This is a genomic window from Rhizobium sp. NZLR11, from assembly GCF_019685115.1.
In the GTDB taxonomy this organism is placed as follows: Bacteria; Pseudomonadota; Alphaproteobacteria; order Rhizobiales; family Rhizobiaceae; genus Rhizobium.
The window spans coordinates 173,015-214,765 of record NZ_JABDWD010000012.1; the positions used below are offsets into that span (position 1 = coordinate 173,015).

Consider the following 41,751-nt stretch of genomic DNA (forward strand, 5'->3'; position numbering starts at 1 on the left):
ATGCAGCCCTGCCGCACGCCCGCTATTCGGTGCGCGAATTGCAGTTGCTGATCCGCGATGAAGCGGTGGAGCATCTTGACGACCTGCTTTTGCGGCGCACCACGCTCGCCGTTTCGGGCGAGCTTTCGCTCGACATGATGGATGCCGCGCTCGACCTGCTGGCGCAGGAAAAGCGCTGGACGCCGGGCCATCGCGCCGGTGAGCGTCACCGTTTTCTCACCCTTCTCAACGAACGCCACGGCGTCAACGAAGACATGCTTTCCGCAAGGAACGAACCAAGGAGCACAGAATGCGACACAACAGCAAAGTCCGGATGAACCGGCTGTTCGACGGCGGCCGCTGCCTCGACGTGGCGATCGATCACGGCGTTTGCAATGAGCCATCCTTCCTCGACGGGCTGGAGGATATTCAGGCCGTCGTCAACGCCTTGGTCGCTGCCGGGCCGGATGCGATCCAGATGAATTACGGCCAGGCGGACCTGCTGCAGGACGTGCCCGGCAAGGACAAGCCGTCGCTGGTCATACGCATCGACATGGGCAATCCCTATAACCGAATTCGCCACCGCGACATGTGGGCGGTGCTGCAGAACGAGGCCGAGCCATTGATCGGCGCGATCGAAATGGATGCAGCCTGCGTCGTCGTCAACCTGTTCATGCTGCCGGACGAGCCGGACCTGTTCCGCCAGTGCGTTGAGAATATTTCGCGCGTGCGGGCCGATTGCGACAAGTATGGCATGCCGCTGATGATCGAGCCGCTGGTGATGCAGCCGGTCACCGAAAAGGGTGGTTATATGGTCGATGGCGATGCGGACAAGATCGTTACGTTGACCCGGCTCGCCCGTGAGATGGGTGCCGATGTCGTCAAGGCGGACCCAACCACCCATGCCGAGGATTTCCACAGGGTGGTGGAGGCAGCCCGGTGCCCGGTTCTCGTCCGCGGCGGCGGCAAGGAAGATCTTCGTGCCGTTTTCGACAAATCGGCGGCCTTGATGCGACAGGGTGCTGTGGGCATGGTTTATGGGCGCAACATCTATCAGCACGCCAATCCGAGCGCCGTGGTGCGCGGGCTGATGGCGATCGTCCACGAGGATGCGAGCGGCGAACAGGCCTTTGCGCTCTATCAGCAGGCTGAATAGCGATTTCCAACCTTGGGAGGGGTTCTGCATGGGAGACTATCTTTTGGGGCTCGACGCCGGAAATACCGTAATCAAGGCGGTGATTTTCGACCGGCATGGCAACGAAATCGCGGCTGCTTCCGAAGAGGGGCACAGCCGCATGCCGAGCCCGGGGCATGTCGAGCGGGGGCTGGACGAACTCTGGACGAATGCACGGCAGGTCATCCGCGCCTGCATCGAAAAGGCGAAGATCCAGCCGGAGGAAATCGCCGCAATCGGTTGCGCCGGACATGGCAACGGCCTCTATGCGCTTGATCGCGACGGCGGTCCATTGCTCGGCATCCAGTCGCTCGACACGCGGGCGGCCGGGCTGGTCGATGAATGGCGAGAGGCAGGCGTTGGTGAGCGGACCTATCCGATTGCCCGCCAGCGTCCGTGGCCATCCCAGACGCCGACATTGCTTGCCTGGCTTAAGCGTCGCCGGCCGGACCTGTTCGACTGCATCGGTACGGTGTTCTTCTCCAAGGATTTTATCGTCAATCGGCTGACCGGCCGCCGCGTCAGCGAGGTGTCCGACATGTCGGGGGCGGGCTTGCTCGATCTTGCCGCGCGCCGCTACGACAGGGCGTTGATGGAGGCCTATGGACTGGGCGATTGCATGGACCTCTTGCCGCCGCTCATCGAAAGCGCCGACATTGCCGGCACGGTCACGGAAGAGGTGGCGACGCAGACCGGGCTGGCTGCCGGCACGCCGGTGGTCGGCGGGCTGTTCGACGTAGTCGCCTCGGCGCTCGGCTCGGGCGTTTCGTGCACCGGCAGTGCCTCGATCATTGCCGGCACCTGGAGCATCAACCAAGTCATCATCGACGGTCCCGACCTCGACGGGCCGGTGTTCATGTCCTCGACTTTCGATCGCACTCGCTACATGGCGATGGAGAACAGCGCCACCTCGGCTGCCAATCTCGAATGGCTGGTGCGGGAGTTCTTCGAAGGCGAGCATGCGGAAGGCGTTTCCCCTTTCGATGCCTGCTGCGCGCTGGCTGCGGTGATCAAGCCCGCCGCAGACGACCCGCTCTATCATCCCTATCTCTACGGCGCCCAGCAGGACGGCCACGCACGCGCCGGCTTCTACGGTCTTGCCGGTTGGCACACCAAGGGGCATCTGGTTCGCGCGCTTCTCGAAGGTGTCGCCTTCGGCCATCGCCAGCATATCGAGGCGATCCGAAAGGCCGGCGCTGATTTCAACGAAGCCGTGCTGTCCGGCGGCGGCTCGCGCAGCCTGATCTGGCCGCAGATCTTTGCCGATGTGCTCGGCGTTCCCGTCACCGTTGCCCGCTCGCGCGAAACCGGTGCGCTGGGGGCGGCGATTGCGGCGGGAACCGGCGTCGGCATCTTCGCGGACTTCGGCACTGGTGCTGCGGCGATGGTCCAGACCGAGCGGCATTATCGTCCGGATATCTCGCTTGAGGCACATTATGCGCGGCGCTACGCGCTCTATCAGGATATTGCCGAAGCGATGGCACCGCTCTGGCGGCGTCTGACGGCAGTCGCGCCGGCGGCAGCGGGAGTGGCGGCGTGAACATGCGTGTGAATGATGCCGCCATTGATGCGGGAAGCTACGACTACATCATCGTCGGCGCGGGATCGGCGGGATGCGTTCCAACCGGCTGTCGACCGATCCGAAAACCCGCGTCCTGCTGCTCGAAGCCGGCGGCAGCGATCGGTATCATTGGGTGCATGTGCCGATCGGCTATCTCTACTGCATGGGCAATCCCCGCACCGATTGGATGATGACGACGGCGGCGGAAGCCGGACTGAACGGCCGGTCGCTGCCCTATCCGCGTGGAAAAGTCTTGGGCGACTGCTCGTCGATCAACGGCATGATCTACATGCGCGGGCAAGCGGCCGATTACGACGGCTGGCGGCAGGCGGGTAATTCCGGTTGGGGCTGGGACGACGTGCTGCCCTATTTCCTGAAATCCGAGGACAACTATCGTGGCAAGTCGTGCATGCACGGGGCGGGCGGCGAATGGCGGGTGGAAAGGCAACGGCTCTCCTGGCCGATCCTCGATGCCTTTCGCGATGCGGCCGAAGAACTCGGCGTTCCCAAAACCGACGATTTCAACAATGGCGATAATGAGGGCTCAGGCTATTTCGAGGTCAATCAGCGCGGCGGCCTGCGCTGGAACACCACCAAGGCCTTTCTGCGCCCGGCGATGAAGCGGGCCAATCTGCGTGTGCTGACCAGCGCCGAAACCGAACGACTGGAATTCGACGGCAGGATGGTGACGGCGTGCGGTTCCGGCTCAACGGGCAAACTCATCTGGCTCGCGCCGGTCGCGAGGTCATTCTGTCTGCCGGTGCGATCAATTCGCCGAAAATCCTGGAGCTTTCCGGGGTTGGCCGCCCGGATGTGTTGTCCGCTGCCGGACTGGACGTCGCCCATGAACTTCCGGGCGTCGGCGAAAACCTGCAGGACCACCTACAGATTCGCACGGTTTTCCGCATCGAGGGCGCAAAGACGCTGAACCAGCTCTATCACAACCTGTTCACCCGGGCCGGGATGGGGCTTGAATATATGCTGCGCCGGTCCGGTCCGACCGCCGATCTCGAATGTCACGTGCAGCCCTTGAGCACCGACCGGCTAGGCGAGCCGCTGCACACATATCCCGCCGTCACCGTGTCGGTCTCCAATCTGCGGCCGGAAAGCCGAGGCACCGTGCATGTTGGCGGCCCGGACCTTTCCGTGGCACCGGAGATCGGCCCGAATTATCTTTCGACTGCCGGCGACCGGATCGTTGCGACGAAATCGATTCGGCATGCCCGGCGGCTCATGGAGGCCGGGGCCATCGCCAGGTATCGGCCGCAGGAGATGCTGCCGGGCGCGGAATACCAAAGTGACGAGGATCTGATTCGTCGCGTCGGCGATATCGCCACCACGATCTTCCATCCGGTCGGCACCTGTAAGATGGGCAGCGACACGATGGCGGTCGTCGATTCACAATTGCGGGTGCATGGGCTGGCGAAGCTGCGGGTCGTCGATGCATCGATCATGCCGACGATCGTCTCGGGCAATACCAACTCGCCGGTGATCATGATTGCCGAGAAGGCCGCCGAGAGTATCCTGTCAGGGCAATAGCTCTTGGGATTGCCTGAAGTGAATGCGTGAAACGCCTTGCCGTCCCGGTACCCCAAAACGACACGCGCAACGCTTGGTTACCGTCGTGACAGCCTATCGCGCTAAGGCATTCTTGCCTGCGGACTGCGACGAGGAGCCCAACCCGCTTAACGCGGGCTGGGCAATCTTCGACTTTCGATCAGAGGGTTGAGACGTTCTCAGCCTTTGATTTTCCGGTCTTGCGATCCTGTCCGACGTCAAAGCTGACCTTGTCGCCTTCGCGGAGCGAGCCGCCGCGCTGCAGCGCAGACACGTGCACGAACACGTCTTGTCCGCCATCCTCAGGGGTAATGAAGCCGAAGCCCTTGTCGTCATTGAAGAATTTAACCGTACCTGTCGGCATGAGATAACTATTCCTTGTGTCATTCGTCGATTTGCGAAAGCGAAACTATACCGCCGACGCTTCTCTATCAACCTTCATGCCGTTGACGCAATTCAAAAGCAACGAAGGCACTAGCTTCGTTGAAGGTCAATCAGGCTCGTGACAACCGATCGACCTGTGGCGGGGTCGGTATCGACGGTCGTAAGACGCATCCCCGACGCACCGATCTTTTTGATCGTCATCTGCGCACGTCGATCGCCATTTACCTCCTTGGCCCACTTTATCGCGAGGTTTATGGCATCGCCGTTGCGCGTGCCGCCAAGACCCGCGGTGCCGGTTCCCGCCCCGACATAGGAGCCGGTGTAGCTGTCACCGCTCGTCTTGAGATTGGCGCTGATGATGCGGGAAAAGATCATGAGGCTGGTGCAGCGCCCATTGAGTGCGAGGGAATTCGTGTTTGTGTCCGACTTGAAGCGGCACGTGACTTTGAGAGTGGGTGCATTTGTCCGCACTTTCACCGTCCCTTTACCGCTCCAACTTCCCGCAAGTGTTTTTAGGAAGGCTGATTCGTCGGCATGGGCACCGCCGGCCATGACCCCCGACCCGGTCGCAATGGCGACGGAGCATGCAATGACCTGGATCATGTGAGTAATTTTTGGCCCACGGGACATCAGCATCACGACGCTTAGCAAATCGAGGAGAAGGGTCGTCATATAATCGCTCGGCGGTGATTTGGTTCCGTATGGGAAGCATTCAGGCTTGCAACTCACTCCTCTTGCGACGGTGGTGTCATGCGCGCGTGCGTATCAACAGGATCGACGTAGGAATGCTGCCCAAGCGTGCATAAAGGGATTGCGAATCCTTCGCATCAAGTTGTAGATCGGGATTATGCAAGCCGATCAGAATGACGCCAACTCCGCTGCTCGTCATCGGTTGCTGTCTGAAGCTTTACCGGCGCGCGGCGCTGTCACATGAGGGGTCCAACGCCATTGTCTTCGCTTGTACTCCCCAGTCGCCCGCTTTCATTGGCGCGCAACGTCATCTCCACGCCGAACGCCTACTTCTGGTCAACGCCCATTATCCTGGCGTTGGCTGTCTTTCTATTCGTCTCGGAAGCACCGGGCGTGATCCGCGATTTCCAGATCAGCCAGAACCCTTTGGTACTCGAAGATGGTGACGTGCAAAACGGGAAATGCACGACACGCAAGGCAGTCTTCACCGACTGCGAGGCACGCCTTGTCTACAGTTACGGTGGACGAAACTACGACACCGAGGTCGAGGTCATGTTCGTCGATTTCCATACCGGCGATTATGAAACCGGTCTTGTGATTTCCGCCGATCATCCGGAACTCGCGACGATGAGTCTCGGTCTAGACATGCTCTGGAACAGGATTATCACCCTCACTCTGTTTGTGGTCCTGCTTGGCGCCATGAGCCTGGGGATGATTTTTCTCGGTATCCGCATTTGGCGGGTCAAGGGGCAATTGCGCCGGCCCGCCAGGCTGATCCCGGTCCCGGTCGAGATCAGCGCATTCGACCGAAAACGCGGCGTCCTTTCCATCACCTACAATGACAAGATTGCCGCCGACAAAACAGGGCGTTCGGCTTACACGCGGATGAAGAGCGGACAGGAACCGCTGATCGTCGGTGAAGCCAATGGCAAGGCGATCGGACTGGCTGTCCGGCACGGCAATACAGCCCTGCCAGTGCTTCTGGACGATCGTCTGCAGCGGGTCGAGCTCACGGATGCCGAGCGCACCGCGGCTCTTGCACCCTTAGCGCATAAGCAAGCAAGCGATCAGGGTGTGCCGGTGCTGATTGAAGAAGCCAAAAGAACGGTATCGATATGGAAGCGGCTGCAGTTTTTCTTCGGTGTGTTGCTTCTGATGGTCGTCGGTGTGGTCGGCTTCTGGCTTTGGTATGTCACAACCTCCTCGACGCAATTCCAATCGCCTGGAATGGACATCAACAATCTCATGCCGGCGCCGTTAAACGCGTGGGGATGCGAGCAACTAAAGAAGCGGTTTGGTCAGGATCGCGCGCCGTTCGGTTGCGTCGCCGCCGATTACACGAGCTGGAAATGAAAACGGCCTGCGCAGCCGACGCCTATCGTTTGATAAGGAACGCCTGATAGCAGCCTTTGCATCGCGAAGCGCACGAAATCGCTGCGCGTCATCCGGGTTTCCGTGCGTAAAATGTGTTCCACGCTTCGTTGTTACGACCCAAGCGGTATGCGTCCCATTCAAGATCCATGCCGGCGGCCTTGATGCACAGCGCGAAGTCGTCCCGGCGCCAGTAGGTCATATGGTAGGCACCGCTCGTCTCCCCGTCGCCATCACGCATCGTCACCAGGAAGACGCCTCCGGGGCGTAGCGCTGCGACGATCTTTTCAAGGACTTGGCCGGTCTGGTCGCGAGGCACATGGATGAGGACACAGAGAGCGATCACAGCGTCATAGGGGCCGCCGAGGTCGTCGGTGATGACGTTGAGGAACTCGCCCTGCTTGCCGCGCGCCGCCTGCAGTTCGAGAAAGCGTTGCGTGGCATCGGTTCGCCTTACCAAAACGCCCTGGGTCTCAAGGAAATCCGCATCCCATCCGGGGCCGGAGCCAATCTCAAGGATCCGGCCTACTTTGCCGGCGGCGACGGCGACTTGACGCAACGCCGTCTCCAGGCTGGGTGAGGGAAACGGATCAACGATGCGACTATAATCATCCGCACAATCTTCATAGGAATCGATCGTGCGTTGCGTGCCGGCCAAAGTGGCGGAAGAAGTGGGCATTTTGACCTCCGAATGATGGAATACTAACGCCGCTCAGCGCTTCGTATCACCATGCTCAGCGTAAGGCCGCGCACGCACATCAGGCAAAATGCCTAGGCAACGAAAGAATTGAATGCGATGCCGACCTCGTGAGAGCGGCCAATCAGGAGGGTTCAGCCAGGCAATCTCCTGGAAGCTAACATCTAGGCGGGATCAACCATCCGCAGCCGGTGCGCCATCGCGGCTGCAGCGCCGCGGCTGGGGACGGAGAGTTTGCTCAGGATGTTGGAGACATGAACGCTCGCCGTTTTCGAAGAAATGAACAGATTGTCGGCGATCTCGCGATTGCTTTGTCCTGCAGCGACAAGCCGGAGCACCTCGAATTCCCGGTCCGTCAGGCCAAGCGGTGCCTTCGGCATACCGCCGTCCGTCCCACCTCGAAGATCAATACGAGCCTTTGCGGCCAGCGTCTCGATCTGATCGCAGAGGAGGCGGGCGCCGATCGAATGGGCAAGATCAGCGCCTTGCCGTAAATGACCCGCACCCCTGGCGCGCTTGCCGGCATTCACCGCAGCGCCACCGGCCTGCATAAGGGCATAGGCCTGCCGAAAGGGCTGGCTCAAATCAGCCCAGTTTTGGGCAAGCGCTTCCCAGCCATCGAGGTCGGACCCCGCGGTGCGCGACATCTCGGCCGAAATGCCCAGCCTCTCGGCCTCCTCCACTATGTTGCGGCACGGCGACCGAGCGGCAAGGTCCGCGAGCTGCCGGGCGGCATCTTTCTGACTCATATCGACGGCAACACGCATGGCCGAGGCCAGCAGCGGCCATGAGACGCTTCCTTGCTTCTCGATATGGGTCGAAGCGGATCTTATCAGTATCGCAGACTGATCCGTATCGCCCGCCAGCGCGCAGCTTTCGATATCGAATCTCAGAAGATTGGCCGCCATGCGGCTCGCAACCTGAGGACCCGGTGGCAGAGCGCGCAAGGAGCTTGCGGCTGCGGCAATTCGATCCGAATCCCCTAACACCAGGGCAATCTCCGCCTGGCATTCGAAAACATGAACAAGCCCAAGCGGCAGCGGATCCAATGCCGCCATCCGTTCGCACGTCTCAATGGCTTCGGAAACGCGGCCGACGGCGAGCAAGGCGCGGCACAAAGGCGAACCCACGATCGCCCCGATATACCGGGCCTGACCGAACTCGACGGTCCGCGCAAAGATCGCCGGTCCGACTTCGATGACCTCAGCGTATTTTCCTGTCGCAAACAGGGCTTGAAGGAGGGAGGCACCCGCCAGCACCTCGACCCGGCCGATGGAGGCTTGCTCGGCGCGCTTGGCCACGCTCCAATGGGCGTCGATGCGGGAACTGTCCGATGCCATGTCCACAGAGGCCGCGACGATCAGCGCCTCGATACGGTACTCCTCGTCATCGAGCCTCTCCGACAGATCCTTCAGTTCGTCGCCTAAGCGCCTGGCGCGATCGAACTCTCCCCGCAATATCAGCGCCCGGGAAAACTGCCCCAGTCCGTCCGCGCGCAGCCTTGTGGGATCGAGCGCATGATCAAGCGCTCGTTCCAGATCGGCGATTTCGCCTGGGATAAGCGTGTGCTGACGCATCACCGCGCGCTGCAGCAGAAGGGCTGCCAGCTGCGTGCCGTCGCGCTCGGCATCCACCTCGGCGAGTGCGCGTTCGACAAAAGCCAGTCCCTGTTCCGCTTCCGCTGCCCAGCAGGCGGCATCGGCAGCCAGTTCCAGCACCCTGCAGGGATCCGCGCCGATCAAGTCGGCCGCATTATCGACGTCGGGCCACGCCGCCAGCACGAGCTTCAGCATCTCCATCTGGTCCGCATAGGCGAAAGTCGCGGCGCCTTCTGCAGCCGATTGCCAGGCCCACCGCAGGCAATGTTCGGCTTCGCCGGCACCGTGCCAGTGGCGGGCGAGCGCAACGGCATGCCAAACCCGGTAGCTTGGAACCGGACCGCGTTCGAGCACTTCGGCATAGGCGCGATGAATGGCCATCCTCTCGCCGGCAATCAGGTCGCCTCGCACCGCTTTGTGGATAAGGGCGTGGCGGAACGCATATCCGTCGCCATCGGGCACCAGGATCCCGGCCGAAATCGCAGGGCGCAGCAAATCTGCCAGTTCAAGGTCGGACTTATCCGCCACGCTGCGAAGAAGCCCATGGGCGATATGCGGGCCGCCGAGCGCCGCCACCTTCAACAGCTCGGCCGTGGACGCCGGCAAATCCCTGACGGCTTTGAGCAGGTAGTCGATGAGCGAGCCGGGAAAATCCGTACGCAAGCCTCCGCTTGCATCGATGAGGGCCTCGGTGAAAAGCGGTATCCCGCAACACCGCGTATGAACCTCATTGATGACAGCAGGTGTTGGCGGGCGCCCGAGCAGCCCTTTGAGTTGTGCTGCGACCTCCGCCCGCGTGAGGCGGGGAAGCTTCAACACCTCGGCACCCTCGGAAAGGGAGAGGTCGGCAATAGTCGTCCGCAGTGCGTTGCTGCCGCTGGTCTCCTCGGGTCGATAGGTGACGATCAGCATCAGCCGAATTTTCCTCAGCCGCGCCGCGAGGAAGCGAAGCAGATCGCACGTGGTCTGGTCGGCCCAGTGTATATCCTCGACGACCAGGACGAGCGGCATTTCTCGTGCAAGCTCTTCGAACAATTTTCGCAGCGCTTCGAACAGCCGTGCTCTTGCGATGCCCGCATCATACCTTTCGGAGGTCTCGCCGAATTCGGGAAGAAGCCATGCCAACTCACGGGCACCCTCGGCGCCGACAAGCGACCGCGCTGATGGCGCGCCGCGCAGCTGAACCAGTTCATGGAGCACAGCCGTCACAGGCGCATAGGGCAATGCTGATTCCCGCTGCTCGATGCAGCCGCCTTTCAGGAACAGGGCACGGCCGGACAGTCGGTCGGCAAACTCTTCAACCAGCCGGCTCTTGCCGCCGCCGGCTTCTGCCCCGAGAAGAAAGGAACGTTGCCGCCCGCCGGAGACATCCCGGAACGCGGCTTCCATCGCATCGAGTTCTGCTGCGCGGCCAGAGAACAGAGATCGTCTATGAGATGTCGGCACAAAATCCTCCGGTACGTGCGGTTTGAGATTAGCAGAGATGGAGACGTAGTCATCCCATGTGCGGCGAACATCGGCCGAGGAGCGATGTGCCGATTTCGGACACCGGCGATCTCCATCGACGCGCAGCTGTTCAATTTTCCACGGGTGGAAGGGGATTTGGTGTCAGTGCCGCCGCTGTTGCTCCCGAGTGTTTTTGACCTGTCCTACTGAAAATGCCCGATGCGGCACCGCTGCCTTAGCCCCAATATGGGGATGCCTGCTGATACCAGGACCCAAGGTTTTCGCCGCTTCACCCAGTACACGTAAAGGACGCCCCAAGTGAGTGAACGCATTATCAGATTTGACGACGTCGAGATCGCCACGCAGGCATTTGGCAACCCGGCGTATCAGCCGATCCTGTTGATCATGGGCGCCATGGCGTCAATGCTGTGGTGGCCGGACGAGTTCTGCCAAACACTTGCCGATCGCAAATTTTATGTCATTCGCTACGACAATCGAGACACCGGCCGCTCGACGATCTACGAGCCGGGGGAACCTCCCTATACAATGGACGACATGGCTGAGGACGCCATCAGAATACTCGATGGCTACGGTATCGACGGCGCCAATCTGATCGGAATGTCGTTGGGCGGCACGATCGCCCAGATCGCAGCGCTCTCGCATCCCGAACGCATCAAGACGCTGACGCTGATTTCCACCACGCCGATGGGCATTGATACCAGTGCTCTACCGCATACCACCGGCGCCTACATGGCGCATGCAGCGACGGGCGAGACCGTCGACTGGACAGACGATGCCCAGGTCATCGAATTCCTTGTCAAGGATACTCAAGAGATCGCCGGTGTGGCCCATCCCTACGACGAACGGCGGGCGCGCGCCTTTGTCGAACGGGACGTCAGGCGGGCGAAAAGCTTCGTCAGCGCCACCAATCATTTCATGCTGAAGGGCGGCCAGACCTTGAAAGGAAAATTGGGAGAACTGGCCGCGCCCCTGCTTGTCATACACGGAACGGCGGATCCGATTTATCCGGTTGAACACGGCGAACTGCTGGCAAGAACTGTCCGGGGAGCGAAGCTTGTTCGGCTCGAAGGTGGCGGCCACGAAATTCATCCCGATGATTGGGAAGAGATCGTTTCCGCTATCGACGCCCACTTGCGGTGATCCAAGAGAGAGCGAGGGCGTGCCGGATGGCTACGCCCTTCCGTACATCCGGCTCGCGTGCAGCAGGCGTTGCGAATAGGGATGTTTCCACGGTACCTCTTCGACCTCGACGATCTCGCCCGCTTTGGCAACGCGCCGTTAAGCGGGATGCTTGCCTCCCACTCTACGAACTAGCCCTTGCTCGGTCTGAGGCTTATGTTCGCGCCGTCCTCTGCCGCCGCATGAGCCATCGCATGCTGCCTGCAACTACGATTTCAACGGCCACAAGCGCCAAGGACAAGAGAACGCCTGTTTTGACCGGGTCATGGGCGGCTCCGCGCAACACGAATCCGGTGGTCAGGAAAAACGTGTTATAGGTCGTGATCCCGATCGCCGAGGCGACGAGAAAACGATCGGCCCGCAGCTTAAGCACGCCGGCCGGCAACGACAGGTAAAGCCTCGCTACAGGGATTATCTGGCCGCAGAGTGAGACAGCGAAGTGATTTCGGCGATAGGCATTGGCAAGATGCCGATAACGTTCGAGGGGCAGAAAGACGAACCTCCCGTATTTGTCGACCGCCCGAGTGACACGCTCTTCTCCAAAGGAGCGACCGAACGTGTAGACACATGCTGTCCCAATCAACGAACCGCTGGACGTCACGACAATGACGGCAGCCAGCTCCATGATCGTCGACGTGGCGGAGCCGAAGATCAGCAGCATGAGATAGGAGGGTACGATGGGTATGGTCTTTTCGAACACCGCCGCGGCGAACATGCCCAAGACGCCAAATTGAACGACTAGGGGCAACAGCTCCGATGAGCTCATGCCATCGTCTCCTCAACACGCCGCGTAATGCGATAGACCGCTGCGGGTGGAAGGTTGAGATAAGCTCGTCCCAGGCGTTTGGCCTCAAGACCGAGTTCCGCAAGTATGGACTTGTGCACCGGACAGGCAGCCCCATAGGTGAACAGGAAGAACTCGCCGCCGGACTTTAAACAGGAGAAGGCGCCTTTCATGATACTGGCGACCCTTTGATGCGACATGTTTAGCAGTCCCAGGCCGCAAACGATCGCGCCCACCGGAATATCGGACAATGTCAGCCGGTTCAGTTGCTCCGCATTCATTTCCAACAACCGGGCCCGGGGAAACCGCGCTTCCAGAAGCCTTGCGAAGTCCGGACTGCACTCGATCAGAGTGAGGTTTTCTTCCCGGACTCCGCGTTCGATCAGGGCCTGCGTGAATGCTCCCGTTCCTGGTCCAAGTTCCAGAACCTTACCCGTCCGCGCCGTAATGTCCCTTGTCATCAATGAAGCCAAGGCGCGGCCGGACGGTGCAATGGCCGCCACGCTGCGCGGATTGCGAAACCATTCGCCAAGGAACAGAAAAATATCAGTGATGCCCATGCCGCGCTCCGTTCGTTTCGTAAAGCAATGGCAAGAGCATGAGTATTTTTAGGGTGTACATCATTGTTGATCCGGGTCACGGCACCAGACTGAATGCGGAAAGCGTTTGTGCCTCATACACAGCTAATGTCAGTTTTACATGTCGGCAGTCTGTCGCAGCCCGGATTGGCCAGAATTTCGGAAAAACCGGGCTTATGTTTCTCGTGCAAGGTTGCCGACATGGAGCGCCCGTAAGAAGATAAGCCGTTCCAACGAGGTAGGTTCGTCTTGAGAGTATTGTTGGTTGAAGATGAGCCTGAGATGGCATCTGCGCTGCGTGACGCGCTTGCAGGTAGCGGCATGGTTCTCGATCATGCGACCAGTCTTGCTGACGCTGAGCTGATCACTGCGCCCGGCCTGCATGACGTGCTTATTCTCGATCGGCAACTCACTGATGGCGAAGGACTGTCTCTGATTCCGAAGCTGCGCGCCAAAGGAAACCTTGTGCCAGTACTTGTCCTGACCGCCCGGGGGGAGCTGACCGACCGTGTCGAGGGCCTCGAACAAGGCGCGGACGACTATCTGACCAAGCCCTTCGCATTCGAGGAGCTTGTGGCGCGGCTTCGAGCCCTCATGCGCCGACCAGCTACGATGCAGCGCGACATCGTGACGATCGGCCGGCTCTCTTATGACCACTTCAATCACGAGGCCAGGGTCGGCGACAACGCGATTGAGCTGACACGCCGAGAATTGCTCGTCCTTGAAGCGCTGTTGCGACGCCTCGGCCGTATGGTGCCGCGTTCGTCGTTGATGGAAGCCGTCTTCGCAATCGATGACGAGGTGCAGCCGAACGCACTCGACACCCAGGTTTCGCGCCTTCGCAGAAAACTTGCGGATGCGGACAGCGGTGTCATCGTCAACGGTGTCAGGGGAGTGGGTTATCTGTTGAGGGAGGAACCATGAGCCTCGTCGAGCCCCGATCTCTGCGGTGGCGATTGGTCATGCATATCACAACCGCGCAGATCGTGATGCTGGTGGTGATCTTCGTGGGCATGTTCGCCACGATCGGGTTCCTCTGGTACTTCGGACACATCAATCACGGGGTCAATAACAGGACGACACCCGAAGTGGTGCGCAATGCGATTCAACGCGGCCCCGACGGAAAGCTGTTCATCTCCTCCACGCAGGAACTGGTCCAACTCAGATCGCAGATCCCCAATCTCTGGTTTCTGGTTCGAGATGCGAACGGACAGCAACTAATGGAAGGCCGCGTCCCATTGGAGGTCATCTCTGCGGTACCGGCATTGGATGTCATCACGTATGCCGATCTGATCCAGAATTTCGAGAAGGATGCATTGCCGCTCGCGACAGTCCACTGGGAGGAAACACCGGCCGGGCGGGTCAAGATCATGTCGGGCGCGCAGGGACATGTCACCATTGCCCAGATATTCGAGTCGAGCCAAGGTCTCCTGACGGTAATGGCGATATTGATCGCCATTACCACGGTTGCAACGTTTCTTGTGACGCCGTTCGTCGTTCGCCGCGCACTGAAAGGCCTCGACCTCGCGGCCGAAGAGACGAAGAAGATCGATATCCATCGGAGCGGCACGAGATTGTCCGCCAGCGGCGTGCCGCTTGAGATTCTACCCTTCGTCAATGCCGTCAACGAAGCGCTTACCAGGCTCGACAAGGGATATACGGGCCACAGGAGGTTTTTGACCGATGCGGCCCACGAGCTCCGCACCCCAATCGCTATCCTGACGACGCGCCTTTCCGGGCTTCCGTCCGGACCGCTTAAGATCCGCCTACTGGAGGATGCCGCCAGGCTGACCGCGCTGACGGGCCAGCTTCTCGACTTGCAGCGTCTGGAACAGCAGATGGTCGCGTTTACAGCTGTCGACCTGGTAGGCCTTGCCGAGCGCGTCGTCATCGACCTTGCGCCGCTGGCCTTCGGTGCCGAATACGAAATGCTCTTCGAACCGGAGGGTAACAATATACTGGTGTCCGGCGACGAGACGTCCATCGAGCGCGCGCTGACAAACCTTGTCCAAAATGCCATTAACTACGGCGGCAGACAGGGAACGATCAGCGTCCGCGTCTCCGCAGCCGGATGGCTGGAGGTCTGTGACGAGGGGAAGGGAGTTCCAGAGGCGGAGCGAGAACAGATTTTCGAGGCCTTCCATCGCCTACGGCACGATGGTCGTGGGGTGGGCCTCGGCCTCGATCTCGTCCAGAAGATTATGCGCCTGCATGGGGGACGCGCCGAAGTCCGGCCCGGTCCCAGTACCGGCGCCTGCTTCCGTCTGACCTTCCCGCTTACGCCACCGGCCAGGCCGTTGCCGTAACCTGATCTCAAAGGCGAAAATCCACAGCTGTCGCCAGCTACGCCCTTCCGTACATCCGGCTCGCGCGCAGCAGGCGTTGCGAATAGGGATGTTCGACTGCACCTCTTCGCAATGCCTCGATCTCGACCTGTTCGACGATCTCCCCCGCTTCCATGATGGCGACGCGGCTGCACATGTGGGAGACGACGGCGAGATCGTGGCTGACGAGGAGATAGGTAAGGCCGCGCTCGGCGCGCAGATCCTGCAGCAGATTGAGGATTTCGGCCTGAACCGAAACATCGAGCGCCGATGTTGGTTCGTCGAGAAGCAGGACGTCCGGGTTCAGCATGAGGGCGCGGGCGATCGCCACGCGCTGGCGCTGCCCGCCGGAAAGCTGATGTGGAAATCTATAGCTCAGCGCCGGATCGAGGCCGACCGATCTCAGCACCGCATTCACATCGACGGAGTTGGTATCCAGTTCCTGGTTGCGAAGCGGTTCCTTCAGCTGCGAGCGGATGGTCTTGCGCGGGTGGAGCGATCCATAGGGGTCCTGGAACACCATCTGCACCCGGCGATAGAAGGGTCGGCTGCGCTGCCGGTCCAACGTCTCGCCATGGAGCTCGATGCGACCGTCATAATTGGCGTTGAGGCCGGACAAAGCTCTAAGAACAGTCGATTTTCCGCAGCCGGATTCGCCGACCAGGCCGAATGCCGTCCCCCTCTCGACGGTGAGGTTGACATCTCTGACAACAGGCCGCTGGCCGTGTCCGAAACGGATGGTGAGATTGTCGATCCTGATCACCGCGGCGGCTCCAATGCGAGGTCGTCAAGCCAGGCGGGATCCCGCTTCAGGATCGGCAGCCGGGCAGGGGGATTATCGATCGTCGGCAGGGATGCCAGCAACCCTTGGGTATAGGGATGTTTGGCCTTGTCGAGATCGCGCGCCTCGATCACTTCCACGACGCGACCCGCATACATGATGAGGACGCGATCGCAGAAACTCCTGATGAGATTGAGGTCGTGACTGATGAAGATCAAGCCGAGATTGCGGCGCGCAACGAGCTCGTCGAGCAGGGCCAGGATCTCAAGCCTTACCGTCACGTCGAGTGCTGATGTCGGCTCGTCGGCGATCAGCACCTCGGGTTCGGCAATCAGCATCATGGCGATCATCACGCGTTGGCCCATGCCGCCCGATATTTCGTGCGGATAGAGGCGGGCGACGCGCTCGGGATCGCGGATCTGGACGGCTTCGAGCATGTCGAGCGCTTGGGCGTAAGTTTTTGCCTTGCTGACCTTTGGATGATGGAAGCGGTAGGTTTCGGCGATCTGTTCGCCGATCCGCATGACCGGATTGAGCGAATATTTCGGGTCCTGCAGGATCAGGCCGATCCGCCGTCCCCTTATCGTCATCATCGTCCGCTCGTCTGCCTTGATGAGGTCGACGTCGCGAAAAGCCATCCGCTCGGCTCGGACGATCGCGGTCGGCGGCAGCAGCTTCATGATCGCGCGGCCGACGGTCGATTTTCCCGATCCGGATTCGCCGACGATGCCGAGTTTTTCCTGTCCGAGTGCAAAGCTGACGCCCCGCACCGCGCGCATGTGCCCACCGCCATAGGCGATTTCGAGGTTACGAATATCGATCAGGGGCTCTGTCATTCCGAACCTCTCGGATCAAGAACATCGCGCAGCGCATCGCCGACGAGGTTGAAGGCGAGGCTGACGAGCGCAATGGCGATGCCGGGTGCGGCGATCACCCACGGGCTGTCGAGCATGAACTCGCGCCCGCTGGCGGCCATCGAGCCCCATTCCGGCCAGGGCGGCTGCGCACCGAGGCCGAGAAAGCCGAGACCGGCGGCAGTGATGATGATGCCGGCCATGTTGAGGGTGACGCGGACGATCACCGAGGGGATGCACATCGGTAGGATATGGCGGATGATGATCGCAAGTGATGTCGCGCCCTGCAGCCGCACGGCGGCGATATAATCCGCCTTGCGAAGGCTGAGCGTCTCGGCGCGTGCCAGGCGGGCGATCGGCGGCCAAGCCGTCAGCGAGATCGCGATGATCGCGTTGGTGATACCAGGGCCGAGCGCTGCGGCAAAACCCAGCGCCAGCACCAGCCCGGGGAAGGAGAGGAAAATATCGGTGATGCGCATGAGGATTTCATCGACGATGCCGCCGAAATATCCCGAGACGGTGCCGATCAGCAGGCCGAGTGGTGCGACGATGATCGTCACCAGCATGATGATGTAGAGCGTCGTACGGGCGCCGTAGATCACCCGCGCAAAGACGTCGCGGCCGAAATTGTCGGTGCCGAGAAGATGGGCTGCCGAGGGCGGCGCCAGCCGCCCGGCCATATCCTGCGCGATCGGATCGTAGCTTGTCAGTAGTGGGGCTGCCGTCGCCACCACGATCAACAGCACGACGATGAAGAGGCCTGCCAGGCCAAGCGGGTGCAGGCTGAACTTCAGCCAGCCCTGATGGATCTGCTGCGTCGACGACTGAAACCAGCCCTGAGGCTCCGGCGCCAGCAGCCATTTTCTGAAGCCGCCGGCATTGGCGCTGTTTACGTCTTCGGTGGAGATCGTCATGGCGTCACCGTGTTCTCGGATCAAGAATGCGATAAAGGAAGTCCGACAGGATGTTGATGGTCAGGAAGACGGCGCCGATCGTCAGCACCGAACCCATCACGACATTCATGTCGTTCATCTGCAGCCCGCGGGTGAGATATTGGCCGAGCCCGGGCCAGCCGAAGACCGTCTCGATCAGCACCGCGCCCTCGAGCAGCCCGCCGAAGGTCAGCGCCAGGATCGTCAAGAGCTGCACGCGAATGTTCCTGAAGGCATGGCGCCAGACGACCTTGCGGGTGCCGAGCCCCTTTGCCCGCGCGGTGATGATGTATTCCTGGCTGAGCTGTTCCAGCATGAAGCTTCGTGACATGCGGCTGATATAGGCGACGGAATAATAGCCGAGGATTGACGCCGGCAGGATGATGTGGCCGACCGCATTCTGAAACACTTCCCATTGCTGCTGGATTGCCGCATCGATCAGAAGAAAGCCGGTCATCGGCGTGACGAGGCCCTCGTAGAAGACATCGACCCGGCCCGATGCGCCGACCAGCTTGAGCTTGGCGTAGAAGATGAAGAGCGCCATCAGCCCGGTCCAGAAAATCGGGATTGAGTGGCCGGCGAGGGCGATGATCCGGGCAATGTGATCGATGATCGTCCCGCGTCTGACGGCGGCCGTGACGCCCAAGGGAATGCCGATAATGGCGCCGATGATCATGGCGATGATGGCAAGCTCAATCGTCGCGGGAAAAATCATCATGAGATCCGTGAGGATCGGCTGGCCCGTCGTCGCCGACGTGCCGAGGTCGCCTGTGGCGATCTTGCCGACATAGGAGAGGAACTGCATCCAGATCGGCTGCCCAAGCCCCAGCTCATTGAAAACCCGATCATAGACCTCCTTGCTGACCTCCGGCCCGGTGATTGACAGTACCGGGTCGGCGGGAAGCAGGCGGCCCATCGAAAAGGTCAGGAAAAGCAGGCCGAGCAGCGTGGTGACAACAGCCACCACACGCCCCGCTAAGCGTCGAAGCAGGCTGGTCAAGGGGTGCGGGGCTGCATCGGCAAACCCGCCCGCCTGAGAATGACGGCTGCTCTCCTGCTTCGATGTCAGATCGGCGCTTGCCACGCGCTCTACTCCTTGGTCACGTCATGCCAGCGCGTCGACCAGGTCGTATGCCCGTGATAGCCTTTGACGTTGGCGCGCATGACATAGGGGTCGGTTCGCTGGAAGAAGATGACGAGCGGGGCGGCCATGCCGGAGTAAATGCCGTCCATCTTCTTGAAGATATCCGTGCGCTTGACCGTATCGCGCTCCTTCATCGATTGATCGATGAGCGAATTGAGGTCGTCCACCTTCATGCCCGTGCGCCAGAGGTAATAGCTGCCGAGGCGTGCCTCGTCGCTATTGTCGGGGTTGAAGGCATATTGTGTGGCGACGGCAAAGGGATCGGGAAGGCGGGCGCCAGAATTGCCGAGCAGCACTTCGAATTTGCGCTCGCGGAAGGCGGGCGTGAACTCGCCGGGCACCAGATCGAGATCGAGCCCTGCGGCCCGGGCGCTTGCCTGCAGCGCTTCGGCGAAGGGCAGGGTCGCGGCCCCCGACGGATTGAGCACCTTCCTCAAGCCGTTGGGATATCCGGCCTCCGCCAGCAGCTGCTTGGCTTTGGCGGGATCGTAATCATAGCGGACGTCGGCCTGCTCGGGAGCGCCGATCATGCCGCGCGGGATCATCGACTGCCAGGGAAAGCCCGTATACCGCATGATGTTGCCGGAGATCGCCTTCCAGTCGAAGGCGTGCTGGAAGGCCTCGCGGACCTTCGGCTTTTGCAGATCCGGGTCTTTCTGGTTGAGGGCGATGTAGTAGAAGCCGAGACCCGGTACGTTCTCGATCACCATATCCTTCTTGGTGGCGAGCGCATCGAGATCGCCGCTTGCCACATACTGGCCGACATCGACGTCGCCGGCTTCGAGCTGCAGCCGGAGATTGCCGGATTCCGGGATGTGGCGGGCAACGACGCGGGCCATGGCCGGCTTGCCGCCCCAATATTTCGGTTGCGCATTGAAGATAGCGACGTCGTTCGGGCGCCATTGCGCCAGGCTGAACGGCCCGCTGCCGGCGGAATTGGCGGAAAGCCAGGCGCCGCCGAAATCGGCGTTGGCCTCATGCGACAGCACCGTCTTCTTGTCGACGATGCCGAGTGATGAGCCGGCCAGCGAATAGAGCACCAGATCGGTATTCACGGTCTGCGGCAGTTCGATCTCGAGCGTATGTTCATCCTTGGCCCGAACGAGCTTTTCGACATTGTCTGGTGTGAAGCCCCAGAGCGCGACGTCGGTGGAGCCGACCTGGCCCATCTTGATGACGCGCTGGATCGACCAGGCCGCATCCTCGGCGGTCACCTTGTTGCCACTCTGGAAAACGGCGTCGTCGCGCAAGGTGAGCGTGATGATCTTGCCGTCTGGCGAGACGCTCCATTGCGTCGCAAGCATCGGCTTCAGCGTCTTGAGATCCTCAGGCGACAGCTGCACGAGATTGTCGTAAAGATTGGAAATCAGTTCGGAAACCGTGCGCGCGTTATTCTGGGCCGGATCGAGCGTCCGGATACCGGTGAGATTGGTGCCGATCACCAGCATATTGGGCGGCGATGCGGCGAAGGCAGGCTGCGTCGTTACTAGGGCACCGGTAATTGCGATCGTTGTCAGTAGCTGTTTCAGCATCTCTAGACCTCCCAATCCTGTTGTTTTGCGGAAATAGTCGAATTCAGCCGGCCGCCTTGGCAGATTGCTGCCGGTCCGGATCTATTTGAATGGTGCCGTCGGCCTCCCAGCCTCGAAGCAACCGATGAAGTTCCTCGCGATCATTTTGGTCGAGCAGCGGCAATCCCGGCACGCGCACGGGACCGACATCGAGGCCGGAATAGGTGACGGCTTCTTTGACGACCGTGACGTTCGCACCGTTGCGGAATTTGGTCCGCATCCGCTCGAATGGTTCGAGCCGGTTGACGATCGCCCGTGCCGCGGCGAAATCGCCTTGTTCGAGCGCAGCATGGACGGCAAGCGAAAGCTGCGGTGCAACGTTGACGAGACCCGAGGTGAAGCCGCGCGCGCCGGCCGCGGTAAATGTCGGCGCCCAGCTTTCCGCCAGGCCGCAGACGAACAGCGCCCCGGCCGGATCGGCTGCGGGGATGGCTCTGGACAGCAGCATCAGATCGGTCGTTGCAAACTTGATGCCGGCAATATTGCCGTGGTTGGCGAGACGGACGATATCGTCGACCCCGAAACCCTCGGCTCTGACATAGGCGATGAGCGGCAGGGTGGAAGCATCCGCAAGATCGCAGAAATAGCCGATCTGGGCCGATGGTGCTGCGAAAGGATCGACGGGCTGATGCGACATGACGGCGGAGGCGCCGATCGCAGCCGCATCCCTCGCCATACCGATCGCCTCGCGCAGCGAGCGGCCGATGGCCGCCGTCACCGGCGCCCGGCCATTGACGCCTGAAACCGCTGCTTCGTGGACGATCCGGATCTCTTGCGGCGTCAGGGCGTAAAACTCGCCGGTGTTGCCGGCAGCAACGATGTTGTGGATGCCTGCTGCCGCCACTCGCGCATAGACCTTGGCCGTGATCGCAGGTTCGACGTTGCCTTTACCGTCATAGGCCGTGACGGGAACGCCCGACACGCCGGTAAGCGCCTTGCGCATGATCGCGATGCTCATTTCTCTTCCCCGTTCGCTTTCAAGATGATTGGTTGCCGAAGCGGAAGGGCGGCAGCCCCTCTGCATCCACGTCGAAGGCGATGACCGTTCCCGCCTCGAACCGTCCGGTGCGGTCCGTCGACAGGCTGGTGACGAAGAGCGTGCTGAGATCGGGTCCGCCGAAACACGGCATTGTCGGTGCTGCGACGGGCAGAATGTAAATCTCGACGATTTCGCCTTCGCGCGATATCCGGTTGACCCGGCCGGCGGAGACGCCGGCGCTCCAGTAAAGCCCGTCGCGATCGGTCGTCGCCCCGTCCGGCCGCCCCTCATCTTCTGTGAAGCTGCGAAGGCGACGTCCTTTACCGAGACTGCCCGTCTCAGGATAGAAGTCGAATGCCTGCAGGAAACATTGGCGGCTGTCGGAGTGATACATCCGCCGGCCGTCCGGCGACCAGGCGAGACCATTGGAACTCGTCAACCCCGTTGCGACGGTCCGCGTGCTGCCATCGGCCCCGACGCGGAAAAGTGCTGCGTCATTCACCTGCGGCTTGGCTTCGCTGATCGAGCCGACCCAGAAATGGCCGTCGGGGCCGACCTTGCCGTCGTTGAGGCGGCCATTGATATCCCGCCCGACCGGGTCGCACAGAAATTCGATTTTTCCCGAGACGGGATCGAAGAGATGGACGCCCGTCTGAAGGCCCACGACGATCCTGTTGTCTCGGCACAGCCCGAGACTGCCGATCGCCGCCGGCATGTCGAAACGATCGATCTGTCCTGACGCCGAAAGCCGGACAACCGCTGGCGCCAGGATATCGACCAGCCACAGCGTGCCGGTCTCATCGTCCCATACCGGCGATTCACCGACCGTCAGCGGCTGCTGGATGACGGAACGGATTTCTGGGCGGATGATCCGAGGCGCCGTCATTCGGCCGCCTCCAGGCTCTTGGCCAAACCTTCGGCGTCACGCATGCGGATGGTGCCGTCGTGATTGATCTCGCAGAACCCGCCACCCTGGAACGCAAGCGCTACCGGCCCTTCAGATCCCTGTTCGATGCGGGCGTGATCGCGCGGCCGGTCCTGTGGTTGGTAACCGAGCCTCGTTGCCAGATCGTTATCCCACCATTTCTCGTCGGTATCGGAAACGCCGTAGATGACTGTCGCGGCGATCAGCGGGTGGGACAGCCCGATCCGCACCAGCTGCGCCAGATCTCGCGCGCTGATCCAGATCGCAACCGATCGCTCGCTGTTGGGGTAGGTGCCGGCATTGCCGATACGGATGGAAAGGGAGCGAATGCCCGACGTGTCGTAGTAGAGCCCCGCCACCAGTTCGCCCCAGCATTTGGAAAGTCCATAAGGGCTGTCGGGGCGCATGGGATCGAGCGGCGATATGACTTCGTCACGCGGATAGAAGCCGGTCGCATGGTTGCTCGACGCATAGACGACCCTGGGGATCTTGTTGATCCGTGCCGCTTCGTAAAGATTGTAGGTTCCGAGCACATTGGCGTGCAGAATGGCGTTCATGTCGATGCCGCTTGCGATGCCCGCCAGATGAACGATGCCGTCGATATCTTTCAGCGCAGCCGTTGCCTCGTCGAGCTTTGCAAGGTCGACCCTTACGAACGTCTCGTTTCCGCCGAGCTCAGCCGGTTCCTGCAGGTCGATCAGGCTGACGTGCTCGACATGCCCGCGGAGGAGCGGGCGCAGCAGGGTTCCTACACGTCCGGCAGCACCCGTCACAGCGATCCGTTTCATCGTTCTTCCTCCCATTCTCGCTCAAACGCCCTGGAACATGCGGGCGCGGGCATTCAGTATGTGTTTCTTCATTGCATCGTGAGCTTCGGTTTCCTGCCGTGCGAAGATCGCCTCCACGATCACCGCGTGCTCATCCTGGACGCTACGGATCTGCTCCAGGGTCCGTTTCAGGCTCAAGCTTCGCGTAACCGAATGGCCGATGGCGAAATGCGGCCTGAACCATTCGCGAACGGTGATGTGGAACTGGTTGCCGGTCGCCATGGCGATTGCATCATGCAGAGCCTGGTCCTCCTCGGCGCCGAGCTCTCCGTTGCGCAGGCATTGCTCGATCGAAAGAAGCGCTGCGGTTATCCGTTCCCTGTCGTCCGGCTGCCAGTTTCGCGCGGCAAGCTCCGCCGCCTCGGCTTCGAGACCGGCGCGGAATTCGAAAAACCGCTGAACATCCGCGAGCGATCCGACCGGCACCATTTTCAGCATCGACGAATCCGGCCTCTGCCTGACATAGGAGCCGGAGCCCTTGCGTGAAACGACCAGACCATCGGCTCTCAAGCGTTCGAGCGCTTCGCGCACCACGGGTCTCGATGCGCCGAAATCAGCAGCGAGCTTCGTCTCCGACGGCAATCGTTCGTTCACCGGAAAGTTGCCGTCGGCGATCATCCCCACGATTTTCTCGTAGATGATGTCGCTGAACCGCGTTGCGGCTCTGTTCGAAACGGCGTCGACCGCGAATGTCATGATCGTCCTTTTCTCTGAACGCTGTGGGCTCTTGCTGTCGCCGGCATCATATCTCCATGGCAGCTCACAGCTTCTAACAGATCGCCGTATTTAGTTCGCTGTAGCCTTGTATTCCGGGCAGGCAATTCAAGTTCTGATGTTGCATCGCTACAAAATTTGTAATTATCTGTCAACTCTTGTAATCATTTGGGAACGTGTCTATGGTTCGGTCGTAGCGCCGAGGAGGGCGCAGGCGGCGGGTCGGGAGCCCGCCGCATCCGCCGGTCTAAAAAGCTGCGCCGGCATAAAAACGGAGGAACTCGATGCCTAATGAAATACTGTCGCGTGGCGTTACCCGCCGCGCCGTGCTTGGCGGCATGGCCGGTGTCGCCGCGCTATCCGTCGCTGGTCGCGTCTCCGCCGCCGCAGGCGGTGAAGCACCCGCACTTGCACAGCTTGTGAAAGATGGAAAACTGCCGCCGCTCGCCGAGCGCCTGCCGAAGAAGCCGATGGTCGTCAAGCCGTTCGAAAAAATCGGCACCTATGGCGGCTCTCTGCGCCGCGGCCTTCGCGGTTCATCCGACCATAACGGCATTCTGCGCATGGTCGGCAACCAGAGCCTGGTGCGCTGGAACCTCGAGTTTACCGCTGTGGAGCCGAACCTTGCCGAGCGCTGGGAAGTCAGCGACGACGCGACGCAATTCACCTTCCATCTCATCGAAGGCGTGCGCTGGTCGGACGGTCATCCCTTTACGGCCGATGACGTCGTTTTTGCGATCGAAGACTGCGTCAAGAATACCGAGCTCTACAGCTCGACACCAGCGCAGCTTGCTGTCGCCGGCAAGCCGGTGACCGTCGAAAAAATCGACGACTATACGGTGAAGTTCACCTTTGCGGCGGCCAACGCGCTTTACCTGGAAAACCTCGCCACGCCGCTTGGTCAGCATCCGACGCTCTTTCCAAAGCATTACTGCAGCCAGTTCCTGCCGAAATATAATCCCAATATCGAGGCCGATGCGAAGAAGGCCGGCGTCACCAGCTGGACGGAGCTGTTCCGCAGCCGGTGCGGTGACATCGAGATCCCGTCGCGGTGGGGCAACGTCGACAAGCCGACGCTCGATCCATGGGTGGTGAAAGAGCCTTATGCCGGCGGCGCGACGCGTGTCGTCATGACCCGCAATCCCTATTTCTGGCAGGTCGATACCGAAGGCAACCAGCTTCCCTACATCGATGAGATCAACTTCGGCATCTCGCAGGACGTCGAATCGCTGATGCTGAACGTCATTTCGGGAAAGATCGACATCCAGGAGCGCCATATCAGCGTGCTTGCCAACAAGCCGACGCTGTCCAAGAACATGGAAAAAGGCGACTATCGACTGCTGACGCTGGTGCCTTCGGCCTCGCAACAATGCCAGATCTATTTCAATATCACCCACAAAGATCCTGCCATGCGCAAGATGTTTGCGGACAAGTCGTTTCGGCAGGCCTTGTCGATCGGCATCAATCGCCCAGAGCTCATCGATATTGTCTATTTCGGGCAGAGCGAGCCTTACCAGGCGGGGCCGCGTCCAACCCATCCGTGGTATAACGAGAAATACGCGCGCCAGTTCACCGAATTTGACGCCGACAAGGCAGGCGCGATGCTCGATCAGGCCGGCTACAAGAAGGGCGGCGACGGCTTCCGCCTTCGGCCCGATGGCCAAAAGGTGTTCTTCTCGATCGACGTCATTCCGACGTTATATCCCGATCTGGTCGACGCGCTCGAACTGGTCAAGACGCATTGGGCCCAGATCGGCATCGACATGAAGGTCAATACCATCGAGCGGGCGCTTTATTACACCCGCGGCGACGACAATGCCCATGATGCGCAGGTGTGGCCGGGGCCCGGCGGTCTCGATCCGATGCTTGATCCGCGCGATTTCTTCGCCTTCCATCCGCAGGGTTCGCGTTACGCCATTCCGTGGACGCTTTGGTACACCTCCAACGGTGCACGCGGCGAAGAGCCGCCGGAAAGCCAGAAAAAGCGCATGAAGCTCTTTGACGAAGCGCGTTCGACGGCCGATCTCGACAAGCGCGGTGCGGTCATGAAGCAGATCTTCGACATCGCCGCGGAGGAATTCGAGACCGTCGGGCTTTGCCTCGCGGTCGGCGGGTTCGGCATCATCCGCAACAATCTGCGCAACGTTCCCGAGAAGCAGCCGGATAGCTGGTCCTGGCCTAATCCGGGGCCTGCGTTGCCACAGCAATTCACCTTCACGAGCTGATTCGGATCTCCGGCGCCGTGCCATCAGGCACGGCGTCTTCCTTCAAGTCTGTCCCCCAATGCCTTTTCGGCCGTCCAGCCGAAGGAGTCGGGGCGGCGTTCAATGCAAGAGACGCCCTATGCTGGTCTTCATCGCCAAACGCTTCCTATGGATGATTCCATCGCTTTTTGCCGTCAGCTTTCTCGCTTTCGTGCTGATCCAGCTGCCGCCGGGCGACTATGTCACGACCTATATCGCAACACTGGCGGCATCCAACGAAATCGTCGATCAGAACACGGCGGCACAATTACGCGAGCGCTTCGGCCTCGGCGATCCGATGCTCGTCCAATACTTCAAATGGATATGGGGCATCCTCTCGCGCGGCGATTTCGGCATTTCTTTCGAATGGCAGCAGCCCGTCTCCGACCTTATCTGGGAGCGCATGGCGCTGACGCTTGTTCTGGCCCTGTCGACATTGATCGCCACTTGGGCGATCGCCCTGCCGATCGGCGTCTATTCCGCTGTGCGCAAATATTCGATCGGGGACTATTTCTTCACCGCCTTCACCTTTTTCGGCCTGGCCGTTCCGTCCTTCCTGCTGGCGCTGGTGCTGATGTATGTCGCGGCGGTCGAATTCGGACAGGATGTCGGCGGGCTGTTTTCGCCCGAATACGAGAACGCGTCCTGGAGCTTCGCCAAGATGATCGATCTCTTCTCGCATCTCTGGCTTCCGGTCATCATTCTTGCCGTTTCATCGACCGCGAGCCTCATCCGTGTCATGCGCGCCAACATGCTCGATGAACTGCCGAAGCCTTACGTGACGACGGCAAGGGCAAAAGGTCTCTCAGAGTTCCGGCTGCTGATGAAATACCCAATGATGATCGCGCTCAATCCGTTCATCTCGACCATTGCCTGGCTGCTGCCCAACCTCATTTCCGGCTCGGTTGTCGTCGCCATCGTCCTAAATCTGCCGACGGCCGCACCTTTGCTGCTGCAGGCGCTGATGGCCCAGGACATGTATCTGGCCGGTGCCTTCGTTCTGCTGATCTGCGCTCTGACGCTGATAGGCTCTTTGATCAGCGACATCCTGCTTGCGCTGGTCGATCCCCGCATCCGGTTGGAATAGGAGCCTAACGTGGCTGACATCACCGTTACAAATATTCAGCCGGATCGCGCTGCCGTCGCATCGCAGTGGCAGTTGATCTGGTGGGCTTTCCGCCGGCACCGGCTGGCCATGGTGGCGCTTGTCGTCACCGTGATGATGTATATCGTTGCCCTGGTTCCCGGCTTCTTCGCCATCAACGATCCGAACCTGCAAAATGCGCGGGCGACCTTTCACCCACCGCAGAGATTGCATCTGATCGACACGCAGAATGGCTTTTCCTTCGGCCCGCATTATTATCCGATGAAGCTGACCCGCGATCCGGAAACACTGGCCGCCATCTTCAAGGAAGACACGACAAAGCGTGTCGACGTCCAATTTTTCGGGCGCGGCTATGAATATTCCGTATTCGGTCTGTTCAAGTCAAACATCCACCTGATCGCCTCGCCCGACAAGACGACGCCGCTGCTTCTCTTCGGCGCCGACAGGCTTGGGCGCGATGTTTTCAGCCGAACGGTGCAAGGCTCGCAGATCTCGTTGTCGATCGGCCTCGTCGGCGTCTTCTTCTCGCTCATGCTCGGTATCGTGCTCGGCGGTATCTCGGGATATTACGGCGGCCGCATCGATTTCTTTATGCAGCGCGTGATCGATTTCGTTCTGTCGCTGCCGACGATACCGATCTGGCTCGCCATGGCCGCGGCCCTGCCACAGGATTGGCCGGCGACGCTGCAGTATATGATGATCACGATCATCCTGTCGCTGACCGGCTGGGCGCAGCTTGCCCGCGTCGTTCGCGGCCGCTTCCTGTCGCTGCGAACAGAGGAGTTCGTCGCCGCCGCGAGACTCGACGGCGTTCGCGAAAGACGCATCATCTTTCGCCACATGCTGCCGAGCTTTGCCAGCCACATCATTGCGTCGATCACGCTTGCGGTGCCGGCGATGATCCTTGCCGAAACCTCTCTCTCCTTCCTGGGGCTCGGGCTGCAGCCGCCGACCATCTCCTGGGGCGTGCTTTTGCGCGAGGCCCAGAACATTCGCTCGATCGCCACCGCGCCATGGCTCTTCATGCCGGGCTGCGCCGTCGTGGTCGCCGTGATGGCGCTTAACCTTCTCGGCGACGGCCTGCGCGATGCGGCCGATCCGTACAACAAATGAGGCCGGCATGACCGATATCGTTCCCATCGCCGGCAGGCCGCTGCTCCAAGTGAAAAACCTGACCGTCGAATTTCCACTGCGGACCGGCATCTTTCGCGCCGTCAGCGACCTGTCTTTCTCGATCGAACCGGGCAAGACGCTTTGTGTCGTCGGCGAAAGCGGATCCGGCAAGTCGGTGACAGCGCGTTCGATCCTGCAGATCGTCGACGCGCCTGGCCGCATATCCGGCGGATCGATCATCTTGAACGATCAAAACGGCGGCTCGACCGATCTGACCAGCCTCAATCCGCGCGGGCGTCAGATCCGGGCGATCCGTGGCCGCGACATCGCCATGATCTTCCAGGAGCCGATGTCGTCGCTGTCGCCGATCCACACGGTCGGCAACCAGATCGTCGAGGCGCTTCGTCTCCACACCAGGATGAGCAAGGCAGAGGCGCGCACTGAGGCCATATCGCTGCTCAAGCAGGTCGAGATTCCCTCGCCGGAAAAGGCGTTGGATCGGTATGCCTTTCAATATTCCGGCGGGATGCGCCAGCGCGCGATGATTGCTATGGCACTCGCCTGTAAACCTCAGCTCCTAATCGCCGACGAGCCGACCACGGCTCTCGACGTGACGACGCAGGCCGAGATTCTCGACCTGATCGCCCGCCTGCAAAAGGCCAATGGAATGGCCGTTCTGTTCATCACGCATGACATGGGTGTCGTGGCCCAGATCGCCGACGATGTGCTGGTGATGCATAACGGCGTCGCCAAGGAATATGCGCCGGTCGAGCAGATCTTTCATGCGCCGCAAGACGACTATACCCGCATGCTGATCGGCTCGGTGCTGAAGCTGGAGCAGAAGGCGGAAATCCGCCTGGCGCGCGCGCCGCTCGACAGAACCCAAGCGCCGATCCTCGAACTGCGCAACGTCTCGATGGATTTCGGAGAGGTGAAGGCGCTGGACGATGTTTCCATTTCGCTGCTGCCGGGCGAGACCCTCGGCATCGTTGGCGAGAGTGGCTCCGGCAAGACGACGATGGGCCGCTCGATCATGCGGCTGCTCGATCCGACTGCCGGCGAAATCCTGTATCGCCGCGCCGATGGCGACATCATCGATCTGGCGACGGCAAAAGGTCCCACACTGGCCGCCGCGCGCCGCGAATTGCGTATGGTGTTTCAGGATCCTTTCGGCTCCCTCAATCCACGCATGACCGTCTCCCAGATCATCGGCGAGCCGCTGCTAGTCAACGGCGTCGCCAAGGGGCGGGCGCTGGAAGAGCGGGTTTGCCATCTGATGGAGCAGGTTGGCCTCGATCCGAGAGCACGCGAACGCTACCCCCACGCGTTCTCCGGTGGTCAGCGCCAGCGCATCGGCATTGCCCGGGCCATCACGCTCAATCCGCGCGTCATCGTCGCGGATGAGGCAACCTCGGCGCTCGATGTCTCCGTGCGCTCGCAGGTGCTCGATCTCTTGATGCGCCTGCAGGACGAACTCGGCCTCGCCTATATCTTCATCAGCCATGATATCGGCGTCATCCGTTACATGTGCGACCGTGTCGGCGTCATGTACAAAGGCCAACTCGTCGAAATCGGCGAGGCGGAGAAGGTCTGCCGTACACCCGAGCACGCCTACACGCAGGCGCTGATATCAGCGATCCCCCGTCCAGATCCGCGTGACCGCGATCATTCCAGGCGTTTCCGCTACGTCGCGCCCGACAACCTCAGGAATGGAAGTTCTCAGAGATGAAGATCACCGGGATCCGCACTTTTCTGATGCATGTCGGCCAGCCAGACCCCTCGAACTGGGCTTCCGACCAGCGTTCCGGCGGCGGCGCCTCCAAGCAGTTCGGAGGCACCAGAAACTGGCTCTTTTTGAAGGTTGATACCGACGAGGGTATCACCGGCATCGGTGAATGCTCGGGCTGGCCGCGTGTCGTCGAGACCGCGATCCATGATCTTGCACCCCTCCTCATCGGCGAAGATCCGGCCCATATCGAACGGCTGTGGCAGAAGATGCATATCGCCATGATGGGCCATGGTATGCTCGGAACCGTCGGAGGCGGTGCGATGACTGGCATCGACATGGCCCTATGGGACATCAAGGGCAAGGCGCTTGGCGTGCCGGTCTGGATGCTGCTCGGCGGCAAGGTGCGCGACCGGATACCGATCTATTCGCATGCGAATACGCCCGAGCGCGCACTTGCGCTCAAGGAACGCGGGATAAAGGCGATCAAGTGCGGCGGGGTCGCCGATCCCATTCGCAAGGTCGCCGCGCTCCGCGATGCCGTCGGCGACGACATGGACATTGCCATCGACCTGCATGGGCCGCCGTGGCTGACGCCTGCGGATGCCTGCCGCCTGGTGCGGGCGCTCGAGCCCTATGAATTGATGTGGGTGGAAGATCCAATCGCGCCGGAGAATATCGACGGCTACCGGCGTATCCGCGATGCAGCTTATGTGCCGCTTGCGGCCGGCGAGCGCTCGGCGACCATCTTCGGCGAGCGCGAGCTTATCGAGAAGGAACTGGTCGACGTGATCCAGCCGGACACCGGCCGGGCAGGCGGCATCACCCAGATGAAGAAGATCGCCGCCATGGCCGAAGCCCATCATATTCAGATGGCGCCGCATTCCGGCTCGCTCGGGCCGGTGGCGGAATATGCGGCCTTGCATCTGCTTGCGGCAATCCCGAACGCTCTCATTCTCGAGCGCCTCGACGATGACTGGGACGGCCGCCGCCGGACGATCGTGCCGCATCCGCAACAGGTCGACGGTTTGATCGCCGTTCCCGATGGCCCAGGACTTGGCTGTGATATCGACGAAGCCTTCGTGGCGCGTTTCCCCAGTGCCGGCAACGTCTCGGTGCCGGCAGCTGCCGGCGTCTATAATCCCGGAACCGACAACGAGCACGTCTACGTGCAGACGCGCGTGGCGCGTCGCAATTATTTCAATCGCTAGAAGGACAGAATGATGAAGATCGACCGCATGCGGGTTTTCATGACCCGCGACAAGGACCGTCCGCGCGTGATCGTCGCGCTCGATACCGATGACGGGCTTACGGGCTGGGGTGAATGCTACAATCACGGGCCGGACAAGGCGCTTCCGCCGCTGCTCGATTATCTCTGCGGATTTTTGTCCGGCCAGGATCCGACTCGCGTCGAGTATCTGGTCAATCTGCTGGTCCAGCAGAGCCGGTTCCCGCCGGGCGCGCTTGGCCTTGCCGCGATCTCCGCGCTCGATCATTGCCTGTGGGACCTTGCGGCCAAGGCGGCGAATCTCCCGGTCTATAAGCTGCTCGGCGGCGAGGTGCGCGACCGCATCAAGGTCTATGCCGGGGTTTATACCGCTCCCGATGCGCCGGCGGCCCGCGACGAATTCGATCGCCTGAAGGAGGGATGGGGGTTCACCGCCTTCAAGCTCAGCCCCTGGCGGATCGACATGCACTCCAATCGCTGGGGCAATGTCGTGAAGGCCTCGGCGGATTATTTCCGCTCGCTTCGCGAAACGGTCAACGACGAATACGAGATCGCCTTCGACGCGCATGCGAAGATTTTCGAGCCGGTCGCCGCTCGCCAGCTCGGCAATGCATTGGCCCCCTACGACCCGCTATTTTTCGAGGAGCCGCTACGGCCAGAAAACATCGAGGCCTGGGGCGATCTGAAGCAGGGCCTTAACTGCACGTTGGCGACCGGCGAGTCGCTCTACAACAGGAACGAGTTCCTGCGGCTGCTGCAGGTCAAGGGCGCCGATCTGATCCAGCCGGATATTTGCGTCGTCGGCGGCATCAGCGAAATGCGCCGCATTGCCACGCTCGCCGAAGCCTTCTTTGTCGGCGTCGCGCCGCACAACCCGATGGGCCCCTTGGCAACGGCGGTCAACGTGCATTTTTCAGCTGCGGCGCAGAATTTTCGTATCCTCGAATACCGGCTGCCGAAGGGCCAGGCCTACGTCTATGGCGGCAACGATATCGAGAAGCGGGAAGGCGAAACCCGTTACGTCGTCGATCCCTATCTACCGAAGGACGGCTATCTCGAACTGCGCCCGGATCGGCCCGGCTGGGGCGTCGAGATGGACGAGAAGGCGATGGAGGAGGAAGGCTATATCCACTGGCAGCGGCGCGTGCCGAAGCGGCCGGACGGTTCTTACGCCTTCGCTTAGAGACGTCTCGAAAATCGGGAACTGGCTGCTGCCGCATGGGGCGGCCAGTTCCTTTTATGTGCCCACTAGGCGTCTTTCGGCAGCACCGAGCGAACCCTTGCGATGAAGACATGGAAGTCCCGCATGAAAATGCGAAGGAAATCGGCGGTGGTGTCGTTCGTGACCTCGCCGTCATCGGTGATCAGCCCCGGTGTGAACTGGATGTAGGCTTCCGGGGCATTCATCTGGGGAGAGTTGCAGAAACTAAGCACGCTGCGCAAATTCTGCTGGGCGACGGCTGTGCCTATCGCGCCAGGTGACGTGCCGATAACCGCTGACGGCTTGCGTGTGAACGAGTTGGTGCCGTAGGGGCGGCTTGCCCAGTCGATTGCGTTTTTCAGCCCGCCAGGTATGGATCGATTGTATTCGGGCGTGATGAACAGCACGGCGTCGACGGCCGCGATTGCCGCCTTGAATGCCTTGCCGGCCGGGGGATAGTCGGCGTCATAGTCGTAGCTGTAGAGCGGCAGGTCCTTGAAGGATATCTCCGACATTTCAAGTTCCGGCGGGGCGAACCGCACCAACGCCTTGGCAAGCTTGCGATTGATCGAGCCCTTGGCGAGGCTGCCGATGAGATAGCCTACTTTATGCGTGGTCATGGCGTTCTCCAATATCACGCATGACAAGGACGTCTTGCGCAAGAATCATAAAAGGGCTCTCTTGTCCTTCGAGCGCACGTCACTAATCACCGACGAAAGTGACCGTCTCGGCGAGCGGGGCGCGGCCCGTATGGGCAGAACTTGCCGCTGGGTCCTCGTAGCCGATCGACATGCCGCAGAAGAGGATGAGCCCGTCCGGGGGTGACAGGACCTCCGCGACCGTCTCGCGAACCTGTGACCACGCCATCTGCGGGCAACTGTGCAGTCCTTCGGCGCGCAGCAGCAGCATGACGGTCTGCAGATACATGCCGACGTCGGCCCATTGGGGTAGGCCCAGGTCACGGTCGATGTAGCAGAACAGGGCGGCGGGCGCGCCAAAGCAGTTCCAGTTGGCGATTGCTGCCCGCTGGCGCGCCTCCCAGTCCTCGCGCGCAATGCCGAGCGCGCTGTAGCGCTCCTTGCCGAAGGCGGATCGGCGCTCCCCGTACGGGGACTTCATCGCGGGCGGATACATCTCGTACTGCCGCGTATCCCAGGCGTCGCCGTGGGCCACGCGCTCGACGGCGGATGTCTTGAGCTCGGCCAGCGTCGCGCCGGTCATCACATAGGTATTCCACGGCTGGATGTTCGATCCTGACGGCGACCAAGCCGCGGCGGACAGCACGCGCTCAAGTATCTCCCTGGCCACAGGTTTGTCTTTGAATCCGCGCACCGACCGTCGGCTAGTGACTGCCTCATATACGTCCATCATCGCCTCCTGCTGACCGTTCCGTTCCTGATGTGGTTGATTATCTCCATTCGCAATTGAGACGTAATCACACCGTGGTCTAGGAGGCGTACATCAAACGTCCATCAGAAACCGATGCATCCGACCTGACGCCTGCAAGATCATCCTCAGCAGAATCGGAGACCAATTACGAGCGGCAAGAGCGGGGCTCGTCATTTCGTCAGGTGCCCGGCTCGGGCGCTGTCTACCGGGGAGCGATGGCACGATCCGAAGATGTCGGCGAGCGTATCGAGCATCGTCCTGGCCGTGCCGGATTGAAGTGAATAAAAGATCGTCTGGGCAGACCTTCGCGTCTGCACGAGTCCTTGTTCTCGAAGAATTGCCAGATGCTGGGAAGTCGAAGATTGGCTCAGTCCCACTTCATCAGCCAGGACGGTCACGGACACTTCTCCCTCGGTCAACAGATGCAGAATGTGAAGCCGTTTGGCGTTCCCCATGGCCGACAAGAAGTTTGCTTCGATGTCGAAGGCGTTGGCTTCAGGGGAGGGCGAGGCTGGTGATCGATTGTACAGGCGTGATCTCCTTTATGAAATCTAAGCCGGGCATGAGGTCATATCCCTGAGCTTTAATTTAGAGATAACGCATGGGTGCCAAGGCGAAACCCATTGCTGGCGCCGCGCCGTCTTTTTCGACGCGAATCGGATACGGCGCGCATCAAATGGACAGGCAGCTGATGTGCGAGGTCGGGTCTCGTCGTTTTGGAAAGGGCCTGGCAAAAAAATTAACGCGAGCCTGTCTGCCGCATTTGCGCGGGCAGCGTCTCCCAGGCCCGGATCAGTTCGCCAATCGAGGCGGCCTCCATCTTGTGCATGACGTTGCTGCGATGCAGCTTGACCGTCACTTCGCTGATGCCGAGATCGAAGGCGATCTGCTTGTTGAGGCGTCCGTGCGCCACTTCGTGCAGAACTTCGCGCTCGCGCTGCGTCAGCGTCTCCAGGCGTTTGACATTGCGTTTGGCGATTGCGGCTTCGGCCCGTCGCTCGGCATCCATCGCAATGGCCGCGGTGATGGCGTCGAGCAGCGTCTGGTCCCGCACCGGCTTGGTGAGAAAATCCACAGCACCCGCCTTCATTGCCTGAACGGTCATCGGGATGTCTCCGTGGCCGGTCAGAAAAATGATCGGCTTGGAAATGCCGTTTTCGGCCAGATGGCTCTGCAGGTGAAGGCCGCTTGCTCCAGGCATGCGCACATCGAGGATCAGGCAGCCGGGGTTTTCCATTATATCGGCATCAAGCAATTCTCGGGTCGAGGCAAAACTAATCGACTGAAAACCCGCCGACAGGATCAACTCCGACAGCGCCTCGCGAACCGATGCGTCGTCATCGACGATAATGACGAGCGGCTCTAACTCTTCACATCTGCCCTGCAATGATAACGGCGCCGATCTCCGCTGCAACGGCTGGTCAACTCTCATGTTACCCTCCATCTCTCGATTGGTGTAAAGCGTTGGCGATGGCCGACAGCAGGGCCTGGGCATCAAAGGGCTTGCGGAAAAACCCGCCCGTGCCCTGAGCACGGCCCTGATCGGCTATCTCGTGGCGACCCGTGATCAGGAACACCGGCAACTCGGGACGTGATTTTCTGACCAGGTCACGAAGCTCGAAGCCGTCGATGCCGGGCATTCCGATATCAGTGATGAGCAGGTCGAGGTCCGACAGCCCGCTGACGAGCAGCGAGCCCGCCGACGGGAAGCCGCGGGCCACATAACCCGCCGATTCCAGAAGGTCGCCCATCGATTCAAGCAGTCTTGGATCGTCGTCGACAATTGCGACAACATGTCTTGTCTCGTTCATGTTCAATTCCCCCCCACTCGGCGCGAGTGGGTAATCGGTATTTCCAATTTCTCCGCGATCCGCACGAGATCGGCGAGCGACGCCGCCGCCATTTTCTGCATCACATTTCTTCTATGGATCTGCAGCGTAACTTCGCTGATCCCCAATTCGGCTGCTGCCTGCTTGTTGAGAAGACCGCTGACCACGAGCGGCAGCACCTCGCGCTCGCGCGGCGTCAGGTCGAGATAGTGTCGTTTGAGCATATCGAGTTCGGCACGTTCCGATCTCTTCACCCGATCCTGGGCGAGCGCCGCGTGGATTGCTGCCATGAGATCCGCGTCACTGAACGGTTTGGTCAGGAAATCCACGGCGCCGCTTTTGATCGCACGCACGGACGAGGGGATGTCGCCATGTCCGGTAATGAAGACGATCGGCGGATGATCCCCGTCGGCGATCTGTCTCTGCAGGTCGAGGCCGTTGATGTCAGGCAGCTCGATATCGAGGATGAGGCAGGCGGCTACATCCGACTTGTCCGCTCTCACGTAATCGCCGGCGGATTCGAAGGCGATGGCGCGCATGCCGTGCGCGTCCATGAGCTCGCTGAGCGCCTCCCGGACACGTCCGTCGTCATCGACGATGAAGACGATATGGTCATCGACCGTCATGACGCCGCCTTCGTTTCTATCGGCAACGTGAAGATCAACGTCGCTCCGTGCGGATTGTTCTTCTCTGCCCACAATCGTCCGCCGTGCAGCTCGACGATCGAGCGGCAGATCGCCAGACCCATGCCCATGCCATTTTCCTTGGTCGTGAAGAACGGCTCGAACATCTTCTCGGGGAACGCGATACCCTGACCGCGATCACTGATTTCGGTCTGTACGGCATTCCCCATATGGCGCACGCGCATGCCGATCACCTTGTCGCCGGCGACAGTGTCCATCGCCTCGATGCCGTTGCGGACGAGATTGATCAGGACCTGCTGGATCTGGACCCGATCGATGGCGATAAGCGGAAGGTTTGCATCGACGTCCACGTTCAGCCTGACGCTCCGCCGTGCCGCTTCGTCGGCCATGAGATTGCGGGCTTCGTCGACGACGCCGGCGAGCGTCGTGTAGACCCTCCGGTCTGCGGATTGCTTGAACAGGGCGCGGATACGGCTGACGACATCCGCGGCCGAGTTGGCGTCGCGGATGATGCGCTCGACCGTCCTCTGTGCCCGCTCCATATTCGGCGGTTCCGCCATCAGCCAGCGCTGGCAGGCATGCGAGTTGGCGACGACGGCCGCGAGCGGCTGGTTCACCTCATGGGCGATGGAGGCCGAAAGCTCGGCAAGGCTCGCCACCTGGCTTGCCCGCGCAAGGCCCTCTCGCGCCTGACGCAGATCTTCTTCCGTGCGAACCTCACTGTCGATATCAAGGCAGATGACGTTCCACTGGACGATAACGCCTTCGGCATTGCGCATCGGTGCCGCACGCGTCTCGACCCAGCGATATTCGCCATCGTGGCGCCGCAGACGATGCCGGCGCGCATAGGGCTCGCCGGTGCGCAATGAATGGGCATAGTTCTCTTTGACCCCGGCCACGTCGTCGGGATGAACGCCGGCATCGAGCGTGCCGTCCAGCCGGGTTTTTCCCGTACCGTCCAGCTCTTCGAGCTTATATCCGAGAAAATCGCGCAGCTGAGGGTTGCGGTATACCGGCTCCCCATCGGGCGCTGCGCAATCGATCATTGCCGGCAGCGTTTCGACGATCTGCCAGAGCGACCGCTCCCTCTCACGCAACTCCTCCTCGATGCGAAGTTGATCGTCGATGTCATGGGTCAGGCCGTACCATTGAATGATCCGCCCGCTCTCGTCCCTCAACGGTTCGGCGCTGCCTCTGACCCAGCGGTAGACGCCATCAGCGCGCCGCAGGCGATATTGTTTCGAGAAGCGCTCGCCGGTGGCGAAGGAATGCCTTAGCGCCTCGGCAAGGCTCTCCGCATCGTCGGGATGAATGGCGGCTTCGATGATGGCGGACAGCCGGTTCATACCGGGCTTGCCTGTGTCTGCAATATCGGGACCGAGAAAATTGATCAGCCGCTGGTTGAAGAAGGTCGGCTCCCCCTCGGCATTCAGGCGCCAGAGAAGGCTCGGTACGATGTCGACGAGCTGTGACAGCTCCCGTTCCCGCTCACGCAGGGCCTGTTGTGCGCTGACCTCGTCATCGATGTCGATCGCAGCCGCGTACCATTGCACGATCGCGCCATTCTGATCCCGCAACGGCTCCGCGCGACCTTGCATCCAGCGATATACGCCGTCGGCGCGGCGCCGGCGATACCGGATTGTGTAAGGCTCGCCGGTCGCAAGCGCGTGAGCGAGCACCTCTTTCATACGAGGTCCATCCTCTGGATGCACGGTCGCCCCGATGATGGCCGCCAATCGACTGATATCAGGCCTGTCCCAGGCAGCGACGTCATCTATTCCAATGGATTGCAGGGTGCGCCTGCTGAAGAAGGTCGGTTTGCCGTCGGGCGCCATGCGGCCAATGTGAACCGGGACCATGTCCACAAGCTGCGACAGTTCGCGCTCGCGATCACGCAATGCTTCCAGGGCGCGCACCTCTTCGTCGACGTCGAGAGAAACGCCGTACCACTGCACGACAGTTCCGTTGCCGTCGCGCCGGGGTTCCACCCTGCATTCCGCCCAGCGGTAGATGTCGTCTTTTTCGCGCCAGCGAAACCGCATGGCGGTACCGCCGCCGCTTTCGAAACAGTTCTGCAGCGTGCGCTGGACGTCGGGCGCGTCTTCGGGATGAATCAGCTGCCGCAGCAGTTCTTCGATGCGCGGCTCGCCGAGAGCGTCGAAATTGGCGATGACGGCGCGGAAATGGTCCTGATAGCGTTTGTTGAAATAGACCGACCCGCTCGCCGGCTCCACGCTCCAGACGCGAACCGGCACCGCGTCGATCATCTGCTGCAGCGCTCGCTCGCTCTGGCGCACCGCCTCTTCGGCACGGACCTGATCGTCGATGTCGTGGCAAAGGCCATACCATTGGACGATGCTGCCGGCCCGATCCCGCATCGGCTCGGCGCGGCTCGACATCCAATGATAGATGCCGTCGGCGCGACGCAGCCGATACCGCATGGCGAAGTTTTCGCCGGTCACGAGGCAATGGTTGAGCGCCTCCCCGAAGCCGGTTGCATCATCGGGGTGAATGATGGCCTCGATGACCGCTTCCAGCCGGCTCATGCCGGGCCTGTCCGAATCCGCGACATCGAGACCGAGGAAATCGATCATCCGTCTGTTGAAGAAGGTCGGTTCGCCCTGGGGTGTCAGACGCCAGACGTGGCTCGGAACCATGTCGACAAGCTGCGAGAGCTCCCGCTCCTGCTCGCGCAACGTCTCAACGCTTTGGCGCAACGTGAGCACGGCCAGCTGATGTTGCCTGGATATGGCGGCGACGATCAGCGCCGAAAATGCCGAGATCGCCAGGAAAAGCTGCAGCATGATCTGCTTGTGTTTCTGGGACTCGGCATCGCCGACAAATTGGCCGGCGCCGGTTATCGTGAAGACGACCGTAATCAGGGCGAGGAGGGCGAGCGATATGGCCGCACCCTTGAATTCGAAGCGGACTGCGGCCCAAAGAAGGGGCGGCATGATGATGTAGGCGAAGGGAAGGTAGCCGCTGAGCGAAAGAGCGGCGACACCGAGAAAAATCAGCCCAAGGACGCAAGCCTCCACCCATTGCGCCGCCGAGAGCCGGGTCTTGCCGCGCCAGTTATGGAAGACGGAGAGCGCCAGCGGCGCGACGATCAGGACGCCGGTTGCATCACCGATCCACCAGAGAGGCCAGGCGGTCACGAAGGACTGCGATTGGATGCCGAACCACGCGAGCGTCGCGCTTCCCACCGTCGCGCTCACGATTGGCGCAATTCCGGCGCCCAGGACGATGAATGCGAGAACCTCCTGCAAGGTTTCCAACTGAGCCGGCCGCTTCAAGGTCCGATTGACCAGCCATGCCGCGACCACTGCTTCAAGAGCGTTGCCGACATACATCAGAAAGGCCGCCGGCAGCGGACTGTGGAACCAGAGGGCATTGCTGAACAGCTCGGCCAGGCAGCCCCCCAATATCCACCACGGCCAGCTGCGCCTGGGGGCGAGGATGAGCGTTGCGATGAAAAGCCCGCCCGGAGGCCAGATGGAAATGCCCGTTCCCGGCACGATCGCGAGCGATTGGGCAAAGCCGCAGCCGAGCACATAGGCGGCGATGAAGAGCCCGAGATACAGGGCGCGGGGGCGGTGCGACCAGACGTTCGTCATCCACCGCTCCTGCCGGACAGACAAGGCCGGGGGATCATCAGCATTTGGTGCAGCACTCGTTCTTGATGTCGGGGCTGGCGAGCTCATGCTACGAACCGTAATCCCGTCAAACCACCGTCGCAACTCATGGAAATCCATACATTGCGCGGAGGGGTAGTGTTGCACCGGGTCCGGATCGTCGGCGCGAAGGAGCAAGCGGGAGACCGCTCCCGTTCCGGTGGGTCATCCTAAACCTTCGGTCTACTCCATTGTACCTACGGCTAAGGCGCCGAGCCACACGCATGATGGAAGGGTTTTGGCCTTCCGGTCATTGTCGATCCAATCGATCGTGAGGATGCAGACATGAAAATCACCGTGGTGGGAGCAAGTGGTCTCATCGGAACGCGGCTCAGTGAAGGCCTGCGCCGGTTGGGCCACGAGGTTACGGACGCGTCCTTGTCGTTTGGCGTCGATACGGTGACCGGTAAAGGCCTTGACGCGGCTATAGCGGGAGCCGACGCCGTCGTGGACGTGACCAACGCCGCATCATTCGGCGACAGTGCGGCACTGGATTTCTTCAGGGCGTCGACGAAGAATTTGCTTGCCGCCGCCTCCGAGGCAGGCGTCGGGCATTATCTCGCCCTCTCCGTCGTCGGCGCGCCCCGGCTCGTGGAAAGCGACTATTTTCGCGCGAAAATGGTGCAGGAAAATCTCATCCGGGCTTCAAATCGCCCCCATACGATCCTCCGCTCCACCCAGTTTTACGAGTTCATAAACGGATTGATCGACATCGGTGCGCAAGGCGACGTCTTTCGATTGCCGCCAGCCTTGATGAGGCCGGTCGCAGCCTCGGAGGTCGCCGCCTTTCTGGCCGAATTGACCCTCGCAACGCCTTTGGGCGGTATCGTCGAAATCGGCGGCCCGGAACAGTTCGGTATCGATGACGTCGCACGGATCTATCTGGCCGCGAACGAAGACGAGCGGCCGGTGATAACGGATCCGTCCACATCGTATTTCGGTGTCGAATTGACCGATGACGCATTGCTTCCCGGCGCCGGCGCACGGGTGGCGGCCGAGACGCTCTCCGACTGGCTCTACCAATCGATGGCGGATTAGTTCTGCCGGCGAATGGCCTCGTTTCGCCTGTAGAGAAATTCACGCCGAAATCCGTTGAGACCCTGAACCTCGTACCGACCTCGGCTATCGCTGCGCGACCGTCTTTGGAGGTTTCCTATCGACCGGAGTTGACGTTACTTCGTGAACAGTAACCGGTGTTCTGCTCCCACATTGTCATCGCCGCCCTGATCTGTGATCGCCTATCCATGGACGAGCAACGGGAGTTTCTCCATGGAGACTACATTGGAGGTTCTCACGACCAGGAAGTCTGGACGTGAGGTTCACCGGCACTGGCCGGACGAGGTGAAGGCGCAGATCGTTTCGGAGAGCCTTCGGCCCGGCGCGATGGTCAATGAGGTCGCAGAGCGTCACGGCCTGAAGCCGAACCACCTCTCGACTTGGCGAACGATGGCGCGGCAGGGAAAGCTTGTACTACCTGCACCCGAGGATGCGGTAGAGTTCGCAGCGGTGATCATCGATCCGCCCGCTTC

38 protein-coding genes and 2 pseudogenes (1 of these 40 running past the window's edge) are annotated in these 41,751 nt (G+C 60.9%); 17 read left to right on the plus strand and 23 right to left on the minus strand.

All coding sequences use genetic code 11. The features are described from left to right. The 5 genes and pseudogenes from HJB83_RS21165 to HJB83_RS34755 all read left to right on the plus strand — a co-directional run. A protein-coding gene (locus tag HJB83_RS21165) for a glycerol-3-phosphate dehydrogenase/oxidase (RefSeq protein WP_221132572.1) crosses the window boundary here: on the plus strand, nt 1-317 show its 3' end. The gene continues 1,432 nt to the left of window position 1, outside the view; the window shows 317 of its 1,749 coding nt (coding positions 1,433-1,749); its start codon lies off the left edge, out of view; its stop codon occupies nt 315-317. Next, the gene (locus HJB83_RS21170) at nt 314-1,135 is read left to right on the plus strand and encodes a class I fructose-bisphosphate aldolase (protein WP_221115172.1); all 822 of its coding nucleotides are present in this window, start codon (nt 314-316) and stop codon (nt 1,133-1,135) included. The genes HJB83_RS21165 and HJB83_RS21170 overlap by 4 nt, the downstream gene beginning before the upstream one ends. Before the next feature lie 28 nt (nt 1,136-1,163). Continuing rightward, a complete protein-coding gene (locus tag HJB83_RS21175; protein WP_221132573.1) occupies nt 1,164-2,693 on the plus strand; it encodes an FGGY-family carbohydrate kinase in 1,530 nt (509 codons plus the stop codon). 211 nt (nt 2,694-2,904) lie between these two features. Next, nucleotides 2,905-3,539, plus strand: a pseudogene (locus HJB83_RS34750) (GMC family oxidoreductase); the annotation flags it as partial. A gap of 153 nt (nt 3,540-3,692) precedes the next feature. Next, a complete protein-coding gene (locus tag HJB83_RS34755) occupies nt 3,693-4,253 on the plus strand; it encodes a GMC family oxidoreductase (RefSeq protein WP_409079111.1) in 561 nt (186 codons plus the stop codon). Nucleotides 4,254-4,431: 178 nt separating this feature from the next. Here HJB83_RS34755 and HJB83_RS21185 read toward each other — a convergent pair whose 3' ends face one another. Beyond that, complete coding sequence (locus tag HJB83_RS21185; RefSeq protein ID WP_003572688.1) at nt 4,432-4,635, minus strand: cold-shock protein; 204 nt, start codon at nt 4,633-4,635, stop codon at nt 4,432-4,434. A gap of 110 nt (nt 4,636-4,745) precedes the next feature. Then, nucleotides 4,746-5,258, minus strand: coding sequence for a hypothetical protein (locus HJB83_RS21190; RefSeq protein ID WP_221132584.1), 513 nt, complete (start codon nt 5,256-5,258; stop codon nt 4,746-4,748). A gap of 327 nt (nt 5,259-5,585) precedes the next feature. Between HJB83_RS21190 and HJB83_RS21195 the strand changes: the two genes are divergently transcribed. Further along, a complete protein-coding gene (locus HJB83_RS21195; protein ID WP_207584746.1) occupies nt 5,586-6,698 on the plus strand; it encodes a hypothetical protein in 1,113 nt (370 codons plus the stop codon). A gap of 88 nt (nt 6,699-6,786) precedes the next feature. Here the strand turns inward: HJB83_RS21195 and HJB83_RS21200 are convergent, their stop codons facing one another. Continuing rightward, entirely contained in the window at nt 6,787-7,395 is a 609-nt protein-coding gene (locus HJB83_RS21200) for a class I SAM-dependent methyltransferase (RefSeq protein WP_207584747.1), read from the minus strand. A 182-nt stretch (nt 7,396-7,577) separates the two neighbouring features. Continuing rightward, entirely contained in the window at nt 7,578-10,457 is a 2,880-nt protein-coding gene (locus HJB83_RS21205) for an AAA family ATPase (RefSeq protein ID WP_221132574.1), read from the minus strand. A 318-nt stretch (nt 10,458-10,775) separates the two neighbouring features. On the opposite strand from HJB83_RS21205, the gene HJB83_RS21210 reads away from it, so the two are divergent. Next, a complete protein-coding gene (locus HJB83_RS21210; protein WP_207584749.1) occupies nt 10,776-11,618 on the plus strand; it encodes an alpha/beta fold hydrolase in 843 nt (280 codons plus the stop codon). A gap of 30 nt (nt 11,619-11,648) precedes the next feature. Here HJB83_RS21210 and HJB83_RS34760 read toward each other — a convergent pair. The 3 genes and pseudogenes from HJB83_RS34760 to HJB83_RS21220 all read right to left on the minus strand — a co-directional run. Further along, nucleotides 11,649-11,750 (minus strand): annotated as a pseudogene (locus HJB83_RS34760) (ABC transporter ATP-binding protein); the annotation flags it as partial. Between the two features lie 61 nt (nt 11,751-11,811). Then, entirely contained in the window at nt 11,812-12,423 is a 612-nt protein-coding gene (locus HJB83_RS21215; protein ID WP_207584750.1) for a DedA family protein, read from the minus strand. Beyond that, a complete protein-coding gene (locus HJB83_RS21220) occupies nt 12,420-13,001 on the minus strand; it encodes a class I SAM-dependent methyltransferase (protein ID WP_207584751.1) in 582 nt (193 codons plus the stop codon). Before HJB83_RS21220 ends, HJB83_RS21215 begins: the two co-directional genes overlap by 4 nt. Before the next feature lie 267 nt (nt 13,002-13,268). Between HJB83_RS21220 and HJB83_RS21225 the strand changes: the two genes are divergently transcribed. Continuing rightward, nucleotides 13,269-13,943: a response regulator transcription factor gene (locus HJB83_RS21225; RefSeq protein WP_207584752.1), complete on the plus strand. Its 675-nt coding sequence runs from the start codon at nt 13,269-13,271 to the stop codon at nt 13,941-13,943. Between the two features lie 38 nt (nt 13,944-13,981). After that, nucleotides 13,982-15,325, plus strand: a complete 1,344-nt coding sequence (locus HJB83_RS21230) for a sensor histidine kinase KdpD (RefSeq protein ID WP_259671371.1) — start codon at nt 13,982-13,984, stop codon at nt 15,323-15,325. A gap of 37 nt (nt 15,326-15,362) precedes the next feature. Here HJB83_RS21230 and HJB83_RS21235 read toward each other — a convergent pair whose 3' ends face one another. The 9 genes from HJB83_RS21235 to HJB83_RS21275 are packed head-to-tail and all read right to left on the minus strand — an operon-like array spanning nt 15,363 to nt 24,052. Next, nucleotides 15,363-16,106 (minus strand): ABC transporter ATP-binding protein, encoded by a 744-nt coding sequence (locus tag HJB83_RS21235; RefSeq protein ID WP_221132576.1) that lies wholly within the window; start codon nt 16,104-16,106, stop codon nt 15,363-15,365. Continuing rightward, the gene (locus HJB83_RS21240; protein ID WP_221132577.1) at nt 16,103-16,960 is read right to left on the minus strand and encodes an ABC transporter ATP-binding protein; all 858 of its coding nucleotides are present in this window, start codon (nt 16,958-16,960) and stop codon (nt 16,103-16,105) included. Before HJB83_RS21240 ends, HJB83_RS21235 begins: the two co-directional genes overlap by 4 nt. Continuing rightward, complete coding sequence (locus tag HJB83_RS21245) at nt 16,957-17,892, minus strand: ABC transporter permease (protein ID WP_207584756.1); 936 nt, start codon at nt 17,890-17,892, stop codon at nt 16,957-16,959. Before HJB83_RS21245 ends, HJB83_RS21240 begins: the two co-directional genes overlap by 4 nt. Before the next feature lie 4 nt (nt 17,893-17,896). Continuing rightward, entirely contained in the window at nt 17,897-18,994 is a 1,098-nt protein-coding gene (locus HJB83_RS21250; RefSeq protein WP_207584757.1) for an ABC transporter permease, read from the minus strand. A 5-nt stretch (nt 18,995-18,999) separates the two neighbouring features. Continuing rightward, on the minus strand, nt 19,000-20,586 hold the full coding sequence (locus tag HJB83_RS21255) for an ABC transporter substrate-binding protein (protein WP_207584758.1): 1,587 nt from the start codon (nt 20,584-20,586) through the stop codon (nt 19,000-19,002). 43 nt (nt 20,587-20,629) lie between these two features. Further along, the gene (locus tag HJB83_RS21260) at nt 20,630-21,583 is read right to left on the minus strand and encodes a dihydrodipicolinate synthase family protein (RefSeq protein ID WP_221115057.1); all 954 of its coding nucleotides are present in this window, start codon (nt 21,581-21,583) and stop codon (nt 20,630-20,632) included. Between the two features lie 19 nt (nt 21,584-21,602). Continuing rightward, on the minus strand, nt 21,603-22,490 hold the full coding sequence (locus HJB83_RS21265; protein ID WP_207584760.1) for an SMP-30/gluconolactonase/LRE family protein: 888 nt from the start codon (nt 22,488-22,490) through the stop codon (nt 21,603-21,605). Further along, complete coding sequence (locus HJB83_RS21270) at nt 22,487-23,317, minus strand: NAD(P)-dependent oxidoreductase (protein ID WP_207584761.1); 831 nt, start codon at nt 23,315-23,317, stop codon at nt 22,487-22,489. Before HJB83_RS21270 ends, HJB83_RS21265 begins: the two co-directional genes overlap by 4 nt. Nucleotides 23,318-23,338: 21 nt before the next feature. Continuing rightward, on the minus strand, nt 23,339-24,052 hold the full coding sequence (locus tag HJB83_RS21275; RefSeq protein WP_207584762.1) for a FadR/GntR family transcriptional regulator: 714 nt from the start codon (nt 24,050-24,052) through the stop codon (nt 23,339-23,341). Nucleotides 24,053-24,354: 302 nt separating this feature from the next. Here HJB83_RS21275 and HJB83_RS21280 point away from each other — a divergent pair, with 302 nt between their 5' ends. The 6 genes from HJB83_RS21280 (at nt 24,355) to HJB83_RS21305 (ending at nt 32,668) form a co-directional block, all read left to right on the plus strand. Next, nucleotides 24,355-26,295, plus strand: a complete 1,941-nt coding sequence (locus tag HJB83_RS21280) for an ABC transporter substrate-binding protein (RefSeq protein WP_207584763.1) — start codon at nt 24,355-24,357, stop codon at nt 26,293-26,295. Nucleotides 26,296-26,413: 118 nt separating this feature from the next. Further along, a complete protein-coding gene (locus tag HJB83_RS21285) occupies nt 26,414-27,400 on the plus strand; it encodes an ABC transporter permease (protein ID WP_207584764.1) in 987 nt (328 codons plus the stop codon). Nucleotides 27,401-27,409: 9 nt separating this feature from the next. Next, the gene (locus HJB83_RS21290) at nt 27,410-28,531 is read left to right on the plus strand and encodes an ABC transporter permease (protein WP_207584765.1); all 1,122 of its coding nucleotides are present in this window, start codon (nt 27,410-27,412) and stop codon (nt 28,529-28,531) included. 7 nt (nt 28,532-28,538) lie between these two features. Further along, nucleotides 28,539-30,260, plus strand: coding sequence for an ABC transporter ATP-binding protein (locus HJB83_RS21295; RefSeq protein WP_221115056.1), 1,722 nt, complete (start codon nt 28,539-28,541; stop codon nt 30,258-30,260). Further along, nucleotides 30,257-31,468 (plus strand): mandelate racemase/muconate lactonizing enzyme family protein, encoded by a 1,212-nt coding sequence (locus HJB83_RS21300; RefSeq protein WP_221159584.1) that lies wholly within the window; start codon nt 30,257-30,259, stop codon nt 31,466-31,468. Before HJB83_RS21295 ends, HJB83_RS21300 begins: the two co-directional genes overlap by 4 nt. Nucleotides 31,469-31,480: 12 nt before the next feature. Further along, nucleotides 31,481-32,668, plus strand: coding sequence for a mandelate racemase/muconate lactonizing enzyme family protein (locus tag HJB83_RS21305; RefSeq protein ID WP_207585201.1), 1,188 nt, complete (start codon nt 31,481-31,483; stop codon nt 32,666-32,668). 65 nt (nt 32,669-32,733) lie between these two features. Here HJB83_RS21305 and HJB83_RS21310 read toward each other — a convergent pair whose 3' ends face one another. From HJB83_RS21310 to HJB83_RS21340, 7 genes are all read right to left on the minus strand, one after another. Beyond that, entirely contained in the window at nt 32,734-33,306 is a 573-nt protein-coding gene (locus HJB83_RS21310) for an NADPH-dependent FMN reductase (RefSeq protein ID WP_221115054.1), read from the minus strand. Nucleotides 33,307-33,388: 82 nt separating this feature from the next. Beyond that, nucleotides 33,389-34,054: a nitroreductase gene (locus tag HJB83_RS21315; protein ID WP_221115053.1), complete on the minus strand. Its 666-nt coding sequence runs from the start codon at nt 34,052-34,054 to the stop codon at nt 33,389-33,391. A gap of 191 nt (nt 34,055-34,245) precedes the next feature. Beyond that, nucleotides 34,246-34,605, minus strand: a complete 360-nt coding sequence (locus HJB83_RS21320) for a helix-turn-helix transcriptional regulator (protein ID WP_221115171.1) — start codon at nt 34,603-34,605, stop codon at nt 34,246-34,248. Between the two features lie 209 nt (nt 34,606-34,814). Then, nucleotides 34,815-35,507 (minus strand): response regulator transcription factor, encoded by a 693-nt coding sequence (locus HJB83_RS21325; protein WP_221132579.1) that lies wholly within the window; start codon nt 35,505-35,507, stop codon nt 34,815-34,817. A gap of 1 nt (nt 35,508) precedes the next feature. Then, entirely contained in the window at nt 35,509-35,886 is a 378-nt protein-coding gene (locus tag HJB83_RS21330; RefSeq protein WP_221115051.1) for a response regulator transcription factor, read from the minus strand. A 2-nt stretch (nt 35,887-35,888) separates the two neighbouring features. Then, the gene (locus tag HJB83_RS21335) at nt 35,889-36,530 is read right to left on the minus strand and encodes a response regulator transcription factor (protein ID WP_207584772.1); all 642 of its coding nucleotides are present in this window, start codon (nt 36,528-36,530) and stop codon (nt 35,889-35,891) included. Beyond that, the gene (locus tag HJB83_RS21340) at nt 36,527-40,165 is read right to left on the minus strand and encodes a PAS domain-containing protein (RefSeq protein ID WP_221132580.1); all 3,639 of its coding nucleotides are present in this window, start codon (nt 40,163-40,165) and stop codon (nt 36,527-36,529) included. Before HJB83_RS21340 ends, HJB83_RS21335 begins: the two co-directional genes overlap by 4 nt. A 342-nt stretch (nt 40,166-40,507) precedes the next feature. Between HJB83_RS21340 and HJB83_RS21345 the strand changes: the two genes are divergently transcribed. Both HJB83_RS21345 and HJB83_RS21350 read left to right on the plus strand, forming a co-directional pair. Then, on the plus strand, nt 40,508-41,260 hold the full coding sequence (locus HJB83_RS21345) for an SDR family oxidoreductase (RefSeq protein WP_221115048.1): 753 nt from the start codon (nt 40,508-40,510) through the stop codon (nt 41,258-41,260). A gap of 231 nt (nt 41,261-41,491) precedes the next feature. Further along, nucleotides 41,492-41,751, plus strand: a 260-nt coding sequence (locus HJB83_RS21350) for a transposase (RefSeq protein ID WP_221132581.1), incomplete at its 3' end; no start/stop codon positions are given.

Excerpts from the sequence above, each read along its gene's own strand:
- HJB83_RS21255 (WP_207584758.1), bottom strand. The coding sequence starts at position 20,586 with ATGCTGAAACAGCTACTGACAACGATCGCAATTACCGGTGCCCTAGTA.
- HJB83_RS21170 (WP_221115172.1), top strand. The coding sequence starts at position 314 with ATGAACCGGCTGTTCGACGGCGGCCGCTGCCTCGACGTGGCGATCGAT.
- HJB83_RS21190 (WP_221132584.1), bottom strand. The coding sequence starts at position 5,258 with ATGATCCAGGTCATTGCATGCTCCGTCGCCATTGCGACCGGGTCGGGG.
- HJB83_RS21270 (WP_207584761.1), bottom strand. The coding sequence starts at position 23,317 with ATGAAACGGATCGCTGTGACGGGTGCTGCCGGACGTGTAGGAACCCTG.
- HJB83_RS21275 (WP_207584762.1), bottom strand. The coding sequence starts at position 24,052 with ATGACATTCGCGGTCGACGCCGTTTCGAACAGAGCCGCAACGCGGTTC.
- HJB83_RS21185 (WP_003572688.1), bottom strand. The coding sequence starts at position 4,635 with ATGCCGACAGGTACGGTTAAATTCTTCAATGACGACAAGGGCTTCGGC.
- HJB83_RS21195 (WP_207584746.1), top strand. The coding sequence starts at position 5,586 with ATGAGGGGTCCAACGCCATTGTCTTCGCTTGTACTCCCCAGTCGCCCG.
- HJB83_RS21240 (WP_221132577.1), bottom strand. The coding sequence starts at position 16,960 with ATGACAGAGCCCCTGATCGATATTCGTAACCTCGAAATCGCCTATGGC.
- HJB83_RS21230 (WP_259671371.1), top strand. The coding sequence starts at position 13,982 with ATGCATATCACAACCGCGCAGATCGTGATGCTGGTGGTGATCTTCGTG.
- HJB83_RS21200 (WP_207584747.1), bottom strand. The coding sequence starts at position 7,395 with ATGCCCACTTCTTCCGCCACTTTGGCCGGCACGCAACGCACGATCGAT.
- HJB83_RS21260 (WP_221115057.1), bottom strand. The coding sequence starts at position 21,583 with ATGAGCATCGCGATCATGCGCAAGGCGCTTACCGGCGTGTCGGGCGTT.
- HJB83_RS21215 (WP_207584750.1), bottom strand. The coding sequence starts at position 12,423 with ATGAGCTCATCGGAGCTGTTGCCCCTAGTCGTTCAATTTGGCGTCTTG.
- HJB83_RS21345 (WP_221115048.1), top strand. The coding sequence starts at position 40,508 with ATGAAAATCACCGTGGTGGGAGCAAGTGGTCTCATCGGAACGCGGCTC.
- HJB83_RS21285 (WP_207584764.1), top strand. The coding sequence starts at position 26,414 with ATGCTGGTCTTCATCGCCAAACGCTTCCTATGGATGATTCCATCGCTT.
- HJB83_RS21325 (WP_221132579.1), bottom strand. The coding sequence starts at position 35,507 with ATGAGAGTTGACCAGCCGTTGCAGCGGAGATCGGCGCCGTTATCATTG.
- HJB83_RS21315 (WP_221115053.1), bottom strand. The coding sequence starts at position 34,054 with ATGGACGTATATGAGGCAGTCACTAGCCGACGGTCGGTGCGCGGATTC.
- HJB83_RS21175 (WP_221132573.1), top strand. The coding sequence starts at position 1,164 with ATGGGAGACTATCTTTTGGGGCTCGACGCCGGAAATACCGTAATCAAG.
- HJB83_RS21310 (WP_221115054.1), bottom strand. The coding sequence starts at position 33,306 with ATGACCACGCATAAAGTAGGCTATCTCATCGGCAGCCTCGCCAAGGGC.
- HJB83_RS21340 (WP_221132580.1), bottom strand. The coding sequence starts at position 40,165 with ATGACGAACGTCTGGTCGCACCGCCCCCGCGCCCTGTATCTCGGGCTC.
- HJB83_RS21330 (WP_221115051.1), bottom strand. The coding sequence starts at position 35,886 with ATGAACGAGACAAGACATGTTGTCGCAATTGTCGACGACGATCCAAGA.
- HJB83_RS21335 (WP_207584772.1), bottom strand. The coding sequence starts at position 36,530 with ATGACGGTCGATGACCATATCGTCTTCATCGTCGATGACGACGGACGT.
- HJB83_RS21280 (WP_207584763.1), top strand. The coding sequence starts at position 24,355 with ATGCCTAATGAAATACTGTCGCGTGGCGTTACCCGCCGCGCCGTGCTT.
- HJB83_RS21245 (WP_207584756.1), bottom strand. The coding sequence starts at position 17,892 with ATGACGATCTCCACCGAAGACGTAAACAGCGCCAATGCCGGCGGCTTC.
- HJB83_RS21295 (WP_221115056.1), top strand. The coding sequence starts at position 28,539 with ATGACCGATATCGTTCCCATCGCCGGCAGGCCGCTGCTCCAAGTGAAA.
- HJB83_RS21305 (WP_207585201.1), top strand. The coding sequence starts at position 31,481 with ATGAAGATCGACCGCATGCGGGTTTTCATGACCCGCGACAAGGACCGT.
- HJB83_RS21265 (WP_207584760.1), bottom strand. The coding sequence starts at position 22,490 with ATGACGGCGCCTCGGATCATCCGCCCAGAAATCCGTTCCGTCATCCAG.
- HJB83_RS34755 (WP_409079111.1), top strand. The coding sequence starts at position 3,693 with ATGCTGCGCCGGTCCGGTCCGACCGCCGATCTCGAATGTCACGTGCAG.
- HJB83_RS21300 (WP_221159584.1), top strand. The coding sequence starts at position 30,257 with ATGAAGATCACCGGGATCCGCACTTTTCTGATGCATGTCGGCCAGCCA.
- HJB83_RS21220 (WP_207584751.1), bottom strand. The coding sequence starts at position 13,001 with ATGGGCATCACTGATATTTTTCTGTTCCTTGGCGAATGGTTTCGCAAT.